Raw genomic sequence first — 53,242 nt, 5'->3', positions numbered from 1 at the left:
TTTAGACCGTTGGAGGGATTTTGTATTCTGGAATTTTACCCATTGACTCTTTTAATTTACTAAATACCCTAGTACCTTATTAGCTATTAAAATAAGCAGACAGGATTTCAACATCATTCTTTGAGAGAATGATCTCTGAAATTTCCTCGATATCCACTAACTTGTAACTTTTCAATAATAACACTGTATATTTAGCTTTATCGTTCGGCCACCTCAAAATAACGGTTCTTATATCACCTTGCCTCACGGTTATGTCACTTATTATTGTGAATCCTTCCTCAAAACAAGCAGATAACTTTTCATCCATTTTTGTAATTTTTATTGGTTGATCCATGCTTTTATTTCCTCCCTATAAAAAACAGCACCGATTTTTTATCAATGCTGTTCACGTTGTAATATGTTTATTATTTCCAATTACACAATACTATTCTATTATTTTTGCTTAAACGGATTAGATTTGAAAGGATTGGACGCTTTCTCTCCAAAATCCTTTCGTACTAACAAGATTCTTCCTTTAAAAATCAATTCCATCTCGTCAGTTTTACCACTTTCCGTCAAAGCAAAGACTTTGGTAATTTTGCAGTTTGAGTTATTGCTTGATGAAATTTCAGATGCATATTTTACAACTTCAGACTCATTTTCAAAGCACCTGTGGAAAGTTACTTCTTCCCCTTGGTATTCAGTCGCAAAGACTACGTACACAGTATATGGGTTTTTCATTTTGACCTCCGTTTAAGAACCACTACTAACATCCAGAGGAATTATCTCATTCTCCCTAGTTACTTTTTAATGAGAAATGGATTAAAAGGTTCGTCATCATCTGTGGTGCTAGCTACTTCATCGCGAGAAGCAAACGGGTTCGCAGGGGCATCCGAAACACTTCTTGATCTCGTAGTAGTAGTTTTGAACGGATTTGGTAAACTCAGTTCACCACCGAGATCAAAACCAGATGATTTACTCTCACGTTCTTGTTGCTCCTTGACTAATTGTTGTGATTCTTCTTCCAATCTTCTTGCTCGTTCGGGCAATCCTTGTAAGCTTACTAAAGTGTACACAAGCGCATGCTTAGAATCCCATGTAGATTTACCATAATACACAGGGACACCAGGTAGCTCTTCCTTAATACGCTTATTGATTTTTTCTAATGTATTTATATTTAACAACTCTTCTTTACTTTTTGGCATAACAACATGTAGGCCAAATGCGCGAGCATCTTTCGAATAATTAAACCCATTCGCAAGTACGTTTTTCTCGCGATATGTGGATACGATTTCGTTAATCAAATCATTCTCGCTCTTCAAAACATTTTCTTGCAAGTTGATTCGCTTTTTCGCGTAAGTGAGGACACCGCCGGTGCATAATAATTTGTTTTTAAAATCTTCTGCGTCTAATGTTTTATCAGATTCTAGCGTTGTTGATACATTCCATTCATGGAGGATACTTGCAACCTTGTAATTGGAATATTGGTCCCATGAGATACTACTATCCAAATCAGTATCAGCTAGGTGATCTTCAATTAGTTTTTTGTTATCAATAATCGTAAGGTTCTCTAAAACTCGATAAGTATTTCCCTTCTTATCGGTTCTCACTTCTTGGAGTTTAGGCGTAAGTTCTTTAAGCGCATAGTATGCATTAAGATTCTCGTCAATGTGCGGATTTGGTAGTGATACAATAGCCATAACGGGCTTTCCTACGAAGTCCGCCACTACGTCAATAACCATATTTATAGCTCCTGTACCAGTCCCTCCACCTAAAGAAGCAGCCACTACGATTACATCAACATCTTTCAAAACTCGATTAATTTCATTAAATACAATTTGACCATTCGCTTGTACAGCTAACTTTCCCTTACTTGGATCCATGCCAGCACCACGTTCAAATTCTTTCCCTTTTAATGACACGCGGTTGTTTTTATCTACATTCTTTAAGGATTTTAAATCACCCATATTGGTGTTAAGACATAGAACCGGATATGCTGGTTCGTTATTAATAGGATTACGGATGCCAGCAAAAGTATCTACAATTTTTCCGCCACCTTGGCCAATCCCGATAAAACCAAACTTAATTCCAAGATCGGCCCCCTTCTGTTTTACAAAACTTTCCAAATCCCATACATTATCAATTGTAATCTTACTCATTATTTTGCCTCCCCTTCCATAACTTTAGCGATGATATTGCTAGTCTTCACCAACTCTGGTTTTTCTTTTAGAATTCTCCCCATCTTAGGTATTACCAATTTTCCGTTATCAGTTAAGAAATATTTGAAAGAAGTTCCGTCTGGATAGTAATCAATAAAAGTTGTTCCCAATAAAACTGCTATCCCCTCTTCTACGGTGGATCTGTATTTTTGGGAAAGTTTATTAGGTGTTAATTCTAACCCCATCCGAGTTTGGTATTCTTTTAAGATATCTATTTTTGATATCCCATTCGGATTAAGAGTCACTAAGTAAAATACATCAAGAGCCGCATCTTTTAACACCTTATCACAAATGTATGCGACTACATCATCGGTGAAAGTCAAGCGTACTCCCCTCCTCTTACTCTGCAATTAAAATATGTTTTTTATTATGTTACATTGTGTAACCCATTCGTGTAACGTTATTGTGTTACACAAGTATCTTGTCTAGATCATACAATACTATCCATATTTTTGGCAAGATTTTCTTTGTAAGACCGTTCCACACCAATTAACGCAAGCTTACAAAGTTCGTTCACAAGCCTTTAACAACAAACTTCTGTTAACTTTTAATACAATCATTTCTTTTATTCAACTATATATACTTTAGCTTTGTTATAATGCTAAATAGGATTGTAATACCCATCCACACTAAGTTTTTTTGACTTACATAACTTAACGTACTATTACAAAAGAAAGGAGGAAGAATTGTTAAATGCATAATATGAAAACATATTACACAGCTCAGTTAGCTGAGATGTTCGAAACAACATCAACAACAGTTTATCGCTGGTCTGAGGCTCTAGAAGCAGAGGGGTATCAATATTTATTGGATGATAGGGGAGCAAGAGCCTATCGTGATATTGATATTGAGGCTATAAAACGTTTCATGGAATTGAGACAAGAAAATAGAATGCGGGTAGAAACTGCTGCTAAACAGGTAGTAGAGGAGTTTGCGGGCCGAGTACAGATAGACTTGGAAACGTTTGAAAAACGTAAGATGAGTTTGTCTTATCCAGATGATCCAGAACAGTTTATGGAATTCTTTAAGGGAATGGCCATGTCATACCAAGAGGTAATTCAGACGAACCGAGAGATAACACAGGAGCTTCTGGAAACCCGACAAGAACTGATGCAAATCAAGAGTCAACTCATGGGGCTACCTGAGACTACACGTAGGACAAACATAGAACTTGAGCAAATGAAGCAACAGCTAAAAGATGTACCTAATCAGATAAAAAAGGATATGGAAGAGAAAATCCATAAAAGCCAAAACGATTTGGAAAAGTTGAAGGATAGCATAAAACAAGTAGGGGAGTTGCGTAGCGCAATTGATGAAATTGCTTCAAGTGCTAACAACGAAGCTGAGATGCGAGACATGATCCGTGCCGTTCAATTTGATCTACGTATGGCCGAGTTAGAAGTGACTAATCGCCTCAAGAAACAGGCCCAGGATGAATGGAATCGGCTGCCTGAAGGGGAAAGATACCGCAAGAAAGGACTTTTCGGCAAAGAAGAGGATCTAGGTAAACGGGAGCTTTTCATACAACGATATATTGAAGATAATCTGGCCAACGAGATGGCAAAAACGAAAGAACGGTAGACTTAACTTAGGTTTTACCGTTCTTTCGTTTTTATAAGAAGGAAATCAAGGTTATAATTCATTAAGAAAATGGTTGTTTTTTTTTGCTAAATTTCTCCTCTATTAGTAACAGGTTAATTACCGCGCGGGAAATTACTTGTTTAATTACTTGTTACTATATTTTTGGAGGAAGATAAATTATGGCACGAACAAAACTCAAACAATACTCAGATACGATTATTGTAAACGAAAGGCAACTTGACGATCTTGCTGAAACCATGGAGGCTGTCCTGGAATATGGTGTAATCCAGATGGATGATAATAAACTGGCATCTAATATTTCTCTTGGAACTGCTATCGCTGGCACTGTGTTCAATCTAATTCGACCGGCTGCCATCGCGGTAGGTATTGTTAGTTTGGTTACATCTTTATCAACAAATTTGCGGGGAGATCTTGAAAATAATATCGAGAAAGCAGTTAGAGACTTGCATAGAACTCGTCGTTTCATGAGAGATAATCCGCAATACACAAAGCTTGAGATCGAATTCCCGTTTATGGACTATGACGACATTCGCCTCATTACCGGCAAGGGATTAGTTACTCGCTTGTACGGTAAGAGCGGCTGGATAGAGATGTAATTTAAAAAGGGGGATGTTCGGAAGTTTAACCGAACATCCCCCTTTTTTATGTGGAAGATAGGTCATTTATTTCTAGCAGATTCGAAAACAGCGTGAATCTCTAGGGCTGGGTTATTTACAATTTTATATATGTCGACCTCTTCCTTGGTATTCTGATAGAACTTTATATAGTTGGTGTCATTAAGATATATTGTGCCAATGTCCTGGTTATTTTCTTTAAGATCAATAACGTATTTAGGGGATTCTTCATTTACATTTTTCGAAGCAGAATCAAAAGCATCAGATTCTCTCTTTATTTTTCGAAGTTCCATTTTAGAGAAATCATTTAGTACTTTTTGAATATCTTCGGTAGTTAGTTCTACGTATTCATTATCATTATTTTTTTTGATACTCAGATAAGTGATCTTTTCTTTATTGAACCAACCAAGTTCGTCAAATGACTTTACTTTTAATCCTGGAAAATAAATAAGGGTACTGAGTGCAAAAATTCCGATGAGAGAGAAAATAAGGATATAAATTTTTTTCAAGGCATACATCTCCTTTATTTCAATATGTGAAACCCTCCTTGTGATTATTGCATTATGCATAACACAACTTGTCTTTTTTCTGTGTCGTCAATTAAAGTGAGCACTTTAATAATATCTATTTTAACATATATATCCAATATAATGACGGAAAGAAAAAAAGATAAAAGCAAAAAACGGTAGTCCAAAAGTGAATTTACCGTTTTTTGCTACTGAAAAACCTATTTAGTAACGTTTAACCGTTGACTTATTGCTGATTAGAAAACAGCCGAAAAACACTGTAATAGCAACATTCTTATGTTGTTTTAGAATACGATTTTAGCTTAGGTCGCTTAGTCATTGCTAAAGTATTAACCAAAACTTTTCTCCTAAAGTCTTATACAAAAGTTACATTTCCCAAAAGTCAGTTTGTTTTACTTTTGGGTCCACCTTACGTAATGTTTGGAGTATTTTTTGTATTGTTTTCAAATTAGGTGTGTACTCATCCTCTGACGCAATCCTCGATATCGTTGCTCTATTTAAATTTGTTTCACGAGCTAACCATTGTTGAGTAATTCCTCTATGATCTAACCATTTTCCAAGGCGGGAACGTTTCTTACCTAAGCCAAACATTTCATAATCACCTCATCCATCAGCATGGACAAGAATTTAAAAATACAAACATATTTGTTACAAAAAAGTAGCATTTTGGACAATCCATACGGCATTCAATTAGAACATACCAAAGAATATTCCAAAGAATGTTCTCCAAAAGAACAATTAAAGAAGTTGTAAGAATCCTTGATATATCTGATTTATTGCTTGTTCAACAGTATTCTTTTTAGTTGAAATACTACTACGTAGTTAGGAGGTTTTTATTATACCTATTTTTACTGTTTCATCAACAGTAGCTTTTGCTTTGGGAATTGCCTCAATTGCTGGAGTAGCCACAATATTTCAGGGAGTAAATAGCATTGAGGACAAAATATTAAGAGTGTGCAGAAGGCGAGGAATTTTGGTGAAAGTAGGGGAGTACGTTCATTTACCTAAAATAACGGCTTGTCAGAGGCGCTCATGGGGTGTACAAGTGCGTTTATATCTACCGAAGGGGATTACAACAAAAGAGGTTATAAAGCATCAGGAAGCCTTTGCAGAAGCCCTAGGGCATGATGTCAGTTTTGAGTATTCACATACCACAGGATTTGTTATGGAGATTTACAATAAGGGACTTCCTAAAAAAATCGAATATACCTATGAGAAGTCTCGAAGCTGGCGGATTCCTATTGGAGTAGATCGAAGAGGGGAGACGGTCTATTATGATTTTTCTGGACCATACCCGCATCTGCTGAACGCTGGCATAAGTGGTGGCGGAAAGAGTGTATTCCTTCGATCTGTTCTGACATCTTTATCACTAGGGCCTAAGCCAGATATGTATCTTTGTGATTTAAAGGGTGGGGTAGAGTTGGGGCTTTTCCGTAACTTTGAACATGTCAAAGGATTTGCAACCAGTTTATATGAGGTATACCAGGTGTTGGATACAGTCGAACAAGATATGATTCAACGCCTCAAATGGATGGCCAGTAATGAGATTCAAGAATGGCGGGGGAAACGAATAATCCTAGTTATCGATGAGCTGTCAGACTTCAGAGTCGCTGACCGAGGTGACCCACATAAAGAGGTAAAAGCAGCCATTAAGGAAAAACTAACTTCCATCTCAGCCAAAGGGAGAGCTGCTGGTGTCACGATAATTCTTTCCACTCAACGTCCTAGCGCTGATATTATCGATGGCATCATAAAAACTAATGTGGCCACAACAATAGCATTTCGGACCAGAGACAGCATTCAGTCTCGCATCATTCTAGACAACGACAAATCATCCGATCTGCCTGACATACCAGGGCGAGCTATTTTCCAACAAGCTAAGGATTGCGAAATACAAACGTTCTACCTGTCCTATCAGCGCGCCAAAGAGCTCTTAAAAAATGTGGAGAGGAGGGAAACCGATGAACGCAGCAACCATCAAGAAACAATCTCGCTGGATGCAGATACTATCGTCCTTGGATGATTTCGGATTTCTGACAACAAGCCAGATTCAGCGTCTTCATGGTCTAGGAAGCAGGCGAAACACTCATCGCATCTTAACTGATATGGACAGTATGTTGAATTCATTTCGGCTAGAGGAAGCTGTCTACTATCTATCCGCAAGCGGAAGGAAAGCTATCGGGTCAAAGAAGGTACGCGGGAAGACGCTCACAGCCCCGCACACGCTTCTTAGGAACGAAGTGTACATTTGGATTCGACCTCGATTATGGAAGCAGGAACAAGCCATCAAATGGGAAGGAAAAGCACTGATTCCTGATGCCTTATACCAGAAAAACGAACAGTACTTTTTTCTCGAAGTTGATTCCACGCAATCGATGACTGTTAATCGGCAGAAAATAAATTTGTACAGAGAACTGCGAGATAGTGGGTTATTCCAGAAACGATTTGGCCAGTTCCCCACGATTCAATTCGTGACTACAACCGAATACCGCAGAAAGGCCTTACGAGCAGCTCTTGATGGTTTAAAGTCAGAGGCGCTACTTCATTCGGAAATCAAGTAATAGACTCTAATGCTTGGACATATATTGTTGTAAATGTGTTACAGTGTTACGCCGTAACTGTAACGTTGTAACACTGTAACTGAGTAACTCCGTAAATGTTTTACTGAGATAAGTCCAGATTTCATCCAATAAAATTTCAAAATAGAGTGGGGGAGTAGCCAAATGGATACTAAACAACGGGTGCCTATTCGCAAGGTTCGTTCTGATAAAAAAGTTCGCGTAAATCCATCGCTAAATACAGATACTCATGGAAAACTCGAAAAGTTAGCTTTGAGCTGCGGAATGACAAAAACAAAATTAGCGGAAGAAATTATAAAGCTTTCCCTTAACAGCCCAGATATCGTGCGGTACTTGCAGACGAAATACAATAAGAATCCACGATACAAAGTTAACCCTGTCATTGTAGACAGACGTGTAGAGTACATGTATTTCGACTAATTACGTAGCAAGGTACCGTATTTAGCGATATTTTTCCCTATCGCTTTCCACTGCTTATAACATGATGCACAGTGATTTTCTCGTTTATTCAAACCTTTATCGGTTGTTTTATTGCCGCACCATTTGCATTTAGCCATAAGATTCAATCCTTTCATGAACGTCTGGATGTTAAAAGGATTGCCACGATAACTATAATGTATACGAGCTTGGTTCCACTCTTACATCATGTAAGGGCCAGTTGAATCTGTGGATAATCTACCCTTACAACCTGTAAGCGCAGGAACTTTGTGGATAACTCAACCTTTCATAGTGTTAGCTATAGTAAGTCATTAGTCACCTGATTTAAATCCATTGCTAACAATTTTGCTTCTAACCAAGACAAATTTGTCTCTTCTTGGATTTTTGAAACAACCTGATTCCATTTTTCTGTTTTCGGAAGATCCGTATGTTTTATCTTGTCAATAATAGGTCTTGTCATTTCATACACTTCGATTAGATTCTCCGGAATCGAGTTTTCGTCAACAGCTTTAGTAGCTTTTGGTTGAGAGAGATTTTGTCCTGCATTTGAACTTATATGGTTTTGCAATGATTTCCTCAAGAGACCTTTAAAAGAAGTCTTCGCAGGTGTATCTAATACTCGATTACATACTTCCATGAACACTTGATCTGTAATTTCATGGGTATCTTGTAACTCAAAATAAACATCACAAATAGTTTTTAGTTTACGTCCATCTGTCAATCTTTCTAAAAGAATTTGTTTTTCAATCCATCCTCGCATTTTTTCACTCATAGATAGATTAGATAGATATTTTTTTAAAAGATTAAATAAGGATTTATAAGAATTAGATAGATTTAAATCTTTTTTATTGGGTTCTATTTCAGAACCAGGGTGGTTCTCATCTGGAACCAGGGGTGGTTCTATCTCAGAACCGGGGTGGTTCTCATTCAGAACCACCTTTGATTTAGAATTTTTAGGACGCCCGCCTTTCTTTCCATCCTCGCGGGCTTTGGAGTTATAGTCCTTTTCATAATCACGAACTTTCTTTAACGGTTCTGTTTTCAAAGATTTAGTATTTTGTGGGTACTTGTATACAATAATGTTAACGTATGTATTAGAAGCCTTGATTACTTGCTCTAAATCAATCAATCCATAGTTCCATAGAGGCTTTATAATTTTGTTGTATAAAGTATCTTTTCCTACACCAAGTTTTTTTGCTAGTTTATTCATACTGTTTGGAATAGCATCATGTTCACGATTTTTATCTGATCGGTCGCACCAGGTGAAGAATTTAAGCCAGCTTATAAATGCTGTATCTCCTAGCTTTTCTACCCAATCGTCCATTGCTACAAAATGCAATTGGGGTAAATCTAACTCGTTTCTTGGTGTTTTTGATGCACCTTGTGTAAAACTTAATTTGCTGCTACTCATCTCTATCTCTCCCTAATTGTCGGAGATCAAAAAAGCCCTGCCACCGGTTTAATTGGGTGACAGGGCTCACGTATTTATAACGAAAGCTTGCGTAAATCCTAGAAAATTGGCGAACTTAATACAGAAAAAGACATGTTTTTCCGTTGTCTATAGTCAATAGAGATGTTATAATGATGCCAAGAAAGGGTTGCTTTGATGGCAGCCTATTATAAATTCTATGACAAAGAGCCATATAAGGGGCCAGTAATCTACGGATTGCCTGTTCACCGTGTACCAGACGGTTGGACAGAATCGATAGGAGCGCCAACTCCAGTCGATCCCGATGGCTTTTTTTCATTTCCGAATCATTTTTGAATTGATCCTATTCTATCATTGATTCGGAAGATTTGTCCACATGTGGATAACTTTTTTACTAGAGTCACTGATATGCATTAAAAAACAGAGCCCCCCCCGTTCTTTTTCATTCTACCTCTCAATGTTGATGTAAAAAAACGCTTAAAACCACACCACATATTATTCCAATTGTGTATAACTTCCCTGACGGATTTGAATGAAGAGAATAATACATTGTTGAAGTGAAAAGTAAAATTCCTGAAGCAATCCCAATTCCGACTGAATTAATGTTAATGAATCCTGGTACATCTTTTAATAAAAAGAAAAGAGTAGCTCCTAATCCTGTTAGGATACCTAAACAACACCCTGATAATAAAGTGATTTTATTGGATTTATATAAACCTAATATTAAAGCAGAAATCGCGATTGATTCAGGAAGCTTATGTAATAATATGGTGCTTATTAAGCTTATCTCTTTACTAAAGTTTAGATTAAAACTTGATACAATGATCGCTCCATCAAAAAATGAATGTATAGAAAAGAATAATAGGATACTAATAAGCGAATTTTTGCTTACTTTTATCGTATTATTTAATGATCCACATAAGTGTATGTCAGTTCGAGCGTTTGACATGAACATAAACAAGTAACCAAAAAGTATGTAGTAACCATTATTGTCATTAAGCTTTAAGCTTTCGGGAATTAATTCAATTAAACAAGTAGACAAGATGAAACCTAATCCTAGATAAACTAAGCTGTTATAAGAAAACAATTGTCTCTTCATAATTACAACTAAAGAACTTCCTACGATACTAATACCAAAAAAGATCGTAATAACCAGTAAAAAGCTTAAATAATAATCCTCAAAATACATGAGTAAAGCCCCCTTATAAATTCTTTATTAATACTAAAGAAATAAAAGAGGTAGAAAAACAACTAGAATAATTAAAATAAATTTGGTTGTTTTTTTGTCCATAATTTTTCCTCATTAAGTGAAGGGGCAAACAAACATTGTCTCTAATAAAACGTAATGGAGGATGAAATCTATGGCAGCAGATCCATGTGACATGTACGGAAAGAAACACAAGATGTGGGCAAAGGGTGTAGTGCATATTCGAGATACGAAGACAGACGATTTAATTGATAGTTGGTGGAGTATATTTTATTGTAAATGTGGTAGCTACTTTGCTTGTAATGGTCGACCAGCAAGTGATGGACCAATTGGTGATTATCTAACTGAAGATCGTATGGACAAAATGGATATTACAAAATCAATAGGTACTTGGGCCGGAACGATCTACACAAGAGAAAGTAGAATTCGAAATACGAATGATTCAACACGAAGTGACATGCGTTTTTACCAAGAATAAGACAATTATGAATGAAAAAAAGACGCCAAATTCATGGCGCCTTTTTTTCATTCTATATAGAGTTATTTATGCTTCGTTGTTTTTATTAGATCAAACAAAAAACTATCCTTGATCTCTTCTTTATCCGAACTGATCTTAGCAGCGTCTCCTACTTTAATAATGGTCATTATTCCGTTGTGTGTCTTTTCATTTTGTTCTTTCCCATCATAAGAAACAAGCTGTAGTGTAATTTTATAATTTACTGTAACTTTTTCCGCGTTATCTTTATCAACTTCTATTTTGTCAATTACTATGTCTTTTACTTTTATTTGAGACTGAGCTTCAGCAGCAAGAACTGCATGTAAAGCTCTGCGTTCATTGAAAAATGAATTGAACTCAGATTCTGTTAGATAGGGTTTTGCTTTTTCCATCATTTTTTTCATGTATTCATCTTTATCATCAGGTGTTTTAATTTCTACTTGTTCCATTTCATATTTAGTTTTTTGGTATTCCGTGATAAACTCCTTAGCTTGGCTACTGGACATTTGTTTGTTACCACAGCCTATTAATATGACTGAAAAACTAAGAAGCAATGCAAGGACGATAAGTGTTTTATTCATACAAAAACCTCCTTATTTTTAGAAATGCAATCCATTTTTTGGAGATATGAACTTAGAAACTATTTTTTATGCTTTTTTCCAAAAATAGTTGTCTAAAGTTGTCATATTTTACCTTGTAAGTAGAAGGTGCTATATCCAAATGATGGATGGGGGATAAGATGAATATAGACGTAGATGAAATCCTGATTATTAAATGCCAAAAAATACTGCAAAGGATAGCCTGGAATTTACAATATCGAGCAAGAAAAAGAAACTCAAAGGAAGTACTTTTATCTGAAGAAATAGTCCTCTCATCATGTGATGAAAAGGAATATTCAGCCCTTTATCTTGAAGAAATTTTCCAACAGATACCATCAGATAAAGGGAAATATATAATACGAAAGATAATTGTTGATGGGTTTACAGAGAGAGAATTAGCTAACGAGTTGAATATGACTCAACAGGGGGTACACAAATGCAAAAAGAAATATCTAGATCTATTACGACAGAAAAAAAGCAATTTCATGTAATACTAGAAAAGGCTAAGCAAGGAGATGAGATTGCTCTTCAACAAGTTCTTGAACTTCTTGAGCCATATATGAAATATTTAGCCAACTACATCAATATGCCACGAGAAGATTCTATTCAAGAAATGAAGGCTAAATTTATAGAAATTTTAAAAAACGGAACACAAATATAGTTTCGAAGTTTTGTGCAATACATGAAAATAAAGGAACTTTTTATTTACTACATTATTCGATAAATACCTAAAATTTCCTTCTTATTTCACAAATTTTTAAGACTTCCTAAATAAGGGGGGTCTTTTTTAGTTTCAGAAGGATATCTAAGTAATTTTATTTAAGAAAGTACGTTTGTTCTGTTATAATTTTCCTAATACAATAGTTCGGCTCTCAAGGGTTGTCGGCTCACCTCACTTTACCCCAACACTAGGGAAAGGGGGTGAGAGTATGACGGTATATGAAGCAATCTCATTAATGCTCACATTTGGGCTATTGATCGTTGCCATACTGTCTTTCCCAAAACGGAAATAGACTTCCCTTGACCTGACAAGTAGGGGAAGTCTATTCTTCTGAAAGTCATTGAGCCGACCCTTTTTAGGAGTCTATTGTGGTGTTGGTAGCACCTAGTTCGTTTTAGTGTATGCGTTTCTATGCTTATATAATACCATATTGTGAGTTCGATCAAATATAGTTCAAGTAAATTTGAAAAATCAATAGTGACTTGTTACTAGTAGCGGAGGTAAAATGTTAATTGAAGTGAAAAAATCAGCATCGGGGAAATGTTATGGGTATTTTGTTATATCTGGTGTTTGGTGCACTAGACCAATTGGCTATCATGATCATTGCTTTTAAGATGTTCCGGTTTCCTGCTCTAAGCTATATAAGAGATTTTTTACTAATTGCCTTTGTATTGTCGTTAATATCTTATTTTAACAGGTTTATACTGGATATACCTCAATATGATGCCGCCATTCAGTACATAGTGTTAGTAGTATTTTTTAGACGGATGCTTGAGTTTAGGGTATATGAAGCTGCATTAGTTGTATCTGCTGGCTGCGCAATCTTTTCCTGTATTAAATTTGTGACATTATCATTGTTTTTGAAAACAAATGTAGTGTCATTCGATGATTTAGCTCAATTAACAGGACTACGAATAGTGCTTATACATCTCCTTGTAGATGTTCTAGTAGCGGTAGTAGCCTGGTTGGTGTCAAAACTAAATACGGGGTATAGCTTTATGTCTCAACCTCCACATAACTTGAACTACAAGTTGAAAAAAAGCATGCTATCCTACTCGTTAATTGTAGCAGCGGGATTAGTGGTGTTTGTAATGAGTACTTACTCGTATATCATGAGTATAAGCCAGGCTAATTTATTTGTGGTATTTACATATGGATTAATTCCACTTGTTATTCTGTTATGGCTTTTACATAGACAAGATTACGAGTCGATCTGAAGGAGGGAATTTATTGCGAGATATTTTTAGATTAGCTTTAATACAACGATAAATTGAGGTAATTCGAATGGAAACTCTTTTATACATATTTTTAGGCAGTATCGATATTCTAGCGATACTGATTCTAGCATTCAAAGTATTTCGATTCCCTTTGACTTATAAAAAAGAGCTATTAATCATGTCCCTTACAGCATCACTAGTGTCATATCTAAATCGAGTTATACTTGACATACCCACTATTGATGGTTTAGTACAATACGCGATACTTGTGCTATTCTTTAGATATATGCTAAAGGTGAGACTATTTGACGGCATCGTGTTGTCAACTGTAGGGTATCTAGGTTTTTTTATTGTACAATATAGCACTTATCTTGTTTTGTTATGGACAGGTATAGTCTCATTCGCAGACGGACAAGCACTTGCAAACTTAGGTACTTACATAATCCAGTTGACAACTCATCTATTTGTTTTCCTGGCAGCTTGGCTAATCTACAGGTACAATCATGGTTTTTCATTTATTATGGTTCCACCACAAGATGTTCATATAAGAACTAACATGACAATGTTAAGAGTGCTTATAATGGTAATGGTATTTTTGTCAACGGGGACTTTTTTGTTTGTAACAAACTGGTTGATTTCATATGATGGCAACCCTACTAGCTTGATTCCTGTGTTTATACTGTATTTAGTTATTCTCCTTAAACTATTGGAGAAAAAGGATATGACCAATGATTGAGAAACTATCCCATTCTCTTGCAGTCAAGATTCATGCTGCCGATCCAGAAAAAAAAGAAAGTGTGGAAATATTATCTTATTCATTGTCCATTACTCTTAATTATTTACTAATATTATTCTTTTCTCTCCTGATTGGATTTTTAACAAATAAATTTACTGAAACAATTGTTGCGATGATCAGTTTTATTGCCCTACGTATTTTCTCGAAAGGGTATCATGCAAAGACTTTAACTACATGTTTTGTGTTGACAACAGCAATCATAGTTGTGATTCCACATGTCCCAGTTCGAGAGTATACGAGTATCACAAATATATTAAATGTTATCCTTGTCCTAATTTTTGCACCTAATGGAAGCTTTGAAGAAGGAACGATTTCCAAAAGTCGAGCTCAATTATTAAAAGGAGCTTCTATCCTATTAGTTGCATCAAATTTTCTTTTGTCTTCGCAGATTGTGGCTTTGTCCTTTTTTATACAATCAATACTTTTAATCCCTAAAAGGAGGTGAGGAACAGATGAAGAAGTTTGCGACAACGATCTCAAAGGGATTAGGTACTTTGGGTAAGATTTACACGAAGTTTGCTAAGGTTAGTATCGGTAACCCAGTTGCACCTAAAGAATTAAGAAAGTAAGAGCTAATTATGGGTGATATCAAGTTTTTTGGGATGAAACCGTCAGGTAACAGAAGAGATAAGTCAGCATACGTGGAACTATCAATTGATGATTTATACACTATTGATAAGTACAACGATACGACTGTTGCCTACAACACTAAGATGGGATTATTTCTTCCAGTGAATTCATTAGAGGGATATAACATTTGCCTAGAGAAACACGGATTTACAAACTTAGACACAACGAATGTCACAAATTTAAAAAGCATAGATAAAGTAGAAGTTACCCCGTATGGGGTTAAAGTCTATTTCCCTGACGGGACCTGCACAACGGCCTCGCGTCAAAAGTATAGGCAGTTTCTAAAAGGGCTATCAAAAAAAACCACCTGAGTGAAGGTGGTTTTTTCGTGTTTATATCTAGTATATTTGATGTCAGAAAAAATGGGGTATTATACATCGGTAGAACATAAAAGTCAATAGCAATTGACCTAGGGGTCTATTGATACATATTAATTGTAAAACTCATGGTAATATATTGTTAAATCGATCAAAAAACTTTAACCAATCTTAGCAATATAGCCCTTTATTAGGGGGAATTGGAATTTAGGAACTTATTTATTCCAAAATTTTCATAAATGGGTCTAGCTTGTAAAGTTAAATTTTGCTAAGATATAGAAAAAAATGATCGGAAATGAAAAGCAAGCCAACATGCTTACCTCGGACTCCCCAGCCCTGGTAAGTCTGACCACCGAAGTGCAGTCGGTGAACAGAGGCACTTTTCGTACCCGTTAGCTTGCTCGTACCTATTGTATCGAGTTTTCTAATTTTTGTCATTAGCGATTATTTAGTTTCTGACAAAAGTTTAGCTAAGGGACGAAAGTTTTCCTATTGGAAAAAGCTCTGTCACCAGAAAAACGGTGATGGAGCTTTTTGTTGTCCAAGAAGGGAGCGTCTTAATATGTTCTATATGAATTCATATAGTACGGCTTAGAGTAGAAACTTCTACTCCTGCCGTTGGTGCCTAGATTTCAATGGAATGAGTTCGTAAAGATCATTAACTGGACGATTAACAATTCGTGCAATGTTTATCGCATTTTCTAAAGACATATTTTGTCGATTGTTAACGTAATTGCTGATTTGCTGAATAGATAATTCAACCTTGGTAGCAAGAAACTGTTGACTCATTCCGATTTCTTTAAGTATCACACCTAAACGGCATCTTCCGACCTTATAGTAAGTCATCGAGATGCCTCCAATATATGGGTTGTCCCTCCATAATATCATGAAAAACAAGCTGCTGTGAAAGTAGAAAAATAAAGGATGTGAGTTGAGAATGAAATATACCTTAGGATGTCTGGTTACAAAATACAGAGAGCAACTTGGAATGACAAAATCTCAATTTTGCAAGGAAGCCAGGTTATCTGGAACGGTTTTGGACAAAATCGAAAAAGGTACTACTAGACATCCAGAGATACGTACAATAAAAAAAATCATAGATTTTTTAAAGATTCCTTTTTCTGAGTTTTCAAGAGCTTATATTCAACAAAGTGAAACTAAGAAAGGGATAATAGAATTTATTTTAAGTGAGACTCTGAAGTTAAAAGACACTGAAGTGATCCATAAGATCATCGAACAGTATGTATTAGTTGCAAACCCAGAAGCCAGTATTAGCTTGCATCAGTTAATTAAAATAGCTGAGGAGACGCAAGATCGTGAATGTGCTGCTACACTTTACTCTTCAATTTCTAAACAAGCTATGGTTTACCGTGAGAATGAAATTATGGCGAGAGCACTAATGCGTGAATACTTGCTAATGCGTGATTTTGTTGAAAAAGACACCTTCTATTTAGGCAAACGGTTAATCGAATTTGCTTATCTTCTTCCTATAGAGGAAAGACTTGAAGCTTACTACAGAGTGGGAGTTCATGCCCAATTCATCAGACGGTTCAAAGAAAGTAACGACATCCTCTCGTTTGTAATTAACCACGGAGTAATCACAAAGTGGACAGAAAAATCATTTTTTGTAATATACAACAACTTTATTAAAATGAATGATGTTGCTTGTGCAGAACAGTATCTAAATGAGTACATTAGGCTGTTTAACAAGGCTGGAGAGCCTCATGTTTTACTTGACAGAGCATTGATTTTATCTAAAAAGGGAGAGTATCAACAGGCTATACTATTATTAACAGATTTTATTTCAAAGTATCCTGAAAACATAAACACCATCATTGCGGTAAATGAGTTAACAAAAATTTATATAAAGCTAGGTAGGGCCATAGATGCCCAGGAATTGTTTTCATTAGAGAATACCTTTAATAAATATTTAGAAAAAAATATATCAGCAGGCCCTTTCTATAAATACGAGTATGGAATATACTTGAGATTGAAGGCTCGTGTATTGTTTATTTTAAATAATGCAAAAGAAGGAGGAGCTCTTTTACTCAAAAGTATCCGCCTCTACGCAAAAATGAAAATGAAAACCGAGCTTTTAAACTCGCTGCAAACGCTATTAACGCTTACATTAGCTAACGGCCGTTTACTAAATGATTTCACAAATCAACCATTTTATGGGTTGGACAAAGCAATGCAGTTTGAGTTAAAGGAAATAATTGAGTTTTACAATATAGATTAGGAGGAAGATGTTATGAAGAAGTTGGCTTTGGTTTTTGTTTTAGCAGTGGCTTTGATGGTTCCTGTTTCGGCATTTGCTGAAACGCATTCAAATGGTACAATTGTTCAATATTCTTTCCCTGAGTGGTAAACCAAATAATTAACATTTTCAATGAAAAGACCCTAGAAATAGGGTCTTTTTTATGTCGAATTATTACATAATTTGTCGAACGTTAAGTTTTGTGGTTATTAAGGTAAAATTATTTCTATAAGAGGAAATATTTATGCAGGGGGTAGTTTAGGTATGGAAGATATTAACACCATAGATCAGACTAATTATGAGAACTTTAACGCGATTTTATTAAATCATGATGAGCTCATGCTGCTAAGAACCATACTCCAAGAAAAAACACCTCAGGCTCAGTACGCATGCAGTTTATTGAAGGATATAGCTAATAAAAAACAACCCCTACTTTAAAACGGAGTAGGGGTTGTTTTTTTATTCGTTCTTAAAATTATTTATTATGCTTTTAACTAACTCGTATTGATCAGGAGGTAAGTCTAATATTTTTCTGAATAGGTCTTTATTTTCATCAGAGATATTTGGATCATCCAGGATAACATGACCAGAAGCATCTTCAAGATGCCCAGCAATTCTCATTAGTTCTTGGTACGGATAATCATAGGCCTGAGCAAACTTTTTTAGAGTATCAGGTGTAGGTATCATTGGTGAATCTGTTTTTCTATTGATCCCAATTTCAATGTCTCTGATATATCCATAACTTAACCCTGTCAATTCACCAACAGCTCGCAAAGATAACTTTTTATCTTTCCTTAATTTTTTGAGAGTATCTCCCAATGAATTAGTCATTTTCATCCGTCCTTGTCGTTTCTATACTACATATTGTAGTGTATATACCACAAAAATAAAAGAGATAATGTGTTCTTGTGTTCTTAGAATTTATTGGTTGACTTTTGTGTGATTCGACCCTACAATAATAAGTGTAGAGTCGACACAACGTAGTGCGAGGTGGTAATTTTGAGGTGTAGATTAAAGTACCTTCGAAGAAGTGAAGGATATGACCTTTCTCAAGAAGCATTAGCAAAAGAATTAGGGGTTCATAGAGATACCATTGCCAATGTAGAAAAAGGAGGGAATCCCTCTGGAGAATTAATGCTTAAAATCTCCCATTACTTTAATAAAGATGCTAGGGAGATTTTTTCTTTAAAATAAATGTAGTGTTTACACTACAAAAGGAGATGGTGGTTTGAAAATCCTTAACCCAGTTAATCGCGGTTGTTGCCACTTGGTTTTGATTGGCAAGGCAAAAGACATCCAGAGATTTGCGCGGGAGAACATGAAGGATTTGAAGGAGGTTTGCAAATGAGTAAGGATGATTTCAATCGTCGGCAAGCAGAGATATTAGCTAGGGATCGAAATCACGAGATGGCTTTAATGCTACCGGTTTCTGGGCAAGCCGTTTGTGATCGAGCTGTGAAGCGGTTAGAAGACTTTTGTAAGGAATATGGAGTTGAGTTTGGAGGTGACGAATTTGACAGCAGAGGAAAAGAACCAACAGATATATGATATCGATTTGAAAATAGGCAGAATCAAACGGCAATTAACTACTTTGAATGCGAATAACAACGAGTTTGAAAGGGAATTAGCTCCATATAAGGAGCGCTTGCGGCTAGGACGTATGCAAGAAATCGAGCTCCAAAACGAATTGATGAGATTGGGCAAAGATAAAATGCAGCTAGGTTGGAAATCACATGAAACAAATTTCTGATTTTCCGGAATATGTAGAGCAAACAGAATCAATGAGACAACGGAGAATCGGGCCCACAGCTTTTGATGAACCAGCAGAATTGATGGAAACTCAGATCGGCTTGGTCATTGAATCGTTGGAAGACATCACCGAAGAGGTGAGAGGTGTCTGTGAGACAGCGAGAGATCGTACTCCATCCGAGAATAAGGAGCTTGTAAAAAACGAACTAAGGAGGGTTCTGGTGTGGCTGGATGCATGGTAGAAGATCGCTATCCCAGAATAACATTCGATAGTTTGAATCGTATGAAGTTCCATCCTAGCTTTCATCCCAACCAGGGCAAGACGTATACCACTGAAGAGTTGGAGTATCTATGCAGATTTTATGAATTTGATCATATGCGTTCAATAGCACTCGCTCTTGGTAGAACAGAAGCAACTGTCGCTAGTAAGGTTGATCTTTTAAGGCAAGAGGGCATGTTTGAATACTACAAACGTTCATGGAATCGAAAATTTGAATCATGGAAGGGATGAAGCTAATGCCAGCAATTGATGATGTTGTCCGTGCAATGAGGGGCAATCGCGCTGAAATAGACATCCTAGTAGCCAAGATAGAATGCGATTATCAGTTGGATATGTTATCTAAAGCGTTGGAAAACGAAAACCATGGGCAGGTTGAACAGTCCAAAACAAGGCTTCATGAACTAAGAAGAGAGCTGCTTCTACTGGAAGCGTAAGAGAGGAGGTGATTGAAATGAGTATAAGGCAAACTCTTAGCAATTTAGAAGATTCAATAGCTGAAATTATTAATCTCAAAGAAGAAACAGATGATCGATATCGTAGTACACCAAATATTCTTACTGCCCTTGCAGAATTTCACGAGCATAAGCTTTCAGCGTTAATTTCCAATTTGGAAAAGATTGAAGAAGAGTTGATTGAGTATGTGGAAGAAAAGGAAATAGACCCTGCGTAGCAGCGCAGAGCCTTCACTAAGTTCACTAATACACCCAGCCCTATGGTAACTTGTTCGGGCTGGAATTTCAAGGAGGATTAAATGGAAAATAGCTTAACCCCATCAAATAATCAGTTTGCTCCCTCAACTAGACAATCAACAGCACCAGGACAAGCAATGGTGAGTCGCCAAGCACAGGAAGTTCAGGCTGCTATGTATGTAGCAAAGACATTTCCACGTGATGAGTACGATGCTTACAACAGAATCATGAAAGCATGTGATAGAAAAGCTTTAGCAGAAAGTGCGATGTATGAGTTTCCTAGAGGTGGAACCAAAGTAACAGGTCCATCCATACGATTGGCTGAAGTGCTTGCTCAATCATGGGGAAATATTGATTTTGGAGTAATTGAGCTGGAGCAAAAAAACGGAGAGTCTTCAATGATGGCATACGCGTGGGATTTAGAAACTAACACTCGTCAAACAAAAGTTTTCACTGTAAAGCATGAGCGAAAAGCAAGAGGAAAAGTGAATCAACTAGACGATCCACGCGATATTTACGAAATGGTTGCAAACCAAGGAGCTCGTCGCGTTAGAGCATGCATTCTTGGGGTGATTCCTGGAGATATTGTTGACTCCGCAATAGATCGTTGTAAAGAAACTTTAAAAAATGGGTATAAGGAGCCACTACAAGATCGCGTTCGTAATATGATTACCATCTTTGAAACTCAATTCCAAGTGAATAAGCCCATGCTTGAGAAGTACATCGGATGCGGTGCAGATGCATTTAGCGAAAATGACTTCATTCGTTTATCCAATGTATATAAAGCCCTTAGGGACGGCATGGGTAAGCGTGAAGATTACTTTGACTTAAAAGCAGGTAGCAGAGAATTGAATTCCAAAACGGAGGAAGCTTTTAAGCAACAACAGCAACAACCAAGTGACAACAGTGACGGTGATGATAGTGCTGCTGGAACTGAATGATCAAAATTATTACTCGCTAGAGGCTGATAGAGAATATATGAGCAATAGCCAGTATAAGGATTTCCGGACTTGTGAGGCTATGGCAATGGCTAAATTGTCAGGTGAATGGAGTAATCCATCAGACATAAATTTATTGCTTGGTTCCTATGTACATGCCTGGCTAGAAGGTACCTTGGAACAATTTAAAGAGAACAATCCATCCTTGTTTACAAAAAAGGGAGAGCTGTACGCTCAGTATCGCCATGCGGACCAGATGATCCAGACATTACAAGAAGATCCCTTTGTCATGCTTGCATTAGAAGGACAAAAGGAAGTAATCGCAACGGCTGAGTTCGCAGATGCCCCATGGAAAATAAAAATGGATGTCTACAATCCTGAACAATGTAGGATTGCTGATCTAAAAACAGTTAGAGATATTAACGGAAAGCATTGGGATAAAAATCAAGGATATGTGTCTTTTGTAGAGGCTTTTGGATACCTAAGACAAATGGCATTATACCTTGAAATTGAAAGACTGTGGGCGGGCCGTGATACTTGGCTAGAAGCTTTGATTGTAGCTGTTTCCAAGGAAGATCCTCCGGATAAGGCGATAATCGGCTCTGATACAACACGATTAGGGTACGAACTAGAAGAAATTGTCCAACACATGCCTCGCATCTTGGAAGTCAAGCATGGATTCGCTGATCCAGTCCGTTGTGAAAAGTGTAAATATTGCAGGGAAACTAAAAAAATAAAGCATATTGTCCATTATCTGGACTTGCTGGAATAGGTGGTGCAGAAATGCTTAACCGAGTAATTTTGATCGGAAACCTAACTAGAGATCCTGAATTACGTTATACGCCAAATGGGGTTGCTGTTGCAACCTTTACTTTAGCGATAAATCGTTCTTTCTCTGGTTCAAATGGTGAGAAAGAAACGGATTTCATCAACATAGTGGTATGGAGACAACTAGATGATCTGTGCGCTAACTACCTTGCTAAAGGCAAAAAGGCTGCCGTTGAAGGACGACTCCAAACACGAAGTTATGACAACAAAGAGGGCAAGAAAGTGTACGTCACTGAAGTTGTAGCTGATAACGTGCAGTTCTTGTCAACACAAGGTTCTGAGACTTCTGGAAATAAAAAATCTGGCCCGTCTAACGACCCTTTTGCAGATACTGGGAAACCAATAAATATCGCAGATGATGACTTACCTTTTTAGGAGAGGGGTGTTTGTGAATGAAACGTAAATTACACCTAAAAGAAGCCAAGCTTTTGAAAAGCGTAATGCCAAGCCTAAACACCGAGAATTGGTTGATTGATAAAAAATATCCAACCGAATGGCACTTGGTCCACAAAAACACTGGCACGCTAAAACGAGTGCCGATTTGCGAGTGGTAGAAGATGAGATATAAGCGAAAAGAGAAACTTTGGGTTCGAAAGTTTTATCGGAATGGTGAGGACGGGGATTCCATCAGATTGTTCCCATGGAATTGGAGTAGGAAGTGGGAACCTAAAAAATGCCTATGTTGCGGAAAGCGATTATACACGAACTCATGGGACGATGATTTTGGAGTGGTTGAGCAAATAGAAGAATGTTTGTCTTGTAACTATAAGAATCACTGGTCCTACGGTCGTTTTTACTTGTCAATTGGTTCGTGGGACTGGGAAGGCAAGGAAATTCTTGATTCGGTATCTGATGAATTTAAGCTGCAAATTAGTTTATACAAAAACAAAAAATCCCGGTTAATCCAACTGTACTGGAAAAAGAAAAAATGCCAAAGAAAACGTGGTGGTAGAAGATGATCGGACAAGTCTATCAGCTACAAGGGATGCAGTGGAAAGTTAGGGACATATTTTTTAAGCGTAACGTAAAATTTGCTAGATTGCAGTGCTTGGATGAACGAAAAAAGCCCTGGATTGTTAGTGTAGACTTCCTTGATTTAGTGGCTAAAGTAAGACGGATTTCTTGAGGGAAGGGGGCGGTACAAATGGCTGACGTTAAGTATTACAAACTTCCTATCGATTTCTTTGAATCAAAAAATGCAAAACTGCTAGAAGACATGGAGCATGGAGACGAGATACTGCTTATTTATCTAAAACTTTTAGGGATGGCCAGAAAGAGAAATGACAAGAACTTGGTTTATATCGTGAAGGGCAAACCAATTGATTATCATGGTCTAGCTACTATTTTACACAAACCTATAGAGACAGTTGAGAAAGCTATAAAGATCTTAATTGAACTTGACGCTTTGGAATTTACCGATAGGGGGCTGAAAGTCAAACTGTTTTGGCTGACCAATACCGAAATTAGAAATTCCCAAGAATATCGGGAATGGAGAAGAGAAGTTTTTGAAAGGGATAACTATACTTGTCAAAAATGTGGTCAGCATGGTGGAAAGCTAGAGGCCCATCACATAAAAGGGTTTGCTGCTTATCCAGCACTAAGATTTATTGTTTCGAATGGAGTTACTCTTTGTAAGCAGTGCCATAAAGATTTACATCAAGGAGGAAGAGGCGACAATGGCAGTGTTTAGGCAAGTACAAACAAGCTTTTGGCAAGACGCAAGAGTCTTGGAAGAAATGACACCTGAGGATAAATATTTTTACTTGTACCTGCTTACAAATCCATGCACAAAACAGATTGGTGTATACCCGATTTCTAAGAAAACAATGGCATTTGAAATGGGGTACTCGATTGAAAGTGTAAATGCGTTATTTGATCGTTTCGAACGAAACCATAGGTTAATAAAATACAACTCTGAATCAAGAGAATTAGCCTTACTAAACTGGGGTAAGTACAACTTTCGTAAGGGTGGAAAACCAGTCGAAGATTGCATAAAAAAAGAGCTTAGAGATGTTAAAGACCTGTCCTTAGTTGCTGAAGTTTTAAAGCAAATTGATTCACCATCAATCAGAAAAATATTTATTGGTTTTCTCAACGAATCAGGGTTCGAATTAGACGACACGTACCACGATACGTCAACGTTAGGTGGACAAGAAAAAGAAGAAGAAAAAGAAGAAGAAAAAGAATTAAAAGATTTAAAAGATATACCCTCTCCAAATTCATCAAAACGAAAAGAAAAACCAAAAAAGAAATATGCTGAGTTCGTTTCGATGACGGAAGTAGAATACGCAAAGCTAGTTTCTAAACACGGAAAAGCTCTCACAGAAAAAATGATAGAGAAGCTAGACAACTACAAAGGGGCTAATGGTAAGAAGTACAAGAGTGATTACCGTGCCATCTTGAATTGGGTTGAAGAAAAAGTTCTAAGTGAACAGCCCAAAGGGGGAAAAGCAAACAATGCAGGATCTCTTTCAGCGGATCGCGCAGAGCAGTACCGAAAAGCTGGGCTCAAGTGAGCGTAGATGCAGCATATGCAGCAGAGTACTTTCGCCTGTAGTAATTAACATTCTTGGAGTAGAGCGAGTAGTAGCGGTTGCCTGCAAATGCGAAACGGACTTGCTAGCCAAAGAAGAACGTCAACGAGCAAAGGTTGCTTTCATACAGAAAATCCAAGCTTACAGCGACGACGATCAGATGGTTCCCAATGCGAGTTTAGATCAAGCACGGCATCCAGGCATCCAGAAAGCTCATGCAAAGTTAAAAGATTTTGCTATGAACTTGAATCGCTGGAAAGACAGAGGGATATATATTTTTGGGCCCAACGGAACAGGTAAGAGCAGTCTCCTATCAGCGGTGGCCATGAATCTAAGACATCAAGGGATCAGCGTTATTTATACAACAACGAGTAGCTTAATCAACCGGACCAGTAATAAATATACAAAGCTCGAAACGCTAGCAGCTTACAAAAACACAGAAGTGCTAATCATCGATGAGATCGGTGCTGATATTCCTGCCCAATGGGAAATGAGCGACTTGTTCGAAGTATTGGAATCCAGACAAGACAGGCTCCCAACGCTATATGGATCAAATCTAGGGGTTCTCGAGTTAGAAAAGAAGTACAACGAACGCAGTGATGGCTGGGGAACCCGACTTATGGAGCGCGTCCTTGGTGGAGGGGACGTTGAAGAAGTGACTGGAGAAAGTGAGCGGTTCGGTAAATACATGAAAACAAATCAATGGGCTAATGGGCAGGTGAACAATCATGATTAGCATACAGGAGATGCCACATAGCCATGAGGCGGAACAAGCGGTGATAGGCTCGATCTTGAAAGAGCCTGCGATTATCGAAAAAGTGTTGGAACGCATTGATCATGAATCACTTTACCAGCCTCTACACAAAAAAATCCTGAAGGCTATGACGGAGCTGTTTGAATCAGGAACCAAGATCGACATTCTAACCGTTACCACAAAACTAGCTTCAGACAATCTATTTATTTCGGCAGGTAGTTCGGTTTATCTGACTGATTTACAGGGATCGATAGCCAGCGCTGAAACGATTAATTACCACATCGGTATAGTGGCAGAGCAGGCCAAGAGACGTAAGCTGATCAGGCTTGGTGAGCAGTTGCAGAAGGACGGATACAGCAACGAGGACATCGATGCTGTCCTTGCTAACCTAGACAATGCAAAAGCTGAAATTGAGCCTAGCATACAATCCCAAGGCTTTAAGCATGCTGGTGAAGTGGTCAAGGAATCCTATGCTGCCATTGAAAAGGTGAGCATGTTTAAAGGGCAAATGACAGGCATTCCGAGCGGATATGTGGACATCGATAAAATGACAGCGGGTTTAAACAAGTCAGACTTAATCATTTGGGCAGCACGCCCGTCTGTTGGTAAAACAGCACTTGCTTTGAATGTGGGTCAGAATGTAGCGATCCGATCGAAAGAGCCAGTGGCTATATTTTCTCTGGAGATGTCAGCTCCACAGCTAGTCACCCGTATGATTTGCGCTGAAGGCATGATCGATGCTTCACGGATTAGATCAGGGCTGTTAGAAGAAAATGATTGGCAGAAGCTCACAATGGCGATAGGTACGATTTCGAAGGCGCCGATCTACATAGACGACACAGCAGCGGTAACAACAGCGGATATACGGCGCAGATGTAAGAAGCTTCAGCAAGAGAAAGGGCTCGGTCTAATCCTCATCGATTATCTGCAATTACTGCGAGGTAAGGGCGGGAATCGCCAAGAAGAGGTTTCGAGCATATCCCGTGAGTTAAAGTCAATTGCACGTGAGCTGGACGTACCAATCATTGCTCTTTCACAGTTGAGCCGTTCTGTTGAACAGCGGCAAGACAAGCGGCCCATGATGTCAGACCTCAGGGAATCAGGCTCTCTTGAGCAGGACGCGGATCTTGTAGCTTTTCTTTACCGAGACGACTATTACAACAAAGACAGTGAAAGTAAAAACATTGTTGAGTTCATCGTAGCCAAGCAACGTAATGGCCCAACTGGAACGGTCGAGCTGGTCTTCTTGAAGGAGTACAACAAGTTTTCGAATATCGCACGCCAGTTGAGCATGGATGATCCAGCCTAATGCTACGCGATATTGAGGTTCGTATCCCCATCCCTGAGTGGATCTTGGCGATCAAGGATGATCAAAAGCGGAGAGCAGCCATGAAAGAATGCTGGGGAAGCTACTACATGAGGTATGGCGATGATTACGAATTGAAGCAGGTTAGGAACGGTGAGTTCATCATGACCAAGAAATAACATCGCTAGAACGAGCCGAAGGGGTCGCCACGAGTTTTTTATAACAAAGATATGCAAATATATGTTCGGAAATAAAAGTTGCTAGAAATGACTCTGAGAAGGTCAGGTGCATAAGTTCATATTTAGATATCGAAACATCTCAAAATATAAATAAAAGAGAAGGTGGGAAATGAGACGACATGTTTGCCCACTGCTGAAACGGATTCAAGCTTCGGGAAAGCTCGACTATCGAGCATTGACAAAAGGTTTGTATTACTCAGACGAAGAGATTATTCACCAGCTACTCCTGGAATATCGAGCTAAGAGATTGATAGCTTTCAACGGTGATGAAATCGACGAATGTACAGTGTTTGAGATTGTGAGGAGGAACAGACGTGGGACAAAACTACGTAGGGCTAGATTTATCAACTAAGACTGGGTTTGTAAGGCTAGATGAACAGGGGAACGTACTGGAAGCTAACGAGATCACACTTAAAGATCTTGAAGATCCAGAGCGCATGTCTTTAATAGCAGAAAAAATATTATCTGAAATACAGCCAACTGACTTTGTTTTGATTGAGGGATTTTCATTTAACTCTTCTGGAAGAAGTGTTGATTTCCAATACGGAATTGGTTGGTTTATAAGAGTTCACCTGTATAGAAGGGGCATGAAATTCGTTGTAGTGGCGCCTAGTCAGTTGAAAAAATTCGCAACTGGAAAAGGCGTTGGCGATAAAGCAGCAGTTGCCGTTGGAATTTCTGAACGTTTTGGATTCAAACATAAGTCAGATAACGTGCGTGATGCTTATGTGCTGGCTCAAATAGGACGTGCCATAAACGGACATGGCCAACTGATCAAGACGCAAAAAGAGGTTGTAGAAGCTATTCTCAACCCTAAACCAAAAGCTAAAGCTAAAGCAAAAAATAAAGCCTAAATTGAGAGGGGAAATAAACGATGGATAATAAAAATTTTGAAGCTTATTTGAAAAAGATAGGTTCAGGCAAGGGTGACAGCATTGAGGTTGTCTTGGAAATAGAAAACCCTAAAGATCAAGAAATACTGAACTTAATGCGTTTGCGCAAAACATATGTTTTTGTTGCTGTAGGCGACACCCAATTGTCATTCGAATTAGATACGCAAGCGGACGAAGAAACTCCCAATACCCCATATACGGTTGATGGATCTGGAATGGTAGAAGTGAAGCCAAACGAGGCTTCAGAGAATGTACAAGATTCTGAGATTGAAGCCCAAGAGGATCAACCGCAAGAAGAAGCTACTCCTGAATCAGAAGGTGTTCAAGAAGCCTCTCAACAAGAAGACACACCTCAAGTAGAACCTAAAACAATCAACGAATTTATCCTATCTGGACAGGCCCCGACATTCGAAGACCTACCCTACAATTTCATCGACATTGTAACCCGACGTGAAGCAGGTGAGCGTTCTATGGATATCGCTGCTTCTCTCGATTTAACCTCAGGCAAATGGAGCAAGATTTGGAAGGACTACAAAGGTCGTATAGCCTCAGCAGCAAGAGATTGGGACGACCTAAGAAACTTATCACAGGTTACTCCTGAATATTCCGATCTCGAAGCCGAACAATCTGACGGGGGAGCAGCGTAAAGCTGCTTCTTTCCAACAACAGGAGGCGCTTATGATGATGAATTTCGGCTCAACCATTGGACTTGAAAAGAGAGCGCGGCCAAGAGTAGAGCGACCCGTTTATAAGGCCGGGCCATTGATAAAACGTGAAATGACATCTGAAGAAAGGGCTTGGCTTGTTTCTTTACCTCCACCGACTGTTAGAAAGAACCGTCGTGCTTTTACTGATATCACTATAATGTCCGTTCCTGGAAACAAAATCAAAAAGCAGAGATTAGGCATATGAGTCTACAAAAGAAATTACAACGCGAACGATCTGCTGGCATAGAGCAAGGAACGATTGCATCATGGGATCTCTTCGAAAGAGCATTGGTTGAAACACCTGGTATCGGACCTAAACGAATGGCAGCAATATTAGCAACCGCAACCAGATTAGCACGAATGAAAGTAGAAGAATCGAGGAGGAATTAATTATGCAAGTGAAAATTAAAAAATTCCATCCAGATGCAGTAATACCGACATATGCCACTCCTGATAGTGCAGGATTTGATCTTGTAGCGGTTGAGGAAACGATTATCGAACCTGGCGAAACCGTAAAAATACCATTAGGGTTAGCCTTTGAAATTCCAAGGGGATATGTATTTCTTTTATGCATGAGATCTGGAATTGCAATTCATACAGCTCTCCGTTTACCAAATGGTGTCGGTGTTATCGATTCGGACTACCGTGGGGAAGTCTCTATGATTTTCGAAAATTCATTTCCCGAAAATGATATTGCAACATCTCCACCATTCCGAATTGATGGATCTCCAGAAGATATCCGCCTAGAACAATACGACTTTGGTACTTACATCATTCGAAAAGGTGATCGTGTTGCCCAAGGTATTATTACACCGGTTATTCAAGCGAGTTTTGTTAAGGTAGATGAGTTAAGCGATACGAAGCGAGGAACAGGCGGTTTTGGTTCAACGGGGGTGCGTTCAAATGAAAAATAGCTACGGCTTTACATGGATAGAGACTGACGATGCTCAGGCGCTTAGAGAGTGGGCGGAGAAAGCGAGTGGGGATTGATGAAAAAGTATCCACGAATCCTACACTACCCAGGTAGTAAGTGGAGCGTGGCCAACTGGATTATTGAACATATGCCAGAACATCATACGTACTTGTAACCGTTCTTCGGATCCGGAGCAGTTCTTTTTAACAAGCAACCTTCCAAGTCGGAAACGATTAATGACTTAGACGGGCAAGTGGTCAATCTCTTCAGAGTCATCAGGGATCGACCACAGGAATTAGCTGAAAAAATATTTTGGACACCCTACTCCCGTGAAGAGTATTATGCGGCCTATGAATCTAGCGAGGATGAGTTAGAAAGTGCTAGGCGTTTCCTGGTACGTTGTTGGATGGCAATTGGAGCAAAAACAAGCGACCGGACCGGATGGAAAAGTAATACCGGTGGTGACCAACATAACCGACCAAGAGACTGGATCAAACTCCCACAAAAGATCATGGACATAACTGAACGGTTAAAAGAAGTACAAATTGAGCAACAACCATTTGAAAAAATCATTGATCGTTATAACAGGTCGAACGTGCTTATTTATGCTGATCCTCCCTACATTTTAGAAACACGGACCAAGCGACATTATAAACATGAAATGGGTATTGGTGATCATGAATTGCTGTTAGAACAATTGGACGATCATCCTGGACCGGTCCTTCTATCAGGATACGCACACGAGCTGTATGATACCAGATTGAAAAAGTGGCATAGAGAAACGTTTGAAACTGTGGCAGAAGCTGGAGCAAAACGAACGGAAGTGCTCTGGTTCAATAAAGTGGCTGCTGAACATTTTGGGCAACAATCAATCTTTTCTCTTCTGGAGCAGGGCATGTAAATCCGGAATGGCCAAACACCAAATGCACGACATGATACTGATTCACAGGCAGATCAGGAAACGCAAACCGAACGTTATCGCTGTTTCGGATAGGTTCAATCTCAAAATGGATGCCGTGTCGTCGAAACTTTCGAATTAGCCTAGCAGATCGGCTACACGGCACTAGATAATAAAACGATTTTTGCATGATATATCACTCCTTGTTGCCATTGTAGTGCGAGGAGTTGGGACAAAAATAAGGAGAATGGGAAATGGCTATAAACGAAGGAATGTTTACTTCAAGTACAGATTTATGGGAGACGCCGCAAGACTTCTTCAACCAGTTAAATCAAGAGTTTGGCTTTCAATTAGATGTTTGCGCTCTACCAGAAAACACAAAATGCGAAAGATATTTCTCCCCTAATGAGGATGGTCTACAGCAAGAATGGAAGGGCATTTGTTGGATGAATCCTCCTTATGGAAGACAGATAGGTAAGTGGATAAAGAAAGCTTACGAATCTTCTCTTAATGGAGCTACTGTAGTGTGTTTGATTCCAGCAAGAACAGATGCAAGTTGGTGGCACGACTATTGTATGAAGGGTGAAATTCGATTAGTTAAAGGACGTCTGAAGTTTGGTGGTAGCAAATGGAACGCACCTTTTCCTAATGCTGTAGTGATTTTTAGGAAAGTAGGATCTCAACCTTCATATAAAGCGATAAATAAGTATGGTTCAGTATTGTGATCACTTGATAGAGCATATCTCTATCATTTGGGACAAAAATAGGAGGAATGAATAATGAATAGACAAGCAATTTTGGACGTACTGAACAGTCTGGAGGCAGTAGATACAAACAGGGGGGAAGATGCGTACATCCTTGTTGCTAGTAGTAAAGAAAACCTTAAAAAGCTCAATGAAGTCGGGGTTACAGATGAGGTTATCTATAGATACGGAGATAAAGAGACATTTTGCATACTAGCCTTAGCGTTCACTGAAGGATATGCAGATAGTTATAGCAATGGAAAACTTATTTTTGCGGGATTAAACAACTTTCGAATTGAAGATATCGACGGTAGTGAATTTGTAAAAAGTCGTGATGTTGGAAAGATGCTGGTTTCATTCCACAAAGACTTTGATGGTTATCCAACAGGTAAAATCCTTGTTGTTTATGCTGACGGATCAGATAGGACTATAAGTCAAGAGGAAGCTCAAGAGAAATTTGATGATGGTTCTTGGGAGGTAATTAATTGAACGAAGCTATATGCAAAGCTGCTATGAAAGTGGTTGTTGAGCACAATGGTAATTTTAGAAAGGGGTAGATTGATTTGAACAAGACAAATGAATTGATTGAAAAGTTAAAAGAGCATCATGGTAATTTGTATTCAGATTTTGAAGAACGTTATCAAGAGGCAGTACAGATCGTGAAGGAGACGAAGCAATGCTCAGTTACCATGTTGCAAAGAAAAATTAGAGTTGGCTACGTCTATGCGGCACGAATTGTAGATCGCATGGAGAAAGAGGGATTAGTTTCTCCATACCGTGGAAGTGCGCCAAGGGAAGTTTATATTTAACAAACGATTGCTTGTATAAGGGAGGATGCGGAATGAACGGATTTTTCCAGATATCTCATGATGACGGACTTAATAAAAAAGTCATCATCGCTAGAAATAAATACGAGGCGCTTGGTTATTACTTGATTGAAGTACTGAAAGATACAGAAATCATGGACGAAATTGACGATATTGAGTTGTTGCCACCGGATCATAGCGTAGAGGTTTCATGCATAGGATGGCCGGAATGCAAGTCGCTGCTCGAAATCTATAAAGAAAAAGAGTGCGGTGATACACCTCAAGTGGTTGTAAGTCTCGAATAACTGAGGGTTTAACATCACTTGTGATAAAAGAAAAGGGAGGGTTAGCATGTCTAGATATGACTTAAAACTAGTTCATGGAAGACTAGTCATTGACATGGGAACGGACGAAAACGATGTACTTAACACATATGGATACGATGGAACACCAAATACGTATGACGGATACATCGTAGCATCGGCAAAAACTATAGGAACGGTTGAGTTAACCCAAAAGCAATTTGAAGTTATTCAAGCAGAGTATAAGAACGGCGGAGAGTGTGGCTGGTGTGACAATGTGGTTAGTGAGCTCCGTGAATGTCACCAGTTCGATAGTAATGAAGATGGAGAAAAGATGTGCCATGATTGCTGGAACCATGATAGAGAGATGTATTTAGGTTCATATGGTGAGGATATTGGTCCTTTTAATGATAATGACAATTCAAAACCGTGTGTCCATTGCAAAACATGGATCAAAGAAGAACAACAGCTCGATCTAACCGACCCAGAGTTTCCTGAAATGGAAGGAAAAATTATTTGTGGAGAGTGCGCTCAGGTAATGGGCGATCTTGCACCTTAGGAGGATGCCAATGCTTTGCGAAATTTGCAATAAACGTGAGTCTACAATTCTATGCGATTATGCAACAGGTACAGGGGTTGTAACAAGTGTAGATTTTAAAGAATTGACGGAAACGTGTGATAAAAAACTGTGCAGGGAATGCGCTGTTAGCCTTTGGGCCAATTGTGCTGTTTGCCCCGATCATGCGGAACAAGTTAAGAAAAAGATACTTCAAGAGAAAGTGAAGCGAATAAAGAGGGTTGCGAAATGACTAGCGGGATTGGCGTTAAAGTGTTGGAAGAAAAGCTTAGACGTTACGAAGAAGCTTTGCTCTAGATCGAACAATTGGTTTTCCATAATCAAAGTATCCCCCTAAGCATCCGAGAAAGCATTCAAGAACAAGTTGTTTTAAAAGCTGGTGTCCAGATTATTAGAGGGGGAGGAGAATAATGCGTGACCTAAACAGAGACTTAGAGATATGTTACACAGCGACAGAAGGGCCTTGGGGCGCGAGCCATGATGAGTGGCCGGGTAATGCTAACCTGCGCCATTGGGTATCTATACACGAGGACGGACTAGCTTGCGCTGTAAGTTATGAAGATGCTCGTTTCATTGCCGAAGCTCGTGACGGATGGCCTCATGCGATTGAAAGAGCGCTGGAAGCAGAGCGTAGGGTTGCAGAATTGAAGGCAGAACTTGAGTATCTATCAAGTCATACAGTAGCTATACGAACAGACAGAAGATTTACACCAAAAAGGGTGAAAGATATTACTTGAGGTAACTAAATATAAACTTGTCGGACTGTGAGGAAGGAATGATTAGCTTGAAAAAGGTAACGGTTGTATTCAAAAGTGGAGTCGTACAAGAGTTTGAGGTTGAAGAAATTAGGTTTAATTCAGTTGTGGGGGCTATATGGGAAGAAGCTGAAGGAAGAAAAGCACCGTTATTTATTGATGAAAAAAGCATTGACGCACTTTTCTACGAGGAAATCAATTGAGAAAGGGGTAGCAGATGAACATTGCAGAGTTTGATCAGCTTTCTGCGTTTTTGATTGATCACACCAAGATTTTATCTGAGTATATGAAAAAAGCACAAGACGTAGGATTTTCAAGGCATGAAGCTCTTCAACTGGCTATAAATTTTCAAACAAACATGATGATGCTTTCGAACAAGTAAAAATAAAAAAGCCCCCTCAACGGGAGCGGTTAATTTAACTTGGACAATTACTATTATATCACGCCAAGCCGTTGAGGGGGAGTCGGAAGTGGAATATAAACAATTAACTTTGCCGGGTCTACCGGAAATCGATAAAGAAGAAACAGAGATCAATGTAAAAGAAGCCCTCGACCTTGCAAGAGATTTCATAAGAATGGGCTTCCATCCTGGAATTGAAGCAAGTACAACCGCAAACTATTCTTTGGTGCCACCAACGCAGACAAACGCTTTCCACAGCAGTACGGAAAACACGGCCATAAAGAATATTTCCATAGAAGAAGAACGCAAGAACCATGTACAGCGTGTGTTGAATGCCACAAAACGATTAAGCAAGAAAGAAAAACAAATCATAATGACAAGATGGTTTGGCGAAGACGATATTACGGATATTGAAGCATACACCGAGTTGGAAATGTCACACGCCACTTACTATAAATACCGTGGTAAAGCTTTCTATCGTCTTGCGTTTGCTCTAAAAATTGAAGCCTTTAAAAACGCTGAGACTTCTTAGAGGAAATTAAGATAAAATCTATACGGTATTCATACACATTTTGCTTTTAAACATGATAAATTTGTATTATCAAGAGAATATGAAATGAGCCATCCAATTGCGGGTGGCTTTTTTTATTGGGGTGATACGGATGCGCAAGGGGGTAATTAAAAAGAGATCTCCGTTACAAGACGACAAAAATCATAAGTGTTATCGATGCGTGTGGGCTAGTTATGCTGGGTATAAGATACTTTGTAGCAAGCTGGTGTGCGAGAGGGAGCAAACCAAAAACTTAGGTAGGTGCAAATGACAATGAAAGGGATATTTCAAATACATATAAGACAGGCCTCATTAGTTGGATTAGCAGTAGCAACGTTAGCTGCTTTATCAGGAAGAGCCATGAGCTTTGGTGAATACGCCACTTTTGTTATGATAGCTGCAATTTATTTTAAAATGATCGAGAAGTAAAAGAATAGACAAAAGTCCTTTGCTCAATCACAATGGATTTGAGGAGGCGAAACATGATCAAACATCAGCAGTTCTTGCATCTAAGATTAAATCAAAATGAAACACTAACAGAAGTATTAGGGACTACAATACGAGAATTGGAGAAATCACTACCATATAAGTTAATCGAAGTGCATCAGGTAGTTCCTCTTGCCAATAATGAGTATACTGTAATACTAAATGGTTTTTTCGAAGACAGGACTCATTAGGGTTTCTTCTAAAAATTGAAACCTCTAGAATAGTGCAGCGTATTACTAGAAAAGGTTATTTTTAGGAGGTGTACGATGATCGAATTAAATTTAAATCCCCTGCAAATATTATCTTATGCTATGGAGTTTGGACGGCCACTATTTCTGATTGTTGTAGGAATAATACTATATAAAAAATTTCAAGGCGCTTAACTAAGCGTCTTTTTATTTTGCCCATCGTTGGGATTCTGAAGTTCGGTAGGAAACTACCACAGCGCGACGGACTTCGGAACCCGAATGATGGGCGAAACCAACTATACGTTAAAGGAGTGTTGTGATATGGCTTCAAACGATTCGAGTTACAAAGTGAATATAGACGTGGCAGATGGGTTGCAAAGCCTAGAGGAGATAAGACGTTCAGCAGAAGCTGCTACTATATCGCTGTCTAAGTTTGAACGAACTTACAAGAAAGCAACTGGATTAATTGATCCAGATTTGAAATCTTTTACAACTAAGGAATTGCTGGATGAATTAGCAAAGCGTCCTATAGGCGACAAGGAGGCCGTTCATATTCTTTCGCCACAAGGCTACTGTAAGCTAACCATTGATCATTATGGGGTAGGGCAGGCTGAAACTATAGAGGTTACTGGGCCAGCACATATTTTGATTAATCAAGACAGGTAGTTAGCCTTAACAAATGGGCCTGTGATTGAAAAGAAGGAGTGAGGCAAAATGACATGAACGAGAGATATGTAGATCATGAAACAGGCGAGATCCTCGAAGAGCGCCGTTTGCTGCTCCGATCTAATGAGATCGTTAAGGTTATTAATCCGTATGCAACAGGTGGCCGGAATACTAAATTTGTTAAGTCAAAAACGAGTCAAAAGGCCAAGCGAAGGTTCTATCAGCTCAACGTGGAAGAAGAAGGGTTCCTCTCCAAGATTTCACGTTATGCTACACCTGGACGCAACCTCTTAGTCGGAGATGGAGAGCGCGGAATGAAAGGAAAGTCGCTTACAACTAAGCAGCTATTCCAAATCTGCCGCCTAAGTAAGCAGAGAGGGTATAAGATACTCAAAACCTTACTGGATTACAACTGCTTGAAGCTCACTGAATACGGATATGTCATTAATCCGGATTATTACATCAATGGGAAAGCTCCTGATCCAGCGTTATTAAAGTATTTTAGATCAGAATCTGAACAAGAAGGAGGTCGAGACCATGGATCTAAATAGAGGTGGATTTTTAGAATATAAATGCCGTAGGTGTGGTGTGGTCAAAAATGAATTTCATGCACCAAATGGATTTGAAGCATTTCTGGCAATATCCAAGAATGGATCTACTCCTGAAGAATGGGGACCATGTGCAACCTGGTACGGAACTCACATATGTGATGATAAACACCTATCTATTACAGATTTTATTGGTATCAAATACGATTCCCCAAAAGCATGAATCAACCATCTGTCGGCGGATAAAGAATATTAAGAAAGGCCGCCAGACGCTAAAGTGGCATAAAGCCTTGTGGCTCTAAGGCTCAACCCTGTTTTTAGGTGGTACGAAAATCGGTACAAAAAACACGAAAACTGTACCGAAAATCCACCCTGCTAAAAACGGCATTCAGCCCTACAGCGCCAAGGACTCTAGCGTTTTTGCTTCTGTCGTTATTCTTATATTCTTACTACTGCTGACAGAACACAAAAAGCTGTCATTTAGAAGCCTTAAAAATATTGTTTGTTAGATAACCATTCGATACAATTATCTAAAACATGATGGGAGTTTTCTAATAATGAGCAAGCTTGGGAATAGTGCTATTAAATTTATGATCGGATTTATAATTGATGCTATTTATAAAGATGATGATTTCTCAACTGATACAATAGATTCACTTAAAATCTTTGCTGAGTATATTGATCAGGACTTGCCTCAGCAAGACATTAAAAACATAAGGGATCAAATTAGTGAAAGTCTATCAATGTATCCCATTTTTGATGAAGAAGAATCTATGTTTTTAAAGAAAGCAAAAGCTTTTCTAGAAGAGGAAAATGATTATTTTTATCGCTTGGTTGAGGAAGAGTACAAGGAAATAAATAATAGTGAATCACTAATGTAAGGGTGTAGCTTATGCTACATCTTTTTTATTATCCAAAATCAGAAAGGACGATCTTACTTATGAAAGTTATTCTTCAAGACATGACAATGGAAGGCCCTCCAGAGGAGTTAGCGACGTTCATGCATCTGTATCGTCAAACAAAGATGCAAGAGGTATCATTTGTTGAACAGATCAGACAACAAATGGCTACATTGCCCAAAAAGAAGATTTTCGATGATATCTAGCATCTGCTTGATCTTCCTCTGGAGCCTTATTGTTCTATCAATCGGTGGGATGTTGTCCATAGCTTCAGATGAGAGAAGGAGAAACCACCCGTAATGGGTGGCCATCCTTTTAGGCTGCTTTAGATTTGACTGCTTTTTCTTCCGGTCTTGGCATCGCTATTACTTTCGGGTCATCACCGTCTGGGTTTGTTGGCGGTTTTTCCTTAGATAACTTGGATAGCCTGTACCAAATACCAAACGAGTTATTAATAATGCCAAGTATTGCTGCAATAATGCTAAGTACTGCTACGATTACGGTTAATGTCATAATCAAACACCTTCCTTTTCTTAATTCTTTTAATACCATCTTTTATACAGTTGGTATTCTGGTTATTCATTTCGAGGGGGCTTACACACTAGTTATCGCTCCATCTATTCGATTTGTTGCAGGGGAATTTATAAAATTACATCTGACCCAATGGGTTTTTGTTCAAAATTTCTTAATCCTCCTCTCACTAATTAAGTAAGGCGGTAGAAAGATTCAGCTCATTTTCTTAAAAAATCATAGTTGAGCGAGAAATTTATTTTTAACCTTCCTACTTTTAAAAGGATTTTGGGTATGCAAGAAAAAAGACTGACCAAGTTTTGGACAAGCTCCCTCAATTATTAAAGTGTCGAGGGCGAGCAATATTTCCATATTCAGAGGTAGTAAAGAAAAGCCCTTGTTTATAGGGAATCGTCTTGAAAATAGGCTTAGCGTTGTAAATCCGCACAATGATTTTTTGCTTCACTTTCTCTATACGAGGTGAATGTAGAAGAGTTAAAAGTAAGATATGTTTACCCTCTTACTTATAGATGGCATTTGGATGACAAGCAGTTGCAAAAACGGATGATTGTTAGGTGGCATCAAAGCTGGGGTGGAAATGATTGAGGAGAATGAGGAGGGTGGGCTTGAGTCCTTTCAATCTGCTCATTTTCAGTCGATAGAGAAAAACGAGGTTAAATAGATTTCTTTGCTTCTTCTATATGAACAAAAATTATTCTGTTCAGCTTCTATGAGAAATTACAGCAGAACCGTTTCAAAAATGATAAAAAAAGAGACGATTACGCTGGAAACTTTTTTAGTGCGTTCGTAGGCTATGAAACAGATTCAAAAACTAGTTTCAAAACAAAGTTGCATTAACCCTCCTATTTTGATACTATAAAGACAATAGGAATGAGAATCGGAGGGAGTTCACTATGAAATTTGGTTATGCTCGTGTCAGTACACTTGAACAAAACTTGGATATGCAAATCGATGCTCTCCAAAATGCTGGCTGTGAAAAAATCTTTGAAGAGAAAATGACTGGAAAACGCAATGACCGTCCAGAGCTAAACAAATTGCTCGATCAGTTACGTTCTGGTGATACTTTGATTGTTTATAAACTAGATAGGTTAGGAAGGTCTACTTTCAAGTTACTTGAATTAGTCGATGAATTTGAAAAAAAGGGAATTGAATTTATCAGCATTAAAGATAATATTGATACTTCTACTGCTATCGGAAAGGCAATGTTTAGAATGCTTGCCGTGTTGGCAGAAATGGAACGGGACATCATTGCGGAACGGACACAGGAAGGTTTGAAAGCTGCTAGAGCAAGAGGACGTTACGGTGGTAGACCAAAGACGGATAAGAGCAAGATCGATGCAGCCATTAAACTATATCAAGCTGGCGACATGAGCGTACCTGAAATTGTAGCTGTGACAGGGGTAAGTAAGGCTACACTTTATCGAAATATCAATAAGCAATTAGGCTCCAAGTAAGGGGCCTTTTTCTTTTGTCTGGAAAGGAGGAAGGGCTATGTCATCTGCGGATTTAACAAGGGAAAGACGTAGTGCCTCACTTAAAGCAAATCGAATAACTGACGGTAGTGTTAAGCATGGGGTATTTCCTTTTCTGAAGTCTGGCGTTCACCCATGCAACAAATGCGTAAAGCGCAACGGATGTGATAGGTTTGAAGAAAATGCAGACTGTTCCTATCTAGCGGACTATCAGGAAAAGATCATTGATAGTGTAATGGATTTGGACATTGTAGGGGAACAAGATCGACCAATGGCGCACTTGTTATCAAAGGATATGGCAGTCATTGCACTTTGCGAAATGTACTTCGCTGTAGAGGGCTTAGTGATCCATGATAAACGAAAGAAATCCCTCAATGCTCAGCCTTTGGTAGCAACATACAACGAAGCAAAAAGACAAGCGCGACAGACTATGCAAGCTTTGGGATTGGGACCAGCAGCACGAACCAAAATCAACTTAGAGAATGTAAATGTAGTGAAGCAGATGGGTGAGCTTGGCATGAAAACAACAGACGAACAAGAAGGATTGGAATTCTTAGATGATTGAGTTTGCGAAGGAGATTAAAAGTAAGATCCAATCCCTTGCAAAGAAAAACAAAGACAAAGGCAAGAAAGCTTATGATCTTCTAAATGACTTTGAGCGGTTTGCCGCCAAATGTCTGAAGATCAAAACAAAAGAAGGGAAGCTTCTTCCTTTCGTTTTGAATGATGCTCAACGCAATTTTGCGCAGAAGGTATTTAAAAAATTGCTTGCAGGAAAGCCAGCTAGGTTTATTATTCTGAAAGCTCGTCAGATGGGCTTTTCTACTGTTACAGAAGCAATCATTTATTATCTAACATCGCTCCAAGAAGCAAAGAACGGTTTTATCGTTGCTCAGGATTCAAAAGCATCCGATAACCTTTTCGCAATGTTTAAGAATTACTATGAGAATGTACCCAACCTTTATAAGCCAATGCGAAAGCGAAATAACAGTAAAAAGCTATCGTTTGAAAATCCGACTGTTCTTGAATCACAACGCAAAAAAAATCCCGGTCTAAAGTCAGAGATTACTGTTGATTCAGCCGAAGCGAGCGTTTTAGCACGATCAGGAACTATACATTTCCTACACGTATCAGAGTTAGCATTCTGGCCAGAGTCAAAGAAGAGCAAGCACATGTTGGCTTTACTTCAGTCTTTGTCAGACGCACCAGGCACGCTTTGTATTATTGAGTCCACTGCTAATGGTTATGGCGAATACTTTCAACAAATGTGGGATAAAGCATTAAAAGGGAAAAATGATTATGAGCCGATCTTTGTTGCTTGGCATGAGTTTCCGACTTACCGTGATGAATTTGAGTCGCAAGAAGAGTTGGAAGACTTTATCGAAAGTATGACTGAGGAAGAGAAGTTCATACAACGTCGCTTTAATTTAACGGCTGAGCAGATGAAATGGCGTCGTTCTACGATAAAGAACAAATGTGATGGTGACCCTAAATTATTTGCCCAGGAGTACCCTGCTTACATAGAGGAAGCATTTCTAGTATCTGGTCGATCTGTATTTGATCAAAAGCAGGTAGGAGACAGCCTATTAAACGTTCCTGAACCCATCAGGGAAGATTTAGACGGCGCTGTACTCATATGGGTAGAACCGGAAGAGGACGAACTATACGACATGGGGGCAGACGTTGCAGAGGGTCTGGACGGAAATGAACACGACTCATCGACATTCGTAATATGGAAGCGTAGCACAGGGGAGCAAGTAGCAGAAATGCAGATCAAAGAAGAACCATTTAGCTTTGCGGCACTTCTGAACGAATGGGGTAGGTATTATAACAACGCCTTACTGGGGGTTGAACGAAACAACCATGGTCACGCAGTACTGTTGGCGCTTATGCAAATATTTAATTACCCCAATCTGTACGAGCATAAGGATTATGATGTCAAAGGAAATGTCGAGAAACGTTCTGGTTGGCCCACAACCCCAAAAACTCGTCCTATTTTAGTTGAAGAGTTTAGACAAGGCTATGTGGAGAATCAACCAAAGATCAAGTCAAAAAGAATGCTTGGGGAAATGCGAACATTTGTCAAAAAGAACGGTAAAGCACAGCATCAAACTGGATGCCATGATGACGTTCTCTTTGCGGGCATGATCGGCTGGGAGATGCGTAAACATCCACATCGAGGACAGTTCAAACCAATCGGCTTCTCTATCATGCCTGACTTTGATGCGATATTTTCATAGAAGGGGGTGAACAACAATTGAGTCGAATTACGCAATTAACAACGAAAATCCTTGATTACTTTGGATATACAAAAAAAGAAGTCAGTATCGACAGAGACAAAACAAAGCAGATTTCTTACAGCGAGTCACCTCAAACCCAGGTATTTGATCAGTATAATGTTTCAACTGAACGTATACAGATCATTCAAGATGTTAGAAATCTGTTTAAGACAGACTCAAGATTCAAAATAACGAATCTCCGATTAGGTGCGGACGCAACCCGTGGAGGCTGTCAAGTCATTGTTCAGGGAAGTGAATCCCATCGCAAACACCTTAGAAAATTAGGCAAGCCACAGCCAAAGAGATTAGTTCCTGGGGCTAATATAGCCCAGCAGGTAATTGATGATTTTATGCGTCGAACTAAGCTGTCAGCTAAGTCAAAAGAACACCTTAGAGTACTTTTAAAGGATGGTGATATTTTCCTTAATCCCATTGTGGATTTAGGAGCAGGACTCGTATTAGACGTAAAGCGGGCTCCAGCTATGACTATGAAACGTAATAGTGATGAATACGGCGACTTCCCTGATATAGAGAGGGCATTCAGTCAAATCGATCCTAAAACTCAGATAAACTCATTAATGGATATTGGGCCTCCTACATCATCTCGTGGTGACTTTGCCCTCTACCAGATGAATCATATACGATGGATGTCTGACGAAACGGAACTCTATGGTACTTCTCACTATGCTACAGCAAGGCAATTACACAAAATCCTTCTGAAAATGGAGATAGCAGCGGCTGTACGGAGGGAATTTCGATCTGTCCAAAAGGAATACCATCGGCTCCCTGATACGGTTGGAGAGGCAGAAATCACAGCGTACAGAAGACAAGTTGGTTTAATTGATGAGAATGGGAATCCCACAAAAAATTCTCATCTGCTATCAAGCTTTGTTGGGAATGCTGATCTTCAAACTATAAAAGCGGATGCAAACCTATCAGAGATGGGCGATATCGAATACTTTGATGATCTCCTGTGGCTTAGCCTTGGCGTACCCAAAGCTATACTCACAAGTGGTCAGAACTTAAATAGGGACATCTTAAAAGTACAGTATCCTCAGTACCTCCAATCGCTCGATGATATGACCGACTTACTAGAGTATGGGGATATAGGTCAGTACAGCGGGTACCGCGCTTTAATAGATTTACAGCTAATGTTAGCGGGCATTAATCCTACCTCTATTGCCTATGACGTTGTGTGGAGTACCAAGACAACTGAAACGGCGCTAGAACGCCTAGAACGTGTTCAGAAAGCTCGTGGCGCTAATGGTGGCGATATCCTTATTACAAACGTCAAAGCTATTCAAAGCATTGCTGGAGATTTCGATATCGAGGACCCAGTGGAAATGGCTATGATGATTGAAGAGGAAAGAGCTCGAAACGCTGCTCTAGTGGCCAAGTCCTTGCCTCCAAAAGAAGAAGAGAATGCAGATGAAGAAGAGGACAAAGAACCGATTACAGATGTTGCTTTGGAAGATCGATCAAAACTTAAAGAGGCAGAAGTCGAGGCGGAGGAGGCAGTCCTTCGTTTTTTTGATGCCGTAAACAAGCGGTTCACCAATTATGATTCTGACAATGAAGGTATAACGGACTCTGTTATCTTAGACTACGCTGAAGATGAGATCCTAAATGCTCTTGAAGAGACGTGGGAAGCTGAGCAAGGAAAGTTACAGCTTTCATTAGTCAAAGCAATGACCATAGCTGGGGTAATGGGTGCAGAAAAGGCTACTTCCTTCCTCGCAACAGAGATTAAACCACGAATAGTTCGTAGTGATATTAGAGAAGATCTGCTTCAGCAATCTACTCAACGAATCAAAGACATGAAAGAAACGACGCTGAAAAGTATTCGAAAAGAGTTGGCAACCGGTTTTGATAATAACCTTGGGTGGCACAAGATAGCAAAGCGACTGGGGCCTATTATTTTGGATGAGGCGCGAGCCAATTTAATTGCCCGTAATGAACTAAGCTGGGCCTATGATCGAATGCAAATCAGAACTTATAAAGGCGCTGGCGTTAAAAAAGTCCAATGTGATGAGGTTATAGACATGCGTACCTGCGATAAATGCCGATCTAGGCACGGTAATGTCTATGATATTGATGACTACCCTGGTCTTGCCCATCCGTTATGTAGGGTTAGCTGGTTGCCTGTAGATGAATAGTAGTTGAAAGGTGGTGGTTTTGTGTGACCGGAATAGTATTCCCATCATAGATGCCTTGAAAGGAGGAAAACGTGTGTTTACAAAATTACCATTTGGAATGAATCTACAGTATTTTGCCAAAGCGGGTTTCTTACCAGAAGAAGAACCTATTAAGGACGCTTTAAAAGATGATCCCTTAATGCAACAGATTTTAGATGCAAGCAGCGCCATTGCTCTTCTATCCATTAAGAAGAATCTGGCCAACACACCACTAACAGAAGTGGATCGTCGCATTTACTATGAGGCAATCGATGCACGAGCCAGAGCTGAATTTAGCACTTGGTCCATTGAAGAAGCCGCAAAAGAGGAGTCCGGTGAGAAACAGAAGCCGAGTATAGGCTTTACCGACTCAGTTGAACCACTTTTTACTGTTTTAGAAGATAGTGCAGAAGATCAAAGAGAACTTTGTTTTTCAAGAGCTGTGCCAATCATGGATGATGCAGGGAAGTCATCAGGTTGGTATCGTCAGCCTGTTTCTAAAGTTGACGCAATCAATGGCAACAATCGTCTCTATCCAAAAGCTGTTTATCAGGCCGCCCTCGATTCATTAAAATCTACTAATTTTCCATATGCAGGAGAGCACCCACACCCTCGCTGTTACAAAGGCACAGATGGTAGGGTGCTTTTTGATTCGAGTGTACCTAATCAAGCAGTTGTATTTCGTGACGCCAGCATTGATGCAAGCGGTATCGTCTGGGCTGAGTACAAACCTTTGGCTACAGATATGGGAAAACAAGTCCAAGCGATGCTAGATGACGGACTGCCGATCGGCTTTTCTAATCGGATGACAGGTGACATTATTACAGCCAAAGTGGAAGGCAAGAACGTCGGGGTTGCAAAAAGACTATCTCTATACACCTGGGACGTTGTATTGAATCCTGCTGAACCTGAAGCCTTCACTAAACCAATAGAACTAACCGATTCGGCTGTAGCAATTATCTTAGATTCACTATCCAAGGAGGATGATAAAATGAAAAAGAATTTCCTTTCAATGTCATTAGATGAACTACGTACATGGAAGAAACAAAATCCTGGCCACATTGATATGGCGGTATGTGATGCTGCTATCGAAGCTAAGGAAAAAGAACAAACATTAACAGATGAACTTGAAAAGTTAAGACTTGAAAAGCAAACACGTGAACAACAAGAAGAGGCAAATCGGAAGAAGGATGAAGCACAAAAAGCTCTTGTTGATGCTGTTAATGAACTTCCTTATGACAAACAAGTAAAAGACGGGCTACTTCAAAAAGGCGCTGCTATTACGGACGCTTCAGAAGTAGCCTCTTTTATTGACACAGAAAAAGCCTTTGTTGATGCTATCCAAATTGATAATCAAAAACAGAGTCTTGGCATTCCTTCAGGTCGAGCGGCTATTGTTAACCAAGAGGTTCAAATTGGTAATTCGGCCCAACCATGGGTACCGGTAGTAGATAAGTTAATGACGGCTTTTGATGATCAATTCCGTGCTAAAGACCGAAATTTCCGTGTTGATGAGAATCTGCGAAAAGGGAATCTTGCTATTCTCGATCGCATCCTTGGAAAAATGGAACGTGAAAATCATCATGAGTATCAAACTTTCATGCACTCTCTTACAGATGCTGCGCAAGATATTACCGACGGCGTTATTCAGGATAGTGCAGCAACGTCAACTGGCGATCTTGCACAAATTCCCGTTGTTAGCTTAGCGTTTATGCGTCAGATGTTCCAAGACTTAAAATTCGCCCAGCTAACCATGGCCGAGAGTTTTTCAGGTACAACGTATAAGATTCCTGTTGAGTTTCAAACCGAGGATCTATATTCTCAAGATGATTTTGGTGGTATTGGTGAATTTGATGGCATTCCAACTGAAGGTGTTGAAACATTCTTGCTTGAATTTGGAGCAGACTGGTTAAAACGGGCTACTAAGATATCAAAAGAGGCTCAAGTAGAGCTTCAGAGCGGTCCTTTTAATTACGATGCTGTAGCACGAAACTTGGCTAGTATTAATGCCCGTATGAGCCGGAATATTGATCAAAGAATTTCTACAGAAATGATTAGTGTATCAGATGAACACCTTGCAATTGTAGTAAAAGATGAGACCGTTTCTGACCCTGAGTTTCATGCTGCCGTAAAAGGGAGCAATGTACCTTTTAGCTCCAATGCCACTTTTGTAGTTGACCTACTATGCGGTCAACAATCAGGGAAACTTGCAGATTTTCGTTCTCCGATCGTTCGGCCTCGTACAAAAGTTTGGTTAGACGTACAAGGTAAAAAACAATCATCTAAGATTAACGATGTTGTCGTTACTGTTGGCGGAAAAACGTTAGTTCGCGGGCAGTGGGACCATATTAAAGGTATGGTTGTAAATGGAGAGTATGCAATTGATTTTGAAAACGCAAAAGTGTATTTCACCTCTGATTCTGGGGTAAGTGATACCAAAAAACCTATGGTTAAATCCTATTCTTATGCAACAAATGTAAGCTATTTTGATCTCACTGTTCCAGCAGGCGTAGATCCTGCTAAGTATTACAATCGATTAATCGAGTTAGTGACAGATCAGAAGGCTTATATGGGCTCTGCTCCTCGTTACGTAACACCAGACTTCTTACTTGGTAGTCTGAATGCTATGAGCCCTATCAAGAAAGCCGAATTGTTTTATCGCTATGCCTCACCAAACGGTACAAACCTGCTGCAAGGCGATATGTACTTTGCAACAAGAGAAAATATCCAACTAGGTGAGCATAATGCTCCTTGGGTAGCAGGAGATAGTCGTCTTTTACTTGGTAAAACAAATGCAACACGGATGGGAATCGGTTCTCCTTTAGAAATGGAAGGCCCTTTCCCATACATGAACCCTGAGACAAATCAAATTACTTCGGCCAAACTCTACTATGCGACACAACAGATTGCTATTAATACACCTTTGGTAATTGATAAGAGTGGTATGGCTTACCATCCGCCATATCGCACAATCAAATTGTTTAATAGCAAACAAGGTTAATAGAAAGGGGAATCTATCATGTTGAAGATAAATACAAGCTGCTCATTCCTTCACCCGTTAACTGGTCAGATGATTCACCCTGGCCAGTCTTACGAGGAACATTATAGATGTCCAGATCCCGTTGAATTGGAAGAAGAGATTAAAGATGAAATCGAGTCTGACAATGAAGAAGCTCCTGAGGTAGTAGCCCAGGAGCTTCTTACGTTAGAGCAATTCGACAAATTAGAGGCAGTCAAACAAAAAGAAGTGTTAGTAGGAAATCTAATTGTTTCTGCCGAGGACGCAGACGCGGTTAGCAATAAAGAAAAACGTCTGCAATTGTATAAGAAGTTCTTGGAGGCGAATGCACATGATGGAGCTGGTCAGGAAGTTACGCTTTGATCTAGGAGACACGGAAGAACCCTTTTTCTATTCTAACGATGACTTAATCAGTAGATTGACAGAAGCAATTTATGATTATTCCAGCTACCGTCCAAGAAAACGAAAGGGCTTGATCAAACTAGTACCAGGTGTGACAGAATACGAGCTTCCCGAAGACTACCAAACATGGATAGAAGGCTTAGCGGGGTATGAGATTCTTGATCGTACCCTGATAACTCCTGTCACACCTACTGGCCATTCTGAACTAAGGTTTCATTACTACGCAGACCATACAATTGAAAGCCTATCAGTAAGAGATCACCGAATTTTACTAGATTACTGCATGGCGAAGATCCTATATGAGATTGTTCGTGAGGGCGCTGAGATCAGCGGCTTAAAACTCGGTAAAGGGCTACAAATTAACTTTGACAACTTTGATAAAATCGCACAGGAAGCAATCTTTCGTGAGAAACGCTATGAACAATCGGTGAAGAAGCCTATAGGGATGTGGACGTAATGAACGCCTCAAAGCTGGCCAAGAAAATTAAAAGAATTATTGATCGTCACATCAAGCAAAAGGGATACGAGGTAGAGACTGTTTTGCAAACGTTGACGGAAGAACAAACGTCTAGCGGGCTTTCAATTATCGATAGAAAACAGCCTGATCCTATAAAAGAAACCATCAAAATAGTTGTTACGGGCCATTCTATCGATGAGGAAGCCACTGCTTTAGGGGATAATCCTGTGCAAAAACTAGAGTTTATTTCTATTGAAGATGGCACGGAGCCACCTGAAAAAAGAGTAGAAGAAGGAAAGGTTCTCGTTTATGACGGCAAGCAATTTAATATCCTATTAACTTCTCCTGCTACTTTAGCGGGTGAGCTCATCATTAAGGAATGCCAAGCGAGGTCGATGCCATAATGGGTGACTTTAACGACTTGTATCGTGTGCTAGGGAATATCCCGCATTTGATGGCGAAAGCGGAGAGGAATACGCTGAAGAAAGGCGCAGCCGTTGTAATGGGCGCAGCTAAAAAGAAGCTGGGAACCTATCAAGGGGAATCCGGAGGGTATAAAGCGTGGGTAAAATTAAAACCAGAAACGATCCGTAAAAAGCACATGTCCAAAACAAAGGCAGGCGCCTTAACACGAGCAGGAAAAAGGTACAAAGAGAAACATGGAGCATGGGGAGCTGGTGGAAATGACGATTCGCCATTAGTTGATTCTGGTAGCTTGCGCCAAGCAATTACTACGGATGAAAAACAGATTAACAAAGGCGTGGCATATGTAGGAGTGGCTTCTGGATCATCTGATAACAAGAAGGGTGATCCAGGAAGCTATGCGGCGGCCCATGAATTTGGGTATGAGCCCAAAAATATACCGGCACGCCCTTTCCTACGACCTGCACTCCACGAAAATCGAGATCAGATTAAAGAAATTGCCAAAAAGGAAATTATTAAAAGTCTAAGGAGGCTCTGACAGTGAGAGATCCACTTGTGTCAGTCTACACCGCCTTAGAAAAAGCCATTAAGACTGTTCACGACTCAAGTTTCCTAGTAACTAATGATACACCGAACCCTATCGAGACTAAAAAAAGAGTCCTTCCTGCTGCTAATATCACGTATGTGAGCGGGACATCTGAAAAGGCCCTTATGAGGGAACACCAGCCACACGGAGTGCTTTCGAACGGGAGTGGTACTTTTACTGTAGGGACGGAAGCAGTACGGTTTCATTATCTCATCCAGGTTTCCTTTTTTGCTGAACGGCCAAGCCAAGCTCAACAGCTATCTACCAAGTTTTTAGCTTACATCGAAACAGAAAATGAGATACCCATCCCTGAAGATAAGTGGGGGGACCTTGTACAGATTTTCATTGCTTCTCCACCTCTACCACCACGTGGCGAGCCTAACCTATACCAAGTAGATGCAACCTATCAATGCTTAGGACAATTGATCGTAGAGGAACAAGTGAATGCAATTGATGTGAGTAAATTCAAACCAAAAATAACGTAAAGGAGATGGTCTTGTTGACCATATTACGCGGAGTAACTTCGCTACAGGATTATCCTCCTGGGCTATATGTGAATGAGCTACCTGTACCTCAAAGCGAAGAAATTAGTACACCACAATTTATCTTGGGTTTTGTAGGCGAATTTGATCGCGGCCCAATCAATAAATACATGTTAATCTCGGAAACACCCTCCAAACGGTTAATTGAAATAGCCGAGCCTATTTTGGGTTCATCTACCAAAAAACATGCGGGCAATCAATTGCTAGACCATCTACACCGTGCCCGTATTAAAAAGGCGGCTTTCGTGCGAGTCTTGGGTAACGGACACCAAACAGCTAGTTTGCACCTAAAAGATCGCCAAGACAAAGAGACAGCCCGTATCTATCCAAAAGCTGGCCCTGGAGAGTACGCAAACATTTTTACTGTTGAGGTTCAAGAAGGGACTAAAGCAAACACCTTTAAGCTGATCTTATGGTCAGACTTAGGCGGGTTTGAAACTTACGACAACCTATCAAAAGACCCAGAGGATGCTCGTTATGTGGAGAAAGTAATCCAATCCACTAGCGAGCATTTTGTATTTGAAGATGTTAAAGTGGAAAAGGATTTCGACACAACACGTCCAGCAGTCATGGCCAGAACTCAATTGAAAAACGGTTCGAATGGCGCCCCTTTAACGGATCAAGACCGTATAGGCTCCTTTGATCCAGGTACCGGTACCCGGACGGGCCAGAGGTTACTAGGCGTTATTGGAAATATTCTAACGGATGTAGCCCATATTAACTACTCGAGTCCAGAAGTAGACAAAGCATTGATTGCCCTAAGTGAGAAGTATAATTTTATTGCTTACATTGGGACAAATAAGGCTCAAGCTATTGCAGATACTTTCGAATATCGAGATCAGTTTGACAGCGACTTCGGTCAAATGGTCTACGGGTATTATAACTCTACGACTGGCCAACGCATCTCCGGAAGTTGTCTTTCAGCTATTGCACACGTAAAGGGCCAAATAGAAGACTCCGGACTTGCGGTGGAGTGTAACTGGATTGCTGGCACCGACACAGAACTTGAATTTGAGGACTATCAGGAGCTTTTTGCTCATCAAATAGCGGCTTTCCAACTCAAGCCATCTGCTAAAGGGGATGGCTCTTATGCTTGGCGAATGGCTAACGATTATACGCTTGCTAAAAATGATGTAGCGGGAGATCCAATTGCTGACAACAAGAATCGAAAAGTAAATCGTCGGCGATTGAATAGCTGGATCGAAAAGCAATTGGAGGCTGTAGCTGCACCGTGGCAAGGAAAGGCCATGACCAAGCCGATGAAGGAAGCAGCAGACATGCGCATTCGTACTTTCTTCGATAACCTGGTTAAACCGACCAATCCATTAGAGACAAGCAAAATCGAAGCTTATTCTATTCGATTTAATTCAAAGGCTCAATCAATCGATCAATTCGTGCAAGAGTTGAAAGTCAAACATTATAACACTGCTGAGTGGATTCTGCTGAATTATCAAGGCGGTACTAACGTGGAGGTGGATGTTTAATGGCAGAGGCGGGCTTGCTTGGTAAAAAGCTAGTAATTGCAATAACTGATTCGAATGGTAACGTCTTGAAAAAAACACCTGAGATACTAAAGTGGTCTGAAGAGGAAATTACGACTGAAGACAAAAAGCACCCCATTGGTGAGGAGACTGAATACAGCACCAGCACGATAGATGGATGGAAAGGCTCATTTAGCGGCCAAGACACGAACGGTGCTTATGACGACATTGTAGATGCTAGACTCAAATATCAAAAAGAGACAGGTGATACACTCTCTTTTTCGATGTTTACAACTAGAGTCTACAAAGATGGAACGGTAAAAAAATACAAGTTTACAGGCGTAACCTTTAGCGGATTTAAAGCTGATGTAGACGGTGGTAGTAAAGCAGTTAACAACTCAATCAATTGGCATGCGACAGAACGCATACCACTATAGGAGGGCTTACAAATGGAAAAGGTACTATCAACAGGTAAAAAAATTACTCTTCGTAAAAAGAAAGGCCAGCACCATTTTGTTGAACGGAATCTCCTTTCAACTGTGCAAGGTGATGGTGGAACAAATCTTGGTGGAATTACACTAACAGTATTAGTTAAGGCAGTAGTAGGTATTGAAAGCGTAAATGGAGAGGCAGTCGAAATTCCTGAAAATCTTGTTGGACTTCTGGAATTCATGAATAGCTTTGAATATGAGGAATGGGATGAAGTAGAAAGAGTTGTGCTTACTCCGGAGGAGAAAGCTAAACTTGAGGAAGCGGCAAAAAACTTGCAGGAGAGCCCTGGTTCAGAAAAAGAGTAGAACTAGCTATAGGCTCAGGTGCAGGTATATCGTATTCCGATACGATGGAAATGGACGACGAAACAGTAATGGCAGCAACGATTATTGTTAACGAATGGAATGAGAAGAACCCTCGAACGTTTTAATTTGGGGGTTCTTTCTTTTTGGGAGGGAGGTACCTCTTATTAGTACAATTTTAGATTTAGCGATTGCCATTAGCCTAACTGATCGTGTTTCAAGTGCTTCTCAACGGATTATTAGTCAATTTAAGTTGATGGAGCATGCCACAGATCAAGTACAAAGCAAGATGAACCGTTTAAAAAACATGGCCTTTGGCGGCGGTGCTCTTGCGGTAGGTGGAGTCCTGGCATTTAATTCGATTGCTAACGCGGCAGACGAGGTTGTTACTAGAGCTGGTAACTTGCAAGAGATCATGACAGAGATTAAAGCACAGACATTCGGCAAACAGTTGTTTGATCCATCTAGTGCCAACGAAATCACACAAAAGATGAAAGAAATTGAAAACCTTTCTACCCGTTTAGGTTTGGAAACCACTTTCTCGAATCTGGATGCTGGTGAGGTCATTCGGGATCTTCAAAAAGGTGGTTTGCAATACAAAGACATCATGAATGGCGCGGCAGAGGCAACTATTAAGTTTGCACAGCTAAACGAAATGGCGCCAACGGCTGCGGCTGAACTTATGGTACAAACGCGAGCTGGGTTTCAGCTTACTGGTCAGCAAATGCTCGAAGCAGCGGACACGGTAACGAAAGTGGCAGCGGCTTCAAGTGCTGGAGCTGAAGATATTAACCGTGGTCTTGGCAATATGGCAGGGGTAGCCTCTCAGATGTGGGGCACAAGAGGAAAGTTTGAACAGGTCATGGATTCCTCAGCTTTGGTAGCATTGACGCGAACACAGACAGCAGAAGGATCCAGTGCGGGTACATTTGTCCGTAACTTCTTAGAGCGACTTGTACCTCAGACTAAACAACAAACCGCGTATATGGCCTCTGTAGGCTGGCTAGATAAGAACGACAAATCGCTATTCTTAGATTACTCAAAAGACCCCCGTGGGCAATTAAAATCTGCCACAGAAATAGCAAAAATTCTGAGGAAAACAGTGGGTAGCAATAAAATTATTGCGGATGAAAAAGCCGTAGAGAAAGAATTCGCCTTAGTTGAACAAGGAATGGGAACAGATAAACTAATCAAGCTATTCCATAAGGTTTTTGGTGAGCAGGGTGGCCGTACTGCCTATACGCTACTCCGAACAGGTGAAGGATCCCTTGAAGAAATCCTCGATAACGTAGATAAGCAATTATCCTTAAATGATCGAGTCAAGATGCAGATGGAAAACTTTAATCAGGTAAAAGATACAGCAGGCGAGGCATGGAATACCTTCTTAACCTCCCTTGGATCGCCGTTACTGGAATCAGGAACAAAGTTTTTTGCGTTTCTAAACGACCAGTTATCGGAAGCGGCTCTGTATTTCCAACAACACCCCGAAGTAAGCAAGTACATGTTTGCAATTGCTGGCGGGGTTGCGGCTTTAGCTGGAATCGGCGGTATTATAACCGTTACGGCGGCTTCTTTTGGTGCATTGTCTTTAGGACTAAGCGCGGCCGGCATCGGTTTAGGAACAATTGCTTTGGTAAGTGGGGGAGTCTTACTTGCAATCGGAGCAATAGCAGGCGGGGCTTACCTGATCTACAAGAATTGGGATGAACTCCAGCCCTATGCAAAGGCTGTATGGGATGGGATTAAGGATGCCATATCACCAGTTGTGGATTGGGTGAAAGTTAACGTTATACCCGTCTTTACATCA

78 protein-coding genes and 1 pseudogene are annotated in these 53,242 nt (G+C 39.6%); 67 read left to right on the top strand and 12 right to left on the bottom strand.

The window, feature by feature from the left end; all coding sequences use genetic code 11:
- Window positions 1–79: 79 nt before the first annotated feature.
- The 4 genes from QZ995_RS21080 to QZ995_RS21065 form a co-directional block, all read right to left on the bottom strand.
- Window positions 80–334: a hypothetical protein gene (locus tag QZ995_RS21080; protein WP_301811372.1), complete on the bottom strand. Its 255-nt coding sequence runs from the start codon at window positions 332–334 to the stop codon at window positions 80–82.
- A gap of 98 nt (window positions 335–432) precedes the next feature.
- On the bottom strand, window positions 433–720 hold the full coding sequence (locus QZ995_RS21075) for a hypothetical protein (protein WP_301811370.1): 288 nt from the start codon (window positions 718–720) through the stop codon (window positions 433–435).
- A gap of 59 nt (window positions 721–779) precedes the next feature.
- Window positions 780–2,138: a cell division GTPase gene (locus tag QZ995_RS21070; RefSeq protein WP_301811369.1), complete on the bottom strand. Its 1,359-nt coding sequence runs from the start codon at window positions 2,136–2,138 to the stop codon at window positions 780–782.
- Entirely contained in the window at window positions 2,138–2,521 is a 384-nt protein-coding gene (locus tag QZ995_RS21065; RefSeq protein ID WP_301811367.1) for a hypothetical protein, read from the bottom strand. Before QZ995_RS21065 ends, QZ995_RS21070 begins: the two co-directional genes overlap by 1 nt.
- A gap of 370 nt (window positions 2,522–2,891) precedes the next feature.
- On the opposite strand from QZ995_RS21065, the gene QZ995_RS21060 reads away from it, so the two are divergent.
- Together QZ995_RS21060 and QZ995_RS21055 are read left to right on the top strand one after the other, a co-directional pair.
- Complete coding sequence (locus QZ995_RS21060) at window positions 2,892–3,779, top strand: helix-turn-helix domain-containing protein (protein ID WP_301811365.1); 888 nt, start codon at window positions 2,892–2,894, stop codon at window positions 3,777–3,779.
- Window positions 3,780–3,958: 179 nt separating this feature from the next.
- Entirely contained in the window at window positions 3,959–4,396 is a 438-nt protein-coding gene (locus QZ995_RS21055; RefSeq protein WP_301811363.1) for a hypothetical protein, read from the top strand.
- Window positions 4,397–4,458: 62 nt separating this feature from the next.
- Here the strand turns inward: QZ995_RS21055 and QZ995_RS21050 are convergent, their stop codons facing one another.
- Both QZ995_RS21050 and QZ995_RS21045 read right to left on the bottom strand, forming a co-directional pair.
- Window positions 4,459–4,923, bottom strand: coding sequence for a hypothetical protein (locus QZ995_RS21050; RefSeq protein WP_301811362.1), 465 nt, complete (start codon window positions 4,921–4,923; stop codon window positions 4,459–4,461).
- Window positions 4,924–5,307: 384 nt separating this feature from the next.
- Complete coding sequence (locus tag QZ995_RS21045) at window positions 5,308–5,532, bottom strand: helix-turn-helix domain-containing protein (RefSeq protein WP_301811360.1); 225 nt, start codon at window positions 5,530–5,532, stop codon at window positions 5,308–5,310.
- A 385-nt stretch (window positions 5,533–5,917) separates the two neighbouring features.
- Here QZ995_RS21045 and QZ995_RS21040 point away from each other — a divergent pair, with 385 nt between their 5' ends.
- From QZ995_RS21040 to QZ995_RS21030, 3 genes are all read left to right on the top strand, one after another.
- Window positions 5,918–6,964: an FtsK/SpoIIIE domain-containing protein gene (locus QZ995_RS21040; protein ID WP_301811378.1), complete on the top strand. Its 1,047-nt coding sequence runs from the start codon at window positions 5,918–5,920 to the stop codon at window positions 6,962–6,964.
- Entirely contained in the window at window positions 6,903–7,502 is a 600-nt protein-coding gene (locus tag QZ995_RS21035; RefSeq protein WP_301811358.1) for a replication-relaxation family protein, read from the top strand. The genes QZ995_RS21040 and QZ995_RS21035 overlap by 62 nt, the downstream gene beginning before the upstream one ends.
- 162 nt (window positions 7,503–7,664) lie before the next feature.
- Window positions 7,665–7,940 (top strand): hypothetical protein, encoded by a 276-nt coding sequence (locus QZ995_RS21030; RefSeq protein ID WP_301811355.1) that lies wholly within the window; start codon window positions 7,665–7,667, stop codon window positions 7,938–7,940.
- 316 nt (window positions 7,941–8,256) lie between these two features.
- Here QZ995_RS21030 and QZ995_RS21025 read toward each other — a convergent pair whose 3' ends face one another.
- Window positions 8,257–9,369: a hypothetical protein gene (locus QZ995_RS21025; RefSeq protein ID WP_301811353.1), complete on the bottom strand. Its 1,113-nt coding sequence runs from the start codon at window positions 9,367–9,369 to the stop codon at window positions 8,257–8,259.
- 195 nt (window positions 9,370–9,564) lie between these two features.
- Here QZ995_RS21025 and QZ995_RS21020 point away from each other — a divergent pair, with 195 nt between their 5' ends.
- Window positions 9,565–9,723, top strand: a complete 159-nt coding sequence (locus QZ995_RS21020) for a hypothetical protein (RefSeq protein WP_301811351.1) — start codon at window positions 9,565–9,567, stop codon at window positions 9,721–9,723.
- Between the two features lie 118 nt (window positions 9,724–9,841).
- On the opposite strand, the gene QZ995_RS21015 is transcribed toward QZ995_RS21020, so the two are convergent.
- On the bottom strand, window positions 9,842–10,576 hold the full coding sequence (locus tag QZ995_RS21015; RefSeq protein WP_301811349.1) for a ZIP family metal transporter: 735 nt from the start codon (window positions 10,574–10,576) through the stop codon (window positions 9,842–9,844).
- Between the two features lie 172 nt (window positions 10,577–10,748).
- Here QZ995_RS21015 and QZ995_RS21010 point away from each other — a divergent pair, with 172 nt between their 5' ends.
- The gene (locus QZ995_RS21010; RefSeq protein ID WP_301811347.1) at window positions 10,749–11,072 is read left to right on the top strand and encodes a hypothetical protein; all 324 of its coding nucleotides are present in this window, start codon (window positions 10,749–10,751) and stop codon (window positions 11,070–11,072) included.
- Window positions 11,073–11,134: 62 nt separating this feature from the next.
- Here QZ995_RS21010 and QZ995_RS21005 read toward each other — a convergent pair whose 3' ends face one another.
- Window positions 11,135–11,671: a hypothetical protein gene (locus QZ995_RS21005; protein WP_301811345.1), complete on the bottom strand. Its 537-nt coding sequence runs from the start codon at window positions 11,669–11,671 to the stop codon at window positions 11,135–11,137.
- A gap of 454 nt (window positions 11,672–12,125) precedes the next feature.
- On the opposite strand from QZ995_RS21005, the gene QZ995_RS21000 reads away from it, so the two are divergent.
- The 4 genes from QZ995_RS21000 to QZ995_RS20990 all read left to right on the top strand — a co-directional run bounded on the left by QZ995_RS21000 (window position 12,126) and on the right by QZ995_RS20990 (window position 15,364).
- Entirely contained in the window at window positions 12,126–12,350 is a 225-nt protein-coding gene (locus tag QZ995_RS21000; RefSeq protein WP_301811343.1) for a helix-turn-helix domain-containing protein, read from the top strand.
- 268 nt (window positions 12,351–12,618) lie between these two features.
- Window positions 12,619–12,702, top strand: a complete 84-nt coding sequence (locus QZ995_RS23900) for a putative holin-like toxin (protein ID WP_366919716.1) — start codon at window positions 12,619–12,621, stop codon at window positions 12,700–12,702.
- A gap of 1,653 nt (window positions 12,703–14,355) precedes the next feature.
- Window positions 14,356–14,868, top strand: a complete 513-nt coding sequence (locus tag QZ995_RS20995) for an accessory gene regulator ArgB-like protein (protein ID WP_301811341.1) — start codon at window positions 14,356–14,358, stop codon at window positions 14,866–14,868.
- 133 nt (window positions 14,869–15,001) lie between these two features.
- The gene (locus QZ995_RS20990; protein ID WP_301811339.1) at window positions 15,002–15,364 is read left to right on the top strand and encodes a hypothetical protein; all 363 of its coding nucleotides are present in this window, start codon (window positions 15,002–15,004) and stop codon (window positions 15,362–15,364) included.
- 612 nt (window positions 15,365–15,976) lie between these two features.
- On the opposite strand, the gene QZ995_RS20985 is transcribed toward QZ995_RS20990, so the two are convergent.
- Entirely contained in the window at window positions 15,977–16,216 is a 240-nt protein-coding gene (locus tag QZ995_RS20985; protein WP_301811337.1) for a helix-turn-helix transcriptional regulator, read from the bottom strand.
- Between the two features lie 91 nt (window positions 16,217–16,307).
- On the opposite strand from QZ995_RS20985, the gene QZ995_RS20980 reads away from it, so the two are divergent.
- Window positions 16,308–17,609 (top strand): helix-turn-helix domain-containing protein, encoded by a 1,302-nt coding sequence (locus tag QZ995_RS20980; protein ID WP_301811336.1) that lies wholly within the window; start codon window positions 16,308–16,310, stop codon window positions 17,607–17,609.
- A gap of 282 nt (window positions 17,610–17,891) precedes the next feature.
- Window positions 17,892–18,065 (top strand): hypothetical protein, encoded by a 174-nt coding sequence (locus tag QZ995_RS20975; RefSeq protein WP_301811334.1) that lies wholly within the window; start codon window positions 17,892–17,894, stop codon window positions 18,063–18,065.
- Window positions 18,066–18,086: 21 nt separating this feature from the next.
- Here the strand turns inward: QZ995_RS20975 and QZ995_RS20970 are convergent, their stop codons facing one another.
- Window positions 18,087–18,458, bottom strand: a complete 372-nt coding sequence (locus tag QZ995_RS20970; RefSeq protein WP_301811332.1) for a helix-turn-helix domain-containing protein — start codon at window positions 18,456–18,458, stop codon at window positions 18,087–18,089.
- A 168-nt stretch (window positions 18,459–18,626) separates the two neighbouring features.
- On the opposite strand from QZ995_RS20970, the gene QZ995_RS20965 reads away from it, so the two are divergent.
- The 40 genes and pseudogenes from QZ995_RS20965 to QZ995_RS20770 all read left to right on the top strand — a co-directional run bounded on the left by QZ995_RS20965 (window position 18,627) and on the right by QZ995_RS20770 (window position 37,481).
- On the top strand, window positions 18,627–18,821 hold the full coding sequence (locus tag QZ995_RS20965; protein ID WP_437124759.1) for a helix-turn-helix transcriptional regulator: 195 nt from the start codon (window positions 18,627–18,629) through the stop codon (window positions 18,819–18,821).
- 150 nt (window positions 18,822–18,971) lie between these two features.
- Window positions 18,972–19,175 carry a hypothetical protein gene (locus tag QZ995_RS20960; protein WP_301811329.1) on the top strand — a complete coding sequence of 68 codons (204 nt, stop codon included), beginning with the start codon at window positions 18,972–18,974 and terminating at the stop codon, window positions 19,173–19,175.
- Window positions 19,141–19,377, top strand: a complete 237-nt coding sequence (locus tag QZ995_RS20955; RefSeq protein WP_301811328.1) for a hypothetical protein — start codon at window positions 19,141–19,143, stop codon at window positions 19,375–19,377. The genes QZ995_RS20960 and QZ995_RS20955 overlap by 35 nt, the downstream gene beginning before the upstream one ends.
- Window positions 19,361–19,618, top strand: a complete 258-nt coding sequence (locus tag QZ995_RS20950) for a hypothetical protein (RefSeq protein WP_301811327.1) — start codon at window positions 19,361–19,363, stop codon at window positions 19,616–19,618. The genes QZ995_RS20955 and QZ995_RS20950 overlap by 17 nt, the downstream gene beginning before the upstream one ends.
- Complete coding sequence (locus tag QZ995_RS20945) at window positions 19,600–19,887, top strand: DNA-entry nuclease (RefSeq protein ID WP_301811325.1); 288 nt, start codon at window positions 19,600–19,602, stop codon at window positions 19,885–19,887. Before QZ995_RS20950 ends, QZ995_RS20945 begins: the two co-directional genes overlap by 19 nt.
- A 5-nt stretch (window positions 19,888–19,892) precedes the next feature.
- A complete protein-coding gene (locus tag QZ995_RS20940; protein ID WP_301811322.1) occupies window positions 19,893–20,090 on the top strand; it encodes a hypothetical protein in 198 nt (65 codons plus the stop codon).
- Window positions 20,091–20,107: 17 nt separating this feature from the next.
- A complete protein-coding gene (locus QZ995_RS20935; RefSeq protein ID WP_121474714.1) occupies window positions 20,108–20,326 on the top strand; it encodes a hypothetical protein in 219 nt (72 codons plus the stop codon).
- Between the two features lie 81 nt (window positions 20,327–20,407).
- Entirely contained in the window at window positions 20,408–21,286 is an 879-nt protein-coding gene (locus QZ995_RS20930; RefSeq protein WP_121474713.1) for a hypothetical protein, read from the top strand.
- Complete coding sequence (locus QZ995_RS20925) at window positions 21,261–22,055, top strand: PD-(D/E)XK nuclease-like domain-containing protein (protein ID WP_301811376.1); 795 nt, start codon at window positions 21,261–21,263, stop codon at window positions 22,053–22,055. The genes QZ995_RS20930 and QZ995_RS20925 overlap by 26 nt, the downstream gene beginning before the upstream one ends.
- An 11-nt stretch (window positions 22,056–22,066) precedes the next feature.
- Window positions 22,067–22,486: a single-stranded DNA-binding protein gene (locus tag QZ995_RS20920; protein WP_301811316.1), complete on the top strand. Its 420-nt coding sequence runs from the start codon at window positions 22,067–22,069 to the stop codon at window positions 22,484–22,486.
- 17 nt (window positions 22,487–22,503) lie between these two features.
- A complete protein-coding gene (locus QZ995_RS20915; protein WP_301811314.1) occupies window positions 22,504–22,665 on the top strand; it encodes a DUF6906 family protein in 162 nt (53 codons plus the stop codon).
- Window positions 22,666–23,066: 401 nt separating this feature from the next.
- Window positions 23,067–23,237 carry a hypothetical protein gene (locus QZ995_RS20910; protein ID WP_301811311.1) on the top strand — a complete coding sequence of 57 codons (171 nt, stop codon included), beginning with the start codon at window positions 23,067–23,069 and terminating at the stop codon, window positions 23,235–23,237.
- An 18-nt stretch (window positions 23,238–23,255) separates the two neighbouring features.
- On the top strand, window positions 23,256–23,801 hold the full coding sequence (locus QZ995_RS20905; RefSeq protein WP_301811309.1) for a phage replisome organizer N-terminal domain-containing protein: 546 nt from the start codon (window positions 23,256–23,258) through the stop codon (window positions 23,799–23,801).
- Window positions 23,788–24,627 carry a hypothetical protein gene (locus tag QZ995_RS20900; RefSeq protein ID WP_301811374.1) on the top strand — a complete coding sequence of 280 codons (840 nt, stop codon included), beginning with the start codon at window positions 23,788–23,790 and terminating at the stop codon, window positions 24,625–24,627. The genes QZ995_RS20905 and QZ995_RS20900 overlap by 14 nt, the downstream gene beginning before the upstream one ends.
- Window positions 24,569–25,381: an ATP-binding protein gene (locus QZ995_RS20895; RefSeq protein WP_301811306.1), complete on the top strand. Its 813-nt coding sequence runs from the start codon at window positions 24,569–24,571 to the stop codon at window positions 25,379–25,381. Before QZ995_RS20900 ends, QZ995_RS20895 begins: the two co-directional genes overlap by 59 nt.
- On the top strand, window positions 25,374–26,708 hold the full coding sequence (gene dnaB / locus QZ995_RS20890) for a replicative DNA helicase (RefSeq protein WP_301811303.1): 1,335 nt from the start codon (window positions 25,374–25,376) through the stop codon (window positions 26,706–26,708). The genes QZ995_RS20895 and dnaB overlap by 8 nt, the downstream gene beginning before the upstream one ends.
- Window positions 26,708–26,884 (top strand): hypothetical protein, encoded by a 177-nt coding sequence (locus QZ995_RS20885; RefSeq protein WP_301811300.1) that lies wholly within the window; start codon window positions 26,708–26,710, stop codon window positions 26,882–26,884. The genes dnaB and QZ995_RS20885 overlap by 1 nt, the downstream gene beginning before the upstream one ends.
- Window positions 26,885–27,258: 374 nt before the next feature.
- The gene (locus QZ995_RS20880) at window positions 27,259–27,798 is read left to right on the top strand and encodes a hypothetical protein (protein ID WP_301811297.1); all 540 of its coding nucleotides are present in this window, start codon (window positions 27,259–27,261) and stop codon (window positions 27,796–27,798) included.
- Between the two features lie 20 nt (window positions 27,799–27,818).
- Complete coding sequence (locus QZ995_RS20875) at window positions 27,819–28,484, top strand: hypothetical protein (protein WP_301811295.1); 666 nt, start codon at window positions 27,819–27,821, stop codon at window positions 28,482–28,484.
- Window positions 28,485–28,515: 31 nt separating this feature from the next.
- Window positions 28,516–28,749 carry a hypothetical protein gene (locus tag QZ995_RS20870; RefSeq protein ID WP_301811293.1) on the top strand — a complete coding sequence of 78 codons (234 nt, stop codon included), beginning with the start codon at window positions 28,516–28,518 and terminating at the stop codon, window positions 28,747–28,749.
- A complete protein-coding gene (locus QZ995_RS20865) occupies window positions 28,746–28,934 on the top strand; it encodes a hypothetical protein (protein ID WP_301811290.1) in 189 nt (62 codons plus the stop codon). The genes QZ995_RS20870 and QZ995_RS20865 overlap by 4 nt, the downstream gene beginning before the upstream one ends.
- 2 nt (window positions 28,935–28,936) lie before the next feature.
- Entirely contained in the window at window positions 28,937–29,458 is a 522-nt protein-coding gene (locus tag QZ995_RS20860; RefSeq protein ID WP_301811287.1) for a dUTP diphosphatase, read from the top strand.
- A 75-nt stretch (window positions 29,459–29,533) separates the two neighbouring features.
- Window positions 29,534–30,358, top strand: a pseudogene (locus QZ995_RS20855) (DNA adenine methylase).
- A gap of 251 nt (window positions 30,359–30,609) precedes the next feature.
- On the top strand, window positions 30,610–31,080 hold the full coding sequence (locus QZ995_RS20850) for a DNA N-6-adenine-methyltransferase (RefSeq protein WP_301811284.1): 471 nt from the start codon (window positions 30,610–30,612) through the stop codon (window positions 31,078–31,080).
- Window positions 31,081–31,134: 54 nt separating this feature from the next.
- Complete coding sequence (locus QZ995_RS20845) at window positions 31,135–31,587, top strand: hypothetical protein (protein WP_301811282.1); 453 nt, start codon at window positions 31,135–31,137, stop codon at window positions 31,585–31,587.
- A gap of 74 nt (window positions 31,588–31,661) precedes the next feature.
- Window positions 31,662–31,907: a DNA translocase FtsK gene (locus tag QZ995_RS20840; protein WP_301811279.1), complete on the top strand. Its 246-nt coding sequence runs from the start codon at window positions 31,662–31,664 to the stop codon at window positions 31,905–31,907.
- A 32-nt stretch (window positions 31,908–31,939) separates the two neighbouring features.
- Window positions 31,940–32,209: a hypothetical protein gene (locus QZ995_RS20835; RefSeq protein WP_301811277.1), complete on the top strand. Its 270-nt coding sequence runs from the start codon at window positions 31,940–31,942 to the stop codon at window positions 32,207–32,209.
- A gap of 46 nt (window positions 32,210–32,255) precedes the next feature.
- Window positions 32,256–32,765: a hypothetical protein gene (locus QZ995_RS20830; RefSeq protein ID WP_301811274.1), complete on the top strand. Its 510-nt coding sequence runs from the start codon at window positions 32,256–32,258 to the stop codon at window positions 32,763–32,765.
- A 10-nt stretch (window positions 32,766–32,775) separates the two neighbouring features.
- Window positions 32,776–33,015 (top strand): hypothetical protein, encoded by a 240-nt coding sequence (locus QZ995_RS20825; protein WP_301811272.1) that lies wholly within the window; start codon window positions 32,776–32,778, stop codon window positions 33,013–33,015.
- Between the two features lie 178 nt (window positions 33,016–33,193).
- Window positions 33,194–33,520: a hypothetical protein gene (locus tag QZ995_RS20820; RefSeq protein WP_301811270.1), complete on the top strand. Its 327-nt coding sequence runs from the start codon at window positions 33,194–33,196 to the stop codon at window positions 33,518–33,520.
- A 47-nt stretch (window positions 33,521–33,567) separates the two neighbouring features.
- On the top strand, window positions 33,568–33,741 hold the full coding sequence (locus QZ995_RS20815; RefSeq protein WP_301811267.1) for a hypothetical protein: 174 nt from the start codon (window positions 33,568–33,570) through the stop codon (window positions 33,739–33,741).
- A 14-nt stretch (window positions 33,742–33,755) separates the two neighbouring features.
- The gene (locus QZ995_RS20810) at window positions 33,756–33,920 is read left to right on the top strand and encodes a hypothetical protein (RefSeq protein WP_301811266.1); all 165 of its coding nucleotides are present in this window, start codon (window positions 33,756–33,758) and stop codon (window positions 33,918–33,920) included.
- Between the two features lie 88 nt (window positions 33,921–34,008).
- Entirely contained in the window at window positions 34,009–34,470 is a 462-nt protein-coding gene (locus QZ995_RS20805; protein WP_301811264.1) for an ArpU family phage packaging/lysis transcriptional regulator, read from the top strand.
- Between the two features lie 291 nt (window positions 34,471–34,761).
- Window positions 34,762–34,917 carry a hypothetical protein gene (locus QZ995_RS20800; protein WP_162988363.1) on the top strand — a complete coding sequence of 52 codons (156 nt, stop codon included), beginning with the start codon at window positions 34,762–34,764 and terminating at the stop codon, window positions 34,915–34,917.
- A 53-nt stretch (window positions 34,918–34,970) separates the two neighbouring features.
- Window positions 34,971–35,165: a hypothetical protein gene (locus QZ995_RS20795; RefSeq protein WP_301811256.1), complete on the top strand. Its 195-nt coding sequence runs from the start codon at window positions 34,971–34,973 to the stop codon at window positions 35,163–35,165.
- A 318-nt stretch (window positions 35,166–35,483) separates the two neighbouring features.
- Window positions 35,484–35,828 (top strand): hypothetical protein, encoded by a 345-nt coding sequence (locus tag QZ995_RS20790; protein WP_301811253.1) that lies wholly within the window; start codon window positions 35,484–35,486, stop codon window positions 35,826–35,828.
- A 53-nt stretch (window positions 35,829–35,881) separates the two neighbouring features.
- Complete coding sequence (locus QZ995_RS20785; protein ID WP_301811250.1) at window positions 35,882–36,379, top strand: hypothetical protein; 498 nt, start codon at window positions 35,882–35,884, stop codon at window positions 36,377–36,379.
- On the top strand, window positions 36,366–36,599 hold the full coding sequence (locus tag QZ995_RS20780) for a hypothetical protein (RefSeq protein ID WP_301811248.1): 234 nt from the start codon (window positions 36,366–36,368) through the stop codon (window positions 36,597–36,599). Before QZ995_RS20785 ends, QZ995_RS20780 begins: the two co-directional genes overlap by 14 nt.
- 334 nt (window positions 36,600–36,933) lie before the next feature.
- Complete coding sequence (locus tag QZ995_RS20775; RefSeq protein ID WP_301811247.1) at window positions 36,934–37,257, top strand: hypothetical protein; 324 nt, start codon at window positions 36,934–36,936, stop codon at window positions 37,255–37,257.
- A 59-nt stretch (window positions 37,258–37,316) separates the two neighbouring features.
- The gene (locus tag QZ995_RS20770) at window positions 37,317–37,481 is read left to right on the top strand and encodes a hypothetical protein (protein ID WP_154071873.1); all 165 of its coding nucleotides are present in this window, start codon (window positions 37,317–37,319) and stop codon (window positions 37,479–37,481) included.
- Between the two features lie 109 nt (window positions 37,482–37,590).
- Here QZ995_RS20770 and QZ995_RS20765 read toward each other — a convergent pair whose 3' ends face one another.
- Window positions 37,591–37,788, bottom strand: coding sequence for a hypothetical protein (locus tag QZ995_RS20765; protein ID WP_301811242.1), 198 nt, complete (start codon window positions 37,786–37,788; stop codon window positions 37,591–37,593).
- A gap of 911 nt (window positions 37,789–38,699) precedes the next feature.
- On the opposite strand from QZ995_RS20765, the gene QZ995_RS20760 reads away from it, so the two are divergent.
- The 14 genes from QZ995_RS20760 to QZ995_RS20695 form a co-directional block, all read left to right on the top strand.
- Window positions 38,700–39,260: a recombinase family protein gene (locus QZ995_RS20760; protein ID WP_301811239.1), complete on the top strand. Its 561-nt coding sequence runs from the start codon at window positions 38,700–38,702 to the stop codon at window positions 39,258–39,260.
- A gap of 37 nt (window positions 39,261–39,297) precedes the next feature.
- Complete coding sequence (locus tag QZ995_RS20755; protein ID WP_168420556.1) at window positions 39,298–39,843, top strand: P27 family phage terminase small subunit; 546 nt, start codon at window positions 39,298–39,300, stop codon at window positions 39,841–39,843.
- A complete protein-coding gene (locus QZ995_RS20750; protein ID WP_301811232.1) occupies window positions 39,836–41,518 on the top strand; it encodes a DNA packaging protein in 1,683 nt (560 codons plus the stop codon). Before QZ995_RS20755 ends, QZ995_RS20750 begins: the two co-directional genes overlap by 8 nt.
- Window positions 41,519–41,535: 17 nt before the next feature.
- Window positions 41,536–43,713, top strand: coding sequence for a minor capsid protein (locus tag QZ995_RS20745; RefSeq protein ID WP_301811229.1), 2,178 nt, complete (start codon window positions 41,536–41,538; stop codon window positions 43,711–43,713).
- A 73-nt stretch (window positions 43,714–43,786) separates the two neighbouring features.
- A complete protein-coding gene (locus QZ995_RS20740) occupies window positions 43,787–46,732 on the top strand; it encodes a hypothetical protein (RefSeq protein ID WP_301811226.1) in 2,946 nt (981 codons plus the stop codon).
- Window positions 46,733–46,750: 18 nt separating this feature from the next.
- A complete protein-coding gene (locus QZ995_RS20735; RefSeq protein ID WP_301811224.1) occupies window positions 46,751–47,113 on the top strand; it encodes a hypothetical protein in 363 nt (120 codons plus the stop codon).
- A complete protein-coding gene (locus QZ995_RS20730) occupies window positions 47,082–47,609 on the top strand; it encodes a hypothetical protein (RefSeq protein ID WP_301811221.1) in 528 nt (175 codons plus the stop codon). Before QZ995_RS20735 ends, QZ995_RS20730 begins: the two co-directional genes overlap by 32 nt.
- Entirely contained in the window at window positions 47,609–48,013 is a 405-nt protein-coding gene (locus QZ995_RS20725; protein WP_301811218.1) for a hypothetical protein, read from the top strand. The genes QZ995_RS20730 and QZ995_RS20725 overlap by 1 nt, the downstream gene beginning before the upstream one ends.
- Window positions 48,013–48,570: a hypothetical protein gene (locus tag QZ995_RS20720; RefSeq protein ID WP_301811217.1), complete on the top strand. Its 558-nt coding sequence runs from the start codon at window positions 48,013–48,015 to the stop codon at window positions 48,568–48,570. The genes QZ995_RS20725 and QZ995_RS20720 overlap by 1 nt, the downstream gene beginning before the upstream one ends.
- 2 nt (window positions 48,571–48,572) lie before the next feature.
- The gene (locus tag QZ995_RS20715; RefSeq protein WP_301811215.1) at window positions 48,573–49,103 is read left to right on the top strand and encodes a hypothetical protein; all 531 of its coding nucleotides are present in this window, start codon (window positions 48,573–48,575) and stop codon (window positions 49,101–49,103) included.
- Between the two features lie 5 nt (window positions 49,104–49,108).
- A complete protein-coding gene (locus tag QZ995_RS20710; RefSeq protein ID WP_301811213.1) occupies window positions 49,109–50,644 on the top strand; it encodes a phage tail protein in 1,536 nt (511 codons plus the stop codon).
- Complete coding sequence (locus QZ995_RS20705; RefSeq protein ID WP_301811210.1) at window positions 50,644–51,078, top strand: hypothetical protein; 435 nt, start codon at window positions 50,644–50,646, stop codon at window positions 51,076–51,078. Before QZ995_RS20710 ends, QZ995_RS20705 begins: the two co-directional genes overlap by 1 nt.
- Window positions 51,079–51,090: 12 nt before the next feature.
- The gene (locus QZ995_RS20700) at window positions 51,091–51,438 is read left to right on the top strand and encodes a hypothetical protein (protein WP_101667770.1); all 348 of its coding nucleotides are present in this window, start codon (window positions 51,091–51,093) and stop codon (window positions 51,436–51,438) included.
- A 286-nt stretch (window positions 51,439–51,724) separates the two neighbouring features.
- Window positions 51,725–53,242: phage tail tape measure protein (locus tag QZ995_RS20695; protein WP_301811202.1), on the top strand; the 1,518-nt coding region annotated here is incomplete at its 3' end.

This window comes from Brevibacillus laterosporus (assembly GCF_030489605.1).
In the GTDB taxonomy this organism is placed as follows: Bacteria; Bacillota; Bacilli; order Brevibacillales; family Brevibacillaceae; genus Brevibacillus_B; species Brevibacillus_B laterosporus_E.
This window is presented reverse-complemented; position numbering and strand designations above follow the sequence as displayed.

Excerpts from the sequence above, each read along its gene's own strand:
- QZ995_RS20750 (WP_301811232.1), top strand. The coding sequence starts at position 39,836 with ATGATTGAGTTTGCGAAGGAGATTAAAAGTAAGATCCAATCCCTTGCA.
- QZ995_RS21080 (WP_301811372.1), bottom strand. The coding sequence starts at position 334 with ATGGATCAACCAATAAAAATTACAAAAATGGATGAAAAGTTATCTGCT.
- QZ995_RS20755 (WP_168420556.1), top strand. The coding sequence starts at position 39,298 with ATGTCATCTGCGGATTTAACAAGGGAAAGACGTAGTGCCTCACTTAAA.
- QZ995_RS20980 (WP_301811336.1), top strand. The coding sequence starts at position 16,308 with ATGAAATATACCTTAGGATGTCTGGTTACAAAATACAGAGAGCAACTT.
- QZ995_RS20865 (WP_301811290.1), top strand. The coding sequence starts at position 28,746 with ATGAGTCTACAAAAGAAATTACAACGCGAACGATCTGCTGGCATAGAG.
- QZ995_RS21030 (WP_301811355.1), top strand. The coding sequence starts at position 7,665 with ATGGATACTAAACAACGGGTGCCTATTCGCAAGGTTCGTTCTGATAAA.
- QZ995_RS20940 (WP_301811322.1), top strand. The coding sequence starts at position 19,893 with ATGCCAGCAATTGATGATGTTGTCCGTGCAATGAGGGGCAATCGCGCT.
- QZ995_RS20760 (WP_301811239.1), top strand. The coding sequence starts at position 38,700 with ATGAAATTTGGTTATGCTCGTGTCAGTACACTTGAACAAAACTTGGAT.
- QZ995_RS20735 (WP_301811224.1), top strand. The coding sequence starts at position 46,751 with ATGTTGAAGATAAATACAAGCTGCTCATTCCTTCACCCGTTAACTGGT.
- QZ995_RS20770 (WP_154071873.1), top strand. The coding sequence starts at position 37,317 with ATGAAAGTTATTCTTCAAGACATGACAATGGAAGGCCCTCCAGAGGAG.
- QZ995_RS20885 (WP_301811300.1), top strand. The coding sequence starts at position 26,708 with ATGCTACGCGATATTGAGGTTCGTATCCCCATCCCTGAGTGGATCTTG.
- QZ995_RS20710 (WP_301811213.1), top strand. The coding sequence starts at position 49,109 with ATGGTCTTGTTGACCATATTACGCGGAGTAACTTCGCTACAGGATTAT.
- QZ995_RS21045 (WP_301811360.1), bottom strand. The coding sequence starts at position 5,532 with ATGTTTGGCTTAGGTAAGAAACGTTCCCGCCTTGGAAAATGGTTAGAT.
- QZ995_RS20820 (WP_301811270.1), top strand. The coding sequence starts at position 33,194 with ATGCGTGACCTAAACAGAGACTTAGAGATATGTTACACAGCGACAGAA.
- QZ995_RS20970 (WP_301811332.1), bottom strand. The coding sequence starts at position 18,458 with ATGACTAATTCATTGGGAGATACTCTCAAAAAATTAAGGAAAGATAAA.
- QZ995_RS20960 (WP_301811329.1), top strand. The coding sequence starts at position 18,972 with ATGAGTAAGGATGATTTCAATCGTCGGCAAGCAGAGATATTAGCTAGG.
- QZ995_RS20725 (WP_301811218.1), top strand. The coding sequence starts at position 47,609 with ATGAACGCCTCAAAGCTGGCCAAGAAAATTAAAAGAATTATTGATCGT.
- QZ995_RS20775 (WP_301811247.1), top strand. The coding sequence starts at position 36,934 with ATGAGCAAGCTTGGGAATAGTGCTATTAAATTTATGATCGGATTTATA.
- dnaB (WP_301811303.1), top strand. The coding sequence starts at position 25,374 with ATGATTAGCATACAGGAGATGCCACATAGCCATGAGGCGGAACAAGCG.
- QZ995_RS20915 (WP_301811314.1), top strand. The coding sequence starts at position 22,504 with ATGAAACGTAAATTACACCTAAAAGAAGCCAAGCTTTTGAAAAGCGTA.
- QZ995_RS20830 (WP_301811274.1), top strand. The coding sequence starts at position 32,256 with ATGTCTAGATATGACTTAAAACTAGTTCATGGAAGACTAGTCATTGAC.
- QZ995_RS21015 (WP_301811349.1), bottom strand. The coding sequence starts at position 10,576 with ATGTATTTTGAGGATTATTATTTAAGCTTTTTACTGGTTATTACGATC.
- QZ995_RS20845 (WP_301811282.1), top strand. The coding sequence starts at position 31,135 with ATGAATAGACAAGCAATTTTGGACGTACTGAACAGTCTGGAGGCAGTA.
- QZ995_RS21010 (WP_301811347.1), top strand. The coding sequence starts at position 10,749 with ATGGCAGCAGATCCATGTGACATGTACGGAAAGAAACACAAGATGTGG.
- QZ995_RS20995 (WP_301811341.1), top strand. The coding sequence starts at position 14,356 with ATGATTGAGAAACTATCCCATTCTCTTGCAGTCAAGATTCATGCTGCC.
- QZ995_RS20800 (WP_162988363.1), top strand. The coding sequence starts at position 34,762 with ATGAAAGGGATATTTCAAATACATATAAGACAGGCCTCATTAGTTGGA.
- QZ995_RS20720 (WP_301811217.1), top strand. The coding sequence starts at position 48,013 with ATGGGTGACTTTAACGACTTGTATCGTGTGCTAGGGAATATCCCGCAT.
- QZ995_RS20875 (WP_301811295.1), top strand. The coding sequence starts at position 27,819 with ATGGATAATAAAAATTTTGAAGCTTATTTGAAAAAGATAGGTTCAGGC.
- QZ995_RS20900 (WP_301811374.1), top strand. The coding sequence starts at position 23,788 with ATGGCAGTGTTTAGGCAAGTACAAACAAGCTTTTGGCAAGACGCAAGA.
- QZ995_RS20910 (WP_301811311.1), top strand. The coding sequence starts at position 23,067 with ATGATCGGACAAGTCTATCAGCTACAAGGGATGCAGTGGAAAGTTAGG.
- QZ995_RS20990 (WP_301811339.1), top strand. The coding sequence starts at position 15,002 with ATGGGTGATATCAAGTTTTTTGGGATGAAACCGTCAGGTAACAGAAGA.
- QZ995_RS20860 (WP_301811287.1), top strand. The coding sequence starts at position 28,937 with ATGCAAGTGAAAATTAAAAAATTCCATCCAGATGCAGTAATACCGACA.
- QZ995_RS20925 (WP_301811376.1), top strand. The coding sequence starts at position 21,261 with ATGATAGTGCTGCTGGAACTGAATGATCAAAATTATTACTCGCTAGAG.
- QZ995_RS20705 (WP_301811210.1), top strand. The coding sequence starts at position 50,644 with ATGGCAGAGGCGGGCTTGCTTGGTAAAAAGCTAGTAATTGCAATAACT.
- QZ995_RS21070 (WP_301811369.1), bottom strand. The coding sequence starts at position 2,138 with ATGAGTAAGATTACAATTGATAATGTATGGGATTTGGAAAGTTTTGTA.
- QZ995_RS20975 (WP_301811334.1), top strand. The coding sequence starts at position 17,892 with ATGGAAGATATTAACACCATAGATCAGACTAATTATGAGAACTTTAAC.
- QZ995_RS21005 (WP_301811345.1), bottom strand. The coding sequence starts at position 11,671 with ATGAATAAAACACTTATCGTCCTTGCATTGCTTCTTAGTTTTTCAGTC.
- QZ995_RS21020 (WP_301811351.1), top strand. The coding sequence starts at position 9,565 with ATGGCAGCCTATTATAAATTCTATGACAAAGAGCCATATAAGGGGCCA.
- QZ995_RS20935 (WP_121474714.1), top strand. The coding sequence starts at position 20,108 with ATGAGTATAAGGCAAACTCTTAGCAATTTAGAAGATTCAATAGCTGAA.
- QZ995_RS20785 (WP_301811250.1), top strand. The coding sequence starts at position 35,882 with ATGAACGAGAGATATGTAGATCATGAAACAGGCGAGATCCTCGAAGAG.
- QZ995_RS23900 (WP_366919716.1), top strand. The coding sequence starts at position 12,619 with ATGACGGTATATGAAGCAATCTCATTAATGCTCACATTTGGGCTATTG.
- QZ995_RS21025 (WP_301811353.1), bottom strand. The coding sequence starts at position 9,369 with ATGAGTAGCAGCAAATTAAGTTTTACACAAGGTGCATCAAAAACACCA.
- QZ995_RS20870 (WP_301811293.1), top strand. The coding sequence starts at position 28,516 with ATGATGATGAATTTCGGCTCAACCATTGGACTTGAAAAGAGAGCGCGG.
- QZ995_RS20895 (WP_301811306.1), top strand. The coding sequence starts at position 24,569 with ATGCAGGATCTCTTTCAGCGGATCGCGCAGAGCAGTACCGAAAAGCTG.
- QZ995_RS20780 (WP_301811248.1), top strand. The coding sequence starts at position 36,366 with ATGGATCTAAATAGAGGTGGATTTTTAGAATATAAATGCCGTAGGTGT.
- QZ995_RS20905 (WP_301811309.1), top strand. The coding sequence starts at position 23,256 with ATGGCTGACGTTAAGTATTACAAACTTCCTATCGATTTCTTTGAATCA.
- QZ995_RS20985 (WP_301811337.1), bottom strand. The coding sequence starts at position 16,216 with ATGACTTACTATAAGGTCGGAAGATGCCGTTTAGGTGTGATACTTAAA.
- QZ995_RS20835 (WP_301811277.1), top strand. The coding sequence starts at position 31,940 with ATGAACGGATTTTTCCAGATATCTCATGATGACGGACTTAATAAAAAA.
- QZ995_RS20790 (WP_301811253.1), top strand. The coding sequence starts at position 35,484 with ATGGCTTCAAACGATTCGAGTTACAAAGTGAATATAGACGTGGCAGAT.
- QZ995_RS20765 (WP_301811242.1), bottom strand. The coding sequence starts at position 37,788 with ATGACATTAACCGTAATCGTAGCAGTACTTAGCATTATTGCAGCAATA.
- QZ995_RS20810 (WP_301811266.1), top strand. The coding sequence starts at position 33,756 with ATGAACATTGCAGAGTTTGATCAGCTTTCTGCGTTTTTGATTGATCAC.
- QZ995_RS21000 (WP_301811343.1), top strand. The coding sequence starts at position 12,126 with ATGCAAAAAGAAATATCTAGATCTATTACGACAGAAAAAAAGCAATTT.
- QZ995_RS20950 (WP_301811327.1), top strand. The coding sequence starts at position 19,361 with ATGAAACAAATTTCTGATTTTCCGGAATATGTAGAGCAAACAGAATCA.
- QZ995_RS20825 (WP_301811272.1), top strand. The coding sequence starts at position 32,776 with ATGCTTTGCGAAATTTGCAATAAACGTGAGTCTACAATTCTATGCGAT.
- QZ995_RS21060 (WP_301811365.1), top strand. The coding sequence starts at position 2,892 with ATGCATAATATGAAAACATATTACACAGCTCAGTTAGCTGAGATGTTC.
- QZ995_RS20730 (WP_301811221.1), top strand. The coding sequence starts at position 47,082 with ATGATGGAGCTGGTCAGGAAGTTACGCTTTGATCTAGGAGACACGGAA.
- QZ995_RS20700 (WP_101667770.1), top strand. The coding sequence starts at position 51,091 with ATGGAAAAGGTACTATCAACAGGTAAAAAAATTACTCTTCGTAAAAAG.
- QZ995_RS21075 (WP_301811370.1), bottom strand. The coding sequence starts at position 720 with ATGAAAAACCCATATACTGTGTACGTAGTCTTTGCGACTGAATACCAA.
- QZ995_RS20920 (WP_301811316.1), top strand. The coding sequence starts at position 22,067 with ATGCTTAACCGAGTAATTTTGATCGGAAACCTAACTAGAGATCCTGAA.
- QZ995_RS21035 (WP_301811358.1), top strand. The coding sequence starts at position 6,903 with ATGAACGCAGCAACCATCAAGAAACAATCTCGCTGGATGCAGATACTA.
- QZ995_RS20795 (WP_301811256.1), top strand. The coding sequence starts at position 34,971 with ATGATCAAACATCAGCAGTTCTTGCATCTAAGATTAAATCAAAATGAA.
- QZ995_RS20850 (WP_301811284.1), top strand. The coding sequence starts at position 30,610 with ATGGCTATAAACGAAGGAATGTTTACTTCAAGTACAGATTTATGGGAG.
- QZ995_RS20930 (WP_121474713.1), top strand. The coding sequence starts at position 20,408 with ATGGAAAATAGCTTAACCCCATCAAATAATCAGTTTGCTCCCTCAACT.
- QZ995_RS21055 (WP_301811363.1), top strand. The coding sequence starts at position 3,959 with ATGGCACGAACAAAACTCAAACAATACTCAGATACGATTATTGTAAAC.